This window comes from Pseudomonas sp. GW821-FHT11D10, assembly GCF_058808435.1.
Window position 1 is genome coordinate 661,600 of record NZ_JBXARR010000003.1, and the last position, 57,671, is coordinate 719,270.

A 57,671-nucleotide genomic window follows, 5' to 3' on the forward strand; every position below is an offset into this window, starting at 1 on the left:
GTTGTATCAGTACTTCCCGCCGGCGCCGGACAAGCGCAAATACCCTTGATGCGTTGAGCCGTCAGGCCAACGGGCAGTACAAGTGGATATCGTGGGGTTCCAGATCAAACAGCTCGGGGTCCGGTTGCGTCAGCAACCGGCAACCCTGGCGCTGATAGAACTCCACGGTATTGCGCGACTCGGTCGCCGAGACGTACAACGCCTCAGCGCCGACCTCTCGGCCATGCTCGCAAGCCAGTGCAAACAATCGCCCGCCCAATCCCTGCCCGCGCCAGGCACGGCTGATGTGCAAAAACTTCAATTGCCGCATCTTCAGTCCCTGATTGTGAATAACCCGGTTATCCACAACCACTGCCGCCACCAGTGTTTCGCCATCGAAAAGCCCGTGTAGCCACCCGCCGCTGCGCCAGCACTTTTCCAGTACCCGCGCATTCTCCTCCGCCTCCCCTTCGGGCCAGCCGCGCATGTCGAAACGCGCCGGATACAGAATCAACTCACCGTTTTCCACGCGATAGCATTCCTCGACCAACTCACTTCGGTCGATCTGCGCCAGCAGCAGCAAGTCCGATTCAGTCAGCTCTCGTTCGATCAACATTGCGGTTCATTCCTTTGCAATCCCGGACGGCGGAAAAGAAAAACCCGCCGGTTCAATGGCGGGTTTTATAGGCTTTGCGACCAGTCGGAATCAATCCCGCAGATCAGACTCGTGAATCGGCTGATCCCGATGAGTCGCACGTTGATACTGCGCCGGCCACACTGCTTTGCGCCCGCCCAGATCATCGTCGGCATGCAACGGCCAGTAAGGATCACGCAGCAGTTCACGGGCGAGGAAGATGATGTCGGCCTGACAGGTCCGGAGGATGTGCTCGGCCTGGGCCGGCTCGGTAATCATGCCCACGGTGCCGGTGGCGATGCCTGACTCCTTGCGCACGCGTTCGGCGAAGCGCGTCTGATAACCCGGCCCCACGGGGATTTCAGCGTTGACTGCTGTGCCACCCGATGACACATCGATCAGATCAGCCCCCAAGGCTTTCAGGCGTCGCGCCAGCTCCACGGTTTCATCGGGGTTCCAGCCATCTTCGACCCAATCGGTGGCCGACAGGCGCACAAATACCGGCAGTTCTTCGGGCCAGACGGCGCGCACCGCCTTGGTCACTTGCAGCACCAGACGAATGCGGTTTTCGAATGAACCGCCGTATTGATCGCGGCGCTGATTACTCAGCGGCGACAGAAACTGGTGCAACAGATAACCGTGCGCCGCATGCACCTCGACCACACTGAAACCGGCGGTCAGAGCACGTTTGGCTGCGGCCACGAAGTCCTGGATGACTTGGGCGATCTGCCCCTCATCAAGTTGTTTCGGTTGGGTATGTTGCGGGTCAAAGGCAATCGGCGAAGGCCCGACCGGCGTCCAGCCGCCGTCATCCGGTTTGACGCTGCCATGCTTGCCGATCCACGGCCGATGGGTGCTGGCCTTGCGCCCGGCGTGGGCCAGTTGAATGCCGGCCACTGCGCCCTGCGCATTGATGAAACGGGTGATGCGTTGCAGCGGTGCGATCTGTTCGTCGTTCCACAGGCCCAGGTCTTCGGCGGTGATCCGCCCGTCGGCCGTGATCGCCGTGGCTTCGGTAAATACCAGGCCAGCGCCCCCCACGGCACGGCTGCCGAGGTGCACCAGATGCCAGTCGTTGGCCAGGCCATCGACGCTGGAGTACTGGCACATGGGCGACACGGCGATGCGGTTGGACAGGGTCAGTTGGCGAAGGGTAAAGGGTTCAAGCAGCAGACTCATGGGGCACCTCTCAAATCAGTGGGCAGGCTCCAGGGTTCTGTTTGAAAAGTCGACGAGTGACAGGAAAAAGGTGCAGCACCCGCCCCCGCGGGCAAAAAATTCGACAAGACGTCACAAGGCCAATCAAGCAGTGCTTAGAGCCTAGTCGACATCCGGGGATGAGGGAGGGTTCAGAAATGAAACAGCACAATTGAAGATGCCTGCGCCCCTTCAGCAAGGGGCGCAACGACCTTTAGCGCGGTTCGATGTGGGCGATCATCAGTTGCACGGTTTCATTGCCGCGAAACTCGTTGAGATCGAGTTTGTAGGCCAGTTCGACCCATTTGATCGTCGGATTCGGCCAGATATCACGATCGATGCCGAAGGCGATGCCGTCGAGCTTCACCGAACCACATTCGGTTTTCAGCACCACTTTGAGGTGCCGCTCGCCAACCACTCGCTGCTCGACCAACTGGAATACACCGTGAAACAGCGGCTCCGGAAAATGCTGGCCCCATGGCCCGGCGTGACGCAGGGCGCGGGCCAGTTCCAGATGAAATTCCTCGACTGCCAGCGTGCCGTCCGACAGCAGGCGCCCGGTCAGATCCTCTTCGCGAAGCTGCCTACGCACCTCGGCGTCAAAGGCCTCGGCAAACAACGGAAAATTCTCCTGCGGCAAGGTCAGACCGGCCGCCATCGCGTGGCCGCCGTACTTGCTGATCAGATCCGGATGCTGCGCCGCGACCACGCTCAACGCATCACGGATATGGAAACCCTGTACCGAACGCCCCGAGCCCTTTAGCAAACCGTCGCCAGCATCGGCGAAGGCGATGGTCGGGCGGAAATACCGCTCCTTCATCCGCGACGCCAGAATACCGATGACACCCTGATGCCATTCCGGATCGAACAGGCAAAGACCGAACGGCATCGACTCGACCGGCAAGTCCTTGAGCTGGGCCAGTGCTTCACGCTGCATGCCCTGCTCGATGGATTTGCGATCCTGGTTCATGCCGTCCAGTTGCGCCGCCATTTCCCGGGCCAGCTCTGCATTCTGGGTCAGCAGGCACTCGATCCCGAGGCTCATGTCATCCAGCCGCCCCGCCGCGTTCAGACGCGGGCCGACGATGAAACCGAGGTCGGTAGACGTGATGCGCGAGGCTTCACGCTTGGCCACTTCAAGGATCGCCTTGATCCCCGGCCGCGCACGTCCGGCGCGAATTCGCTCCAGACCCTGGTGCACCAGAATCCGGTTGTTGGCATCCAGCGGCACCACGTCGGCAACGCTGCCCAGCGCCACCAGATCCAGCAGCTCGCCGATGTTCGGTTGTGGTTTGTTCTCGTACCAGCCGAGGCTGCGCAGGCGCGCGCGCAGGGCCATCAACACGTAGAAAATCACCCCGACTCCGGCCAGCGCCTTGCTCGGGAACTCGCAGCCGGGCTGGTTCGGATTGACCAGCGCATCGGCTTGCGGCAGTTCATCGCCGGGCAAGTGGTGGTCGGTGATCAAAACCTTCAGGCCATGACGCTTCGCAGCCGCCACACCTTCAACGCTGGAGATACCGTTGTCGACGGTGATCAACAGTTGCGGCTCGCGGGTCATCGCGACTTCAACGATTTCCGGGGTCAGGCCGTAGCCGTATTCGAAGCGGTTCGGCACCAGATAATCGACGTGCGCCGCGCCCAACAGGCGCAAACCGAGCACGCCGACGGTGCTGGCCGTCGCGCCGTCGGCGTCGAAGTCGCCGACAATGAGGATCCGCTGACGCTGCTCCAGCGCCGTCACCAGCAAGTCCACCGCCGCATCGATCCCTTTGAGCTGCTGGAACGGAATCAGCCGCGCCAGGCTCTTGTCCAGCTCCGCCTCGGACTGCACGCCCCGCGCCGCGTACAGGCGGGTCAGCAGGGGTGGCAGTTCACCGAGAAACGGCAGAGTGGCGGGCAACGGGCGAGGATCGATACGCATGGGGTGACAGAAGCTTCTCTTGAATACGTGGGATTTATCGTGGATAGCGCGGACTTAGCCGCGCTCGCCTTGCAGCCAGCTGAGCTGGACTTCGTGCTGACCACGGTCGTCGGTGACGAAGATCGTGCCTTCGCTGATCATCACGTCCCACTTGATGACGCGGGGCATGTCTTGGGCCAGGGTTTCCAGCACTTCCTGAGGAACAGCGGCAATGTTGACGTTCTTCAGGTTCTTGATCGCCGGGATCACCTTGCCTTCCCAGACGCGCAGGCTGCCGTAGGCAAGCAGGCTGGTGCGCTCGGTGCGACGGGAGCACCAGGTCAGGCGATCCGCGTCTGGCTGGCCGACTTCGATCCAGTGCAGGACGCGATCGTCCAGGCTCTTTTCCCACAGCGCAGGTTCGTCCACGTCCGACAGACCACGACCGAACGACAGTTGCTCGTTGTACCAGAGCGCGTAGGCCAACAGGCGTACGGTCATGCGTTCTTCGGTTTCCGAAGGGTGACGGGCGATGGTCTGCTTCACGTTCTCGTAGACGCTGCGGTCGAGATCGGTGAGGTTCAGTTCGAATTTGTAGGTAGTGGACGGCTGGGCCATGAACGGGCTTCTTGATACGAGGAAAGTCGGCAAGTCTAACCGATGCTGTAGGCAATCCACGAATTGATGGCGATCAACCTTGCGCGACTGACAGCCGGCTATGTTAAAACGCTGTATCTGCTCAGCCTTGTCCTACAGGATCTCGCATGCCGTTCGCCAACAAACCGCTCAGCGGTCTGAAAGTCATTGAATTGGGTACTTTGATTGCCGGGCCGTTTGCTTCGCGCATCTGCGGCGAATTCGGCGCCGAAGTGATCAAGATCGAGTCGCCGGACGGCGGTGATCCGTTGCGCAAATGGCGCAAGTTGTACGAAGGCACATCGCTGTGGTGGTTCGTCCAGGCGCGCAACAAAAAGTCCCTGACGCTGAACCTGAAACACCCCGATGGCCTGGCGATCCTGAAAAAACTGCTGGGTGAAGCCGACATCCTGATCGAGAACTTCCGCCCGGGCGTGCTGGAAAAACTCGGCCTGAGCTGGGAAACCCTGCACGCGTTGAACCCGAAACTGGTGATGGTGCGTTTGTCCGGTTTCGGCCAGACCGGGCCGATGAAGGATCAACCAGGTTTCGGTGCGGTCGGCGAATCCATGGGCGGCCTGCGCTACATCACCGGTTTCGAAGACCGCCCGCCAGTGCGTACCGGGATTTCCATTGGTGATTCGATTGCGGCTTTGTGGGGCGTGATCGGCGCGTTGATGGCTTTGCGTCATCGCGAGGTCAACGGCGGTCTCGGCCAGGTGGTCGATGTGGCGCTGTACGAAGCGATCTTCGCCATGATGGAAAGCATGGTGCCGGAGTTCGATGTGTTCGGCTTCATTCGTGAGCGCACCGGCAACATCATGCCGGGCATCACGCCTTCATCGATCCACACCAGCGCCGACGGCAAACACGTGCAGATCGGCGCCAATGGCGATGCGATCTTCAAGCGTTTCATGCTGATCATCGGCCGTGAAGATCTGGCCAATGACCCGGCGCTGGCCAGCAATGACGGGCGCGACACTCGCCGCGACGAGCTGTACGGCGTGATCGACCGCTGGGTCAATTCGCTGCCGCTGCAAACGGTGCTGGACCTGCTGAATCAGGCCGAAGTGCCCGCCAGCCGGATCTTCAGCGCCGAAGACATGTTCAACGATCCGCAGTACCTGGCCCGGGAAATGTTCCTGCACGCCAAACTGCCGGACGGCAAACCCTTCAAGATGCCGGGCATCGTGCCGAAACTCTCTGAGACACCCGGCACGTCCGAATGGGTCGGACCGCAGCTCGGTGAACACAATGCGCAGGTACTCCACGATCTTGGCTACGACGAGAAGCAGATCGCCCGGCTGCGCGAAGACGGAGCCATCTGAGCTGAAGCGCCTGATGCCCTCGGCCTCGAACCGCGCCCACCATTGGTGGACATGGCGGTTGTTCGGCCTGCTGTTCCTGCTGGTGCTGCCGGCGTGGGCGCAGGCCAAACCGACGTTGATCTGGCTGCTGCGCGACCTGCCGCCGCTGACGATCTTCGAAGGCCCGAAAAAGGGCCAGGGCGTTATCGATCAATTGATGCCGATGCTGATTGCCGGCATGCCGCAATACGAACACACCTTGATGCGGGTCAATCGCGCCCGTGGCATTCAAATGCTCCATGAACATCCCTTCGCCTGCGACCCGTCGCTGATCTGGAACAAGGAACGGGCACAGTGGATCGCGTTCTCCATTCCCGCGTTTCGCGCGGTCAGCAATGGTCTGGTGGTGCGTCAGAGAGACCGCGAAGTGCTGGAGCCGTTTCTGGTCGAGGGTGAAGTCGATCTGTCGGCGTTTCTGGCCAACGGCGAGCGAAAAGTCGGAGTGGTCGCGGAGCGCAGTTATGGCGAGTACATCGATACATTGCTGCATCAGGCACCCAGCGGCGCGCTGACGCCGCACTACGGCAACGATGCGCTCAGCAGCCTGCTGTCGATGCAGCGTCTGGGGCGTTTGCAGGTGGTGCTGGGTTACTGGCCGGAAATCCGTTATCAGGCGCGACAGGCCGAGATCGACGAGGACGAACTGCTGTTCTTCCCGATTCGCGGCACGGGCAAGTACCTGTCGGGCCATGTCGGCTGCACCGACACCACGGCGGGCCGGCAGGCAATCACGGAGATCAATCAGCTGTTGCGCACCCTGCCCCACGAACACCTCAACCAGCTCTATGCCGACTGGCTCGACCCCGAGCGGCGCCAGGATTATCTGGAACAGGCGCGAACTTTCTTCCAGCAACAAGCCGCGCAGTGAAATCCGGACAAAAAGAAACCCCGAGAAGTGGGGAGACGACTCGGGGTTAAACGTGGTCTGTATCAAAGACCCGTAGCAGCAAGCGACAAGCACCGGAGCACAATGCTTGATCCTGCTGTTACGGGGTCTGACTGACCTGGGTGCAGGAAGGTTCCCACAAATGAAAAATCAGTTTCAGAGGGTCGGGTGCGTGTCGAGGGCTGCGTTTCGCAACGCCGCGATCACACAGGGTTCCAGCCGACCTTCGGCAATCAGGATGTCACGGTGCAGGCCGTCGACCACATCCGTCAGCTGGCGCTTGTCGCTCAATTGCGCCTGATTGAATTCGCGCTCCACCACGATCGCGCCGCTGCCGTTCTTCAAGGTCACCAGGCATTCGCCGTGGCGACCGCGAGGGGTCAACGTTACCTGATACGGGCTCAGAGCCTCACCGAGCAATAGACTGATACTTTCCATCTCGATCTCCACTCAATAGTCCGAAAACACAGTGTCTGGGGCGTGTTCACAGTAAATGACCACCGGCCCGAGAGGAAAGTTCTGCCTGCTGCCGGCCTCTCCCGGAGCGTCACCGGCCTATCGAAGCATGCATGGCGAAGATGACAGAAAAATAACCATGAGGTTCAAGCGTCGACGGAATGCCGGGGGATCGTCATGTAGGTGTCCAGCAGCGCCCTCATCAATACCGCCGAGACCGGCGTGTGCAGACGGCCCAGCAAGGTGATCCGGTGCTCGCCCAGCAAGGTTTCCAGTTCTTCCAGCAGGCTCGGTGCCACGGCCCCCAGCAGAATCATCGCCCGCGCGCCCTGCCGGTCTGCCAGATGGCGGATCAGCGCCAACCCGTCACCGCTCTGCAATTGCGGATTGCACAGGGTGATGTCGACGGCTCCACGGCGCTCCAGTGAACGTTTGGCCGAACCCAGCGACGGCGCGGTCAGCACATCGTAGATACCGATGGCGTTGAGCATCTGGTGCAACGCCATCAACTGGAACGGGTTGGGTTCGAGAATCAGGATCTTGAGCGAGCGCATGGGACGACCTCTGGAACGACAATCGCGGATTCACGCCGCAGTGGCTTGTCACTCTAGGGTGTTCGTCCTAAGCCTCCCATCAGAAAAGTAGCCGCGTTTTATAGGACTTTTCCCATCTTTAATGCGGACATTGACACCCGCTCTCCTTCCGCCGCTCAGTGATGTCCGTCCAGCCGCCGAGCAGGCCGCGCAGTTTTCCATCGACACTGTAAAACGGCACCGTCCATTGATAGATCTGACGGGGGCCGCCTTTGAACATCAATTGCCGTTTGCTGAAGCGTGTTTTACGCGTGCCCAGCTGCGCCATGAATTCGTCATGCAGCATCAATGCAGTGGCCTGTGGAAGTGCATCGATTTCGAACAGCATCCGACCCTGTACCTGCCCCAGCCGGACCGACAGCGCATCTTCATAGCTACGGTTGCACATGATCAACCGCCCCTGCAGATCGCGCACGAATACCGGGTCGGGCATCGCATCGATCAGTGCGTGTTGAAAGGCCAGCTGATCACCCAGATCCTTTTCGGCCGCGCGCCGCTGTTTTACTTCGGCCGCCAATCGACGATTCCACAACAAGGGCAACAATCCGAACACGCCAAGCGCGCCCATCGCCCAGCAACCCCACTTGATCAGGAGCGAGCCGAACGAGGGTACTGGCGCGGGAGAAATGCCATTCAGCCATTTCAGGCGCATGGCTCGCAGTTCTGCCGCCGAGAAAGCGCCCAAGGCCTTGTTGAGGATGCTCACAAGCTCGGGCAACCCTTTGCGGACGGCCAGATGATCGGCCTCCCACTTGCCCTCCACGAGACCACCGACCTTGAGCAGGCCGGAGGGAAACAACTGAGCCCCGATCTCGTTTTCGATGGTGGCGTAGGCCTCCCCACTTTCGACCAGCGCCCGAGCTTCGGCATAGGTCTTGACCGAACGGATCTGGATCGACGGGTAGTCACGTCGAATGCTGTCCTCCAGCGCATGCCTGGCCGGCAGGACCAGCACTCGTTTGGCCAACGTAGCGAACGATTGTATCGCCGGTTCGCCCGAGTGGCCGACAAACACCCACCCGGCACCGCCGAACGCGTGACTGAAGTCCAGAAACGCCTTGCGCTCGTCGTTCATCGCCAGAGTTGTGCTGATATCGGCCACACCACTCTGGAGCCGTTCCAGCATGTGGTCGGTGGAAAACGACTCCTGATGGACGAACTGCAATCCGGTCAGGGCGCTGATGTGCTTGAGCACATCGTTGTTCAAGCCGCTCCACTGGCCATGTTCATCCTGAAACAGATACAACGGGTACTGCACCGAAGCAACCGTCACCCGGGGGTTATCCACAATCCACTGACGCTCATGCTCATCCAGCTCGATAGGTTGAACAATCTCCACCGTATCGGAATGCTTCGCCAGATGGGCAGCTTCGGTCCACTGCGCCAACCCGAAGCACACCAATAAAAACCACCAGCACAGGGCTGGTTTCAATCCTGAAAAAAACCGCATTGCCACATCCTTCGTCATCGACTCGCCCGTCCTTGGTGGGCGAAACGCGCGCAGTGTGGCATGCAAAAACAAGAAAGCCCGTCAGGAGACGGGCTTCAAAATGTGACAGCTTTGCGGGCTTAAAGAGGCTTGCCGCGGTTGCCATGCTGGCTGACAAAGGCCTGTACGGCTTTGAGCTCGTTCGCCAGCACAGTGCAGCGCTCTTCTCTCTCAAACAAATCAGAAAGATGTGCAGGTAGTTCGAGAGCTTTTCCTACACCGGCTTTCTCCACCGCGTCCGGGAACTTGACGGGATGCGCCGTGCCCAGAATCACCATCGGGATGTCCAGGCTGCGGCGGCATTCGCGAGCGGCTTTCACGCCGATGGCGGTGTGCGGATCCAGCACTTCACCGGTCTGTTCGTAGACTTCGGCGATGGTTTCGCAGGTTTGCGCATCGTCCACGGCTAGCGAGTCGAACAGTTTGCGTGCCTCGGTCCAGCGTTCCTGTTCGACGCTGAAACCGCCGCCCTGCTTGAACGAATCCATCAGGCCGGCAATCGCCGCGCCATTGCGACCGTGCAGGTCGAACAGCAGGCGTTCGAAGTTCGACGAGACCATGATGTCCATCGACGGCGACAACGTGGCGTGCAGGGTTTCCTTGACGTACTGGTTGCCGCTCATGAAGCGGTGCAGGATGTCGTTGCGGTTGGTGGCGACGATCAACTGGTTGATCGGCAGACCCATGTTGCGCGCCAGGTAACCGGCGAAGATGTCGCCGAAGTTGCCGGTCGGCACCGAGAACGACACCGAGCGCGCCGGGCCGCCCAGTTGCAGGGCTGCGTGGAAGTAGTAAACGATCTGGGCCATGATCCGCGCCCAGTTGATCGAGTTCACTGCCACCAGACGGGTGCCTTTGAGGAAGCTCTGGTCGGCGAAGCTGGCCTTGACCATTTCCTGGCAGTCATCGAAGTTGCCTTCGATGGCGATGTTGTGGATGTTCTCACCGAGGATGGTGGTCATCTGCCGACGCTGCACTTCAGACACGCGGTTGTGCGGGTGCAGGATGAAGATGTCGACGTTTTCGCAGTGCTTGCAGCCCTCGATGGCGGCCGAGCCGGTGTCACCGGAGGTGGCGCCGACGATGACCACGCGCTCACCGCGCTTTTCCAGCACGTAGTCGAGCAAACGACCGAGCAGTTGCAGGGCGAAGTCCTTGAACGCCAGGGTCGGGCCGTGGAACAGCTCCAGCACCCACTCGTTGCCGTTCAGCTGACGCAGCGGCGCAACGGCGTTGTGGGCGAACACACCGTAGGTTTCTTCAAGAATCTTTTTGAAATCGGCATCCGGAATGCTGCCGGTGACGAACGGGCGCATGACGCGGAAGGCCAGCTCGTGGTACGGCAGGCCGGCCCAGGAAGCGATTTCTTCCTGGGTGAAACGTGGCAGGTTTTCCGGGACGTACAGACCGCCGTCGGTGGCGAGACCGGCCAGCAGGACGTCTTCGAAATTCAGGGCCGGTGCCTGGCCGCGGGTACTGATGTAACGCATGACTGACTCCAATGGACAGTGTTCACGACACCGGCCCCGCTGGCGGGACCGGTGAAGGAGATCGGCTTAGTTCAAGTGCTCGACGCGGATCCGCACAACCGGACCGACCACGCCCGCCAGCGCTTCGAGGGCAGCGATCGCATCGTTGATGTGCTGCTCCAGCACGCGGTGGGTCAGCAGGATCATCGGCACCAGGCCGTCGTGTTCCTCGACTTCCTTCTGCATGATCGACTCGATGTTGATGCCGCGCTCCGAGAGGATGCTCGCCACCTGAGCGAGTACGCCCGGATGGTCCTTGGCCTGGATGCGCAGGTAATAGGCGCTTTCGCAGGCTTCGATCGGCAGGATCGGATGGGCCGACAGCGAGTCCGGCTGGAAGGCCAGGTGCGGCACGCGGTTTTCCGGGTCGGAGGTCATGGCGCGAACCACGTCCACCAGATCCGCGATCACCGACGAAGCGGTCGGCTCCATGCCGGCGCCGGCGCCGTAGAACAGGGTCGAACCGGCAGCGTCACCGTTGACCATCACCGCGTTCATCACGCCGTTGACGTTGGCGATCAGACGATCGGCCGGGATCAGCGTCGGGTGTACGCGCAGCTCGATACCGGCGGCGGTGCTGCGTGCAACGCCCAGGTGCTTGATGCGGTAGCCCAGCGCTTCGGCGTAGTTCACGTCGGCGGTGGTCAGCTTGGTGATGCCTTCGGTGTAAGCCTTGTCGAACTGCAGCGGAATACCGAACGCGATCGATGCCAGGATCGTCAGCTTGTGCGCGGCGTCGATGCCTTCGACGTCGAAGGTCGGATCGGCTTCGGCGTAGCCCAGCGCTTGCGCCTCGGCCAGCACGTCTTCGAAGGTGCGACCCTTCTCACGCATTTCGGTGAGGATGAAGTTGCCGGTGCCGTTGATGATCCCGGCGACCCAGTTGATACGGTTGGCGGACAGTCCTTCACGGATCGCCTTGATCACCGGAATGCCGCCGGCGACCGCCGCTTCGAATGCCACGATCACGCCTTTCTCGCGTGCCTTGGCAAAAATTTCATTACCGTGAACGGCAATCAGAGCCTTGTTCGCGGTGACCACATGCTTGCCATTCTCGATGGCCTTGAGTACCAGCTCGCGGGCAACGGTGTAGCCGCCCATCAGCTCTATGACGATGTCGATCTCAGGGTTCGTGGCCACTTCGAAGACATCGTTGGTAATCGCAATACCGGTCGTCTGGAACTGAGGCTTTGGCGTGCGCATGGCAATTTGTGCCACTTCGATTCCACGCCCGGCACGACGAGCAATTTCCTCGGCGTTGCGCTGAAGTACGTTGAAGGTTCCGCCACCGACGGTCCCTAACCCACAGATGCCTACTTTGACCGGTTTCACTGTGAACTCCCCATAAAACGGCCGACACGAGGCCGGCCGTGAAAACAACCGCAGGTTCGCGGCTCTCTGTTGATGGCCCGGCAATCCTGCCGCCGGACCACGCTCGTCAACGCCTGAGCGTGACGATGCGAATTACTTCGCGCCCAGCGCCAGTTTGGCGACTTGTGGCGCAGGCTGGTAGCCCGGAATGACTTGTCCGTCAGCCAAAACGATGGCCGGTGTGCCGTTCACGCCGATCGACTGACCGAGGGCGAACTGCTTGGAAACCGGGTTCTCGCACTTGGCGGCCTTGATTTCCTTGCCATCGACCATTTTGTCCATGGCGGCTTTCTTGTCTTTCGAGCACCACACGGCTTGCAGCTGTTCGTCACCCGGCGAGCCCAGGCCCTGACGCGGGAACGCCACGTAACGCACTTCGATACCGCGCTTGTTCAGCTCGGGCACTTCGGCGTGCAGCTTGTGGCAGTACGGGCAGGTGGTGTCGGTGAAAACGGTGATGTGCGACTTGGTTTCGCCCACGGCCGGGTAAACCACGGTCTCGGCCACCGGGATCGCATTGATCAGTTTGGAAATGCCCAGGCGCTCGGTCTTCTCGGTCAGGTTGACCGGTTTGCCGTCCTTGAGCTGGAACATGTAGCCCTGAACGATGTACTGGCCGTCGGCGCTGGCGTAGAGCACGCGGCTGCCCTTGAGCTTGACTTCATAGAGGCCTGGCAACGGGCTGGCGGTGATGGTGTCCACCGGCACGTCGAGCTGGAGGTTTTCCAGGCTTTGGCGAATCGCTTTGTCGGCCGCGTCATCGGCGACGGCAAAGGTGCTGACCAACGCAATGGCTGCGGCGGCGAAAATCTGGGTCAGACGCATGAGAACTCCTGAAGGCGGACAAATGGAACGATCAGAACGCCCGTGCCGGAACACCGGGTCATAACCGCCCATCGTGCAAACCGGCAAAGCCTACCACATAAGGCTCCCGTGGCCGAATGCGCCTGTCGCAAGACAAATGGCGCTCAGCCGCGCGGGTGATGTTTGGCATGCAGATCCTGCAAACGCGCCCGGGCGACATGAGTGTAGATCTGCGTGGTCGACAGGTCGCTGTGGCCCAACAGCATCTGCACCACCCGCAAGTCGGCGCCATGGTTGAGCAGGTGTGTGGCAAACGCGTGACGCAAGGTGTGCGGCGACAGCGATTTACCAATGCCGGCGACCTTGGCCTGATGCTTGATGCGGTGCCAGAAGGTCTGCCGAGTCATCTGCTCGCCGCGCTGACTGGGGAACAACACATCACTGGGGCGCCCGCCCAGCAACTCGCCGCGACCATCACGCAGGTAGCGCTCGACCCAGACAATCGCTTCCTCGCCCATCGGCACCAGCCGCTCCTTGCTGCCCTTGCCCATGACCCGCAACACGCCCTGACGCAGGTTGACCTGCTCCAGGGTCAGGCTGATCAGCTCGGTCACCCGCAGCCCGCAGGCATAAAGCACTTCGAGCATGGCGCGGTCGCGCTGGCCGATGGCTTCGCTCAGATCCGGCGCCTTCAGCAGCGCTTCAACATCGGCTTCCGACAGGGATTTGGGCAATGGCCGACCGAGTTGCGGCATATCCACGCGCAAGGTCGGATCGACCGTAATCAGTTTTTCCCGCAGCAGGTAGCGATAAAAGCCACGCACGCCCGAGAGAAATCGCGCAGTGGAGCGAGGCTTGTAGTTCTGTTCCAGACGCCAGGCCAGGTGATCGAGGATCAACTCGCGACCGGCATTGATCAGTTCGAGACCTTTCTCCTGCAACCAGCCGTTGAACAGCGCGAGATCGCTGCGGTAGGCGTCGCGAGTGTTGTCGGAGAGACCTTTTTCCAGCCAGAGGGCGTCGAGAAACTGGTCGATCAGTGGGTGGTCGATGGCAGGCATGGGTGCTCAAGACACGCAGGCTTGGCACTGCGCGCAAATAAAGAGTGAACGGTTGAAATGGCCGCTAGTCTTTCATAGCCCGCTATTTCAAGGAACAGGGAGCTTCAATGAACGAGCAGCAAATTCTGTTGGCTTTCGGTGGTATCGGTGCCGCCGCACTGGGCTGCCAATGGCTCGCCTGGCGCCTGAAACTGCCGGCGATTCTGTTTCTGCTGCTGACCGGCATTCTGGCGGGCCCCGTGCTGGGCTGGCTCGACCCGCAGGAAATGTTCGGTCCGCTGCTGATGCCGCTGGTGTCGCTGGCCGTGGCGCTGATTCTGTTTGAAGGCAGCCTGACCCTGCACCTGTCGGAATGGCGCGAGATCGGCAGCGTCGTGCATCGGCTGGTCACAATCGGCGCGCTCTCGACCTGGGTCGTGATTGCGGTCGCGACCCACTGGCTGCTGGGCTTCGACTGGCTGCTCGCCATCCTGTTCGGCAGCCTGACCCTGGTCACCGGGCCGACCGTGATCGTGCCGATGCTACGGGTGGTGCGGCCAAAGGCTTCGATCGCCAACATCCTGCGCTGGGAAGGCATTGTGATCGACCCGATCGGCGCATTGCTCGCGGTGGTGGTCTACAGCTTCATCATCGCTCGGGCCGAAGGCCATGGCCTGGAACAGAGCCTGCTGACGTTTGGCGGGGTGATTGTCTGCGGCAGTGCGTTCGGCGTCGCCGGTGGCTGGCTGCTTGGCACGATCATCCGGCGCCAATGGCTGCCGGAGTATCTGCACAATCTGGCATCGCTCGCCGCGGTGCTGGGGATATTCATCGCCGCCAACCAGGTCATGCACGAATCCGGGCTGCTGGCGGTGACGCTGATGGGCATGTGGCTGGCGAACATGAAAGGCGTGGACGTGCGGCACATCCTGCACTTCAAGGAAAACCTCAGCGTCCTGCTGATTTCCGGGCTGTTCATTCTGCTGGCGGCGCGACTGGATCTGAACGCGCTGATCGGCCTCGGGCCGCTGGTGCTGATTCTGTTGCTGGTAATTCAGTTGATCGCCCGACCGCTGAACGTGGTGCTGAGTACCGCCGGTTCGAGTCTGAGCTGGCGTGAGCGTGCACTGTTGTGCTGGATTGCCCCGCGCGGGATCGTCGCGGCGGCAGTCTCGGCGATCTTTGCGATTCGCCTGGATGAAGCGGGCCATGAAGGCGCGCTATTGCTGGTGCCGCTGACTTTCGCGGTGATCATCGGCACCGTCGTGCTGCAAAGTGCGACTGCCCGGCCACTGGCGCGTTTGTTGAAGGTTGCGGAACCGGCGCCGAGCGGCTTCCTGATCGTCGGGGCGAACGGGCCTGCACGTCTGCTCGGCAAGTCGCTGCAACAGCTGGGCAGCCGGGTACTGCTGACAGATTCAAGTTGGGAAAACATCCGCGCGGCGCGCATGGATGGCTTGCCGACCTACTTCGGCAATCCAGCCTCGCAGCACGCCGATGCGCATCTGGACCTGGTCGGACTGGGACATTTGCTGGCACTGTCACCGTCGGGCGAACTCAATACGCTGGCAGCCATGCGCTTTCGTCATGACTTTGGCCATCAACGCCTGTTCGGCCTCGCCAGTGGTCAGGAAAGCCGTCGCAGCGACAAGCACCGCGCCAGCCTCGAACATCGCGGCAACCAACTGGGGAGCGAGGCGCTGACTTACGCCAGACTCGCCAGCCAATTGGGCCAGGGCGCCGACCTGTACAGCACGACGCTGACGGACGGGTTTGGCTGGGACGATTACCGGGCGCTGCATGGCAACCGCGCGACGCTGCTGTTCATGCGCGATGACAGCGGTTGGGTGCATGTCGTGTCGCCGGAAACCGTCTTGAAGCCGGGGCCGGGGTGGACGTTGCTGGCGCTGATTCAGCCGGAGAATGTCAGCGCCTGACAGATCGAATCGCGGGCAAGCCCGCGAATGCCGCGGCTCGGTGCTGGATCAGGCCGCGAAACCCGGCAGCACGGGCACCGGACGCTTGTCATCATCAATCGCAACAAAGCTGAACTGCCCGTGAATGGCTTTCTCACGTCCGTCACAGCTCATGCTTTCGACGAACACTTCCACCTCGACCTTGAGACTGGTGTTGCCGACCTTGATCACCCGCCCGACCAGCTCGACGATGGAACCTGCCGGGATCGCGTGATTGAAGTCGATGCGATCTGTGGACACGGTCACCAGCGGCAAACGGCAGAAGCGCGTGGCGGTGATGAACGACACTTCGTCCATCCAGGCCAGCGCAGTGCCGCCGAACAGAGTGTTGTGATGATTGGTGGTCGGCGGGAAAACCGCCTTGGTCACGCGGGTCACCGAGAGTTCGGTGCGACGTTCGATTTCTTGCTCGCGAGGGGTCATGGGTCAGGCCTGAAACGGAATGCTGGGGATAAATTGCGGGCAACAAAAAAGCAGCCCGTAGGCTGCTTTTTTCTGCATCGGAAGCTGGACTTAAGCCAGTTTTTCCTTGATGCGAGCTGCTTTACCCGACAGGTCGCGCAGGTAGTACAGCTTGGCTTTACGTACGTCACCGCGACGTTTAACAGCCATGCTGTCGATCTGCGGGGAGTAGGTCTGGAAAGTACGTTCTACGCCAACACCGTTGGAGATTTTACGAACGGTGAACGCACTGTTCACGCCGCGGTTACGCTTGGCGATTACAACGCCTTCGAACGCTTGCAGACGGGAACGATCGCCTTCCTTCACTTTCACCTGAACGACGATGGTGTCGCCCGGGGCAAAGGTAGGGATTTCTTTGGTCATCTGCTCTGCTTCGAGTGCAAGGATGATTTTGTTGGTCATGCTGTGCTCCTAAGGTAAATCGTCTGATCTACCATCGATACGTTGTTAACTATCGTCCCGCTCGCGGATGTATTCCTCGAGCAGCTTCTTCTCTTCTCCAGAAAGCGAGCGGCTTTCCAGAAGATCGGCGCGTCGTTCATAGGTCCTACCAAGGGACTGCTGTAAACGCCAACGCCGGATATGCGCGTGATTGCCACTCAGCAACACGTCGGGAACACGCTGATCCGCATACACCTCAGGTCGGGTGTAGTGCGGGCAATCCAGCAGACCATCCGTAAAGGAATCTTCCTCAGCGGAATCCGCATGCCCTAAAGCTCCGGGCAGCAGTCGTGTAACCGCATCGATCATGACCATGGCCGGCAGCTCGCCGCCAGACAACACATAGTCACCAATCGACCACTCTTCATCGACATGAGCATCAATAAAACGCTCGTCAATGCCTTCATAGCGACCGGCAATCAGGATCAATGCATCCGATTTCGCCAGTTCGCATACCGCCGACTGAGTCAGTTGACGGCCTTGGGGGGACAGGTAAATCACCTTCGCCGCCTCCCCGGCTGCTGCCTTGGCCTGAACCAGAGCATCCTCCAGGGGCTTGATCTTCATCACCATGCCCGGACCACCGCCAAACGGGCGATCGTCCACAGTGTGATGCCGATCCGTCGTGTAATCCCGCGGATTCCAACAGGTCAGCTGCAAGAGCCCCTGTTTGACCGCACGACTGGTGATGCCGTAGTCGCCGATGGCGGAAAACATCTCGGGAAACAAACTGATCACTTCTACGCGCAAGTTAGCCACGCTTAGAAGTCCGCGTCCCAATCCACCTTCATCTCGCCCGCTGCGAGGTCGACGGCCAACACGCATTGCTCCGTATAGGGCAACAGGCGTTCGCGATCATCCAGGCTGCCAGCGCAAGGCTTGACTACCATTACATCATTGGCGCCGGTTTCCAGAAGATGATCGATTTTCCCGAGCAACTGCCCAAGGGTGTCGATGACCTTCAGACCTTCCAGCTGGTACCAGTAGTACTCACCTTCGGTCAATTCAGCGAACAGATTGCGCGGCACGCAGATCTCATAACCGGCCAGAAGACGAGCTTCTTCACGATCATCAAGACCCTTGAGCTTTGCGACCAGGAACTTGTCGCTCCCGCGTCCACTGACCAGCTCGACCTGTTTCACATTACCTTCGCGCTTGAGCGTCCAGGTTTTGTACTGCAACAGGTTTTCAGTCGGATCAGTAAAGGAATAAACCTTCACTTCGCCGCGAACGCCATGAACAGAATAAATTTTGCCAATAACGATCAAATCATCGGCAACAGCAGGCGTCGCGTTCATATTGCTCAGGCCGCAGCCTTTGCAGATTCCTTCAGCAACTGAGCAACACGCTCAGAAGGCTGTGCACCAACGCTCAGCCAGTAGGCAACGCGCTCTTGGTTCACGGACAGACGGATTTCCTGACCACGGGCAACAGGGTTGAAGAAACCAACCTGTTCTTTGTGGGAACCGTCACGCGGGTTGCGGGAGTCGGTTACGGTCAGGTGGTAAAACGGGCGCTTTTTGGAGCCGCCAAGGGCAAGACGGATTGTTAGCATGTGAACATCGTTCCTGTAGTCGGTGCTGCAAATCTAAATGCACAGCGGGCATGGGTGCCCGAAAGGCCGCATATTCTAAGGAATATCCGGACTTTTGCAAATGACTTTTTCCGGCGCCTGTGGCATGCCGTGCAGATTTGCATATGGGGCCGTCGTTCAAAACGGCCGGTCAGCTCCCGCCGAGTGCGGGTTTGCTGTTGATCCTGCGTCCTTGCAGGGTCTGCGCCGGTGCGACGACCGGCGAGAGTCTAGTGTCCCGTCTCATCCATTTCGCTCACTTTTGGCGAGTGGCTGATGCCCTCAAGCAAGGCGCCGCGACGAGTCATAGCCCGCTATGGCGAGGAGCGGCAACGCAGCATGAGGGCATCAGACGCCGCCATAAGTGAGCAGAATGGGTGAGACGGGACACCTTACATCTTTGGCATGCCGCCGCCGGGCAACATACCGCCCATGCCGCGCATCATTTTCGCCATTCCGCCCTTGGCGGAGAATTTCTTCATCATCTTCTGCATCTGCTTGTGCTGCTTGATCAAGCGACCGATGTCCTGCACCTGGGTGCCGGAACCCATGGCGATCCGGCGCTTGCGCGAACCGCTGATCAGCTCAGGGTCGCGGCGCTCGGCCGGGGTCATGGAGTTGATGATGGCTTCCATCTGCTTGAACTGCTTCTCTGCAGCGTTCTGGGCATTGCCCATTTGCGAGAGATTGACGCCGCCGATGTTCGGCAGTTTGTCCATGAGCCCGCCGAGGCCGCCCATGCTCTTCATCTGTTGCAGCTGATCGCGGAAGTCTTCGAGATCGAAGCCCTTGCCCTTCTTCAGTTTTTTGGCCAGCTTGTCGGCCTTGTCCTTGTCGAGGGTCGCTTCAGCCTGTTCGATCAGGCTGAGCACGTCGCCCATGCCGAGGATCCGCGAAGCGATACGCTCAGGGTGGAACGGATCGAGCGCTTCGCTCTTCTCGCCCATACCGATGAACTTGATCGGCTTGCCGGTGATTGCGCGAACGGACAGTGCGGCACCGCCACGGGCATCACCGTCGACCTTGGTCAGGATCACACCGGTCAGCGGCAGCGCATCACCGAAGGCCTTGGCCGTGTTGGCCGCGTCCTGACCGGTCATGGCATCGACCACGAACAGGGTTTCAACCGGATTGATCGCGGCGTGCAGCGCCTTGATCTCGCCCATCATCTCTTCGTCGATGTGCAGACGACCGGCGGTGTCGACGATGACCACGTCGATGAATTTCAGTTTCGCTTCTTTAATAGCCGCGTTGGCGATGTCGACCGGTTTCTGGCTCAGGTCGGACGGAAAGAACGTCACGCCGATGTCGTTGGCCAGGGTTTCCAGCTGTTTAATAGCAGCAGGACGGTAGATGTCCGCCGACACGACCATGACCGACTTCTTCTTGCGCTCTTTAAGGAAGCGCGCCAGTTTGCCGGCGGTGGTGGTTTTACCCGCACCCTGCAGACCGGCCATCAGAATGACGGCAGGTGGCACGGCGCTCAGGTTCAAGTCTTCGTTGGCCGCGCCCATCAGGCTTTCGAGTTCGGCCTGGACGATCTTCACGAACGCCTGGCCCGGCGTCAGGCTGCGCGACACCTCAGTGCCGACAGCGCGTTCCTTGACCGAATTGACGAAGTCCTTGACCACCGGCAGGGCGACGTCGGCTTCGAGCAACGCCATGCGCACTTCGCGCAGGGTGTCTTTGATATTGTCTTCGGTCAGCTTCGCCTTGCCGGTGACATGGCGCAGCGTCTGCGAGAGACGGTCGGTTAAGTTTTCAAACATTGCGCGATCCTTTCAGGCCCTGTGTAGACCGGGATAATGGCGGCCCAGACCGGAATCAACATGTGCTCGGCGAGCCTGCGGCGTGGGCAGGTCGCGGATTATAGCGAAGACTGCGTCTGGCGGACACCTCGCTGTCAGCTTGCCGGTCTTTCGTGCAATGGCGGTTCTATGCCAAACTCAGCCCCTTTCGGGCTTGCCTAACAGGATTTATGCTCCCCTTGTCACCGAGTTTGCTGACCACCCTCGCCGCCGCCCTTCTCTATGCCGCTGCGACCCTCTATCAGGGCACCCGCCTGGCCACTGGCGCCAAGGCCAACAAGCGCCTGCTGGTCTCGCTCGGCGTCCTCGCCGTGCTGGCTCACAGCGCCAGCCTGCTCACCCATTTATTGACGCCGATCGGTCTGGGCCTGGACTTCTTCAGCGCCTCGAGCCTGATTGCGGCGGCCGTCATCGCCCTGACCCTGCTGGCCTGTTCGCGGATCCCGGTGGAAAACCTGCTGGTGCTGCTGTTCCCGCTGGGTGCGATCACCGTGCTGCTGGCGCAATTCGCGCCGACCGGCACGGTGCAGGTCATCGATGAAGAACCGGGCATCCTCGCGCACATCCTGTTGTCGATCCTCGCCTACGGCATGTTCACCATCGCAGTGTTCCAGGCCTTGTTGTTGCTGGTGCAGGATCACCAGCTCAAGCACAAACACCCGTCAGGGCTGATCAAGAACTTCCCGCCGCTGCAAACCATGGAAAGCCTGCTGTTCGGCTTCCTCTGGGCCGGCTGGACGCTGCTGTCGCTGTCGCTGATCTCCGGCTGGCTGTTCGTCGAGAACCTGTTTGCCCAGCACCTGGTGCACAAAACCCTGCTGGCCTGCCTGGCCTGGATCGTGTTCAGCGTCCTGCTCTGGGGCCGTAACCGCCTCGGCTGGCGCGGGCACAAGGCAATCCGCTGGACCCTCGCCGGTTTCTGCCTGCTGATGCTCGCGTATTTCGGCAGCAAACTGGTTCGTGAATACATCCTGCACATCTGACGGGCGGCATAAATGGACGGTTTGCCCATAGGGCCGATGCTCGCGGTATTTGTCCTGCTGATTCTCTGGTCGGGGCTGTTTACCGCCGTCGAAGCGGCGCAACAGCACCTGCTCGCGCAACGCACCGCGTCCCGCGCCAGCGACAAGCCGCTGGCGAAGCTCAGCTTCCCGCTCGACAGCCTGATCCTCTGCAATACCCTGTGCCGCGCCCTCGCCGTCATTCTGGCCACGCTACTGGCAATCTTTCTCTGTGAAGAAAACGGCCCTTGGGCGGCTTGCCTCGGCGCCGGCGCCCTGCTGCTGGTCTTTGCCGACTATTTTCCCCGCGCGCTCGCCCAACGTTATCCGGATGCGGTGCTGTCATTCGGCAATACGCTGCTGGCAGTCCCGCTGAAGGTCGTTTACCCGCTTGCCTGGCTGCTCAGCCGCATCAGTGGTTTGCTGATGCGCCCGTTCATCCGCAAGACCCAGGTGGTGCAACAGAGCGAAGACGATGTGCCGGCGGAGCGTCATGACGATCCGGATCATCCGGTGCGGCCACACCCGGTTTCAGGCATCCATGCGCTGGACAACATCACGGTCAACGACATTCTGGTGCCGCGCAGCGATGTCGACGGCATCAATCTCGACGATCCGATCGAAGAAATCACCGAACAATTGCGCAAGAACCGGCGCACTCGCCTGCCGGTCTTCCACAGCGATATCAATCAGGTCGAAGCGGTGCTTAACACCCGCCAGATCCGGCACCTGCTGGACAATGGCAGCCTGACCCGCGAAGCGTTGCTGGCGGCCAGTTACGAGCCGTATTTCGTGCCTGAAAGCACCCCGCTGCAACTGCAACTGCTGAACTTCCACAAGCAGCAGCGGCGTTTGGGCATGGTGGTGGACGAGTACGGCGAAGTGCTGGGGATTGTCACCCTGGAAGACATTCTCGAAGAAATCGTCGGCGAATTCGAAAGCGAGCACAGCCTCGACAATCCGCACATCCACCCACAGGCCGATGGCCGTATGGTGATCGATGGCGCGGCCTCGATCCGCGAGCTGAACAAATGCCTGGGCTGGCACCTGCCCAGCGACGGCCCCCGGACCCTCAATGGCCTGGTGACCGAGGCGCTGGAAACCATCCCGGAAAGCGCGGTCTGCCTGAAGATCGGCCGCTATCGCCTGGAGATTCTCGAAACCGAGGAGAACCGGGTGAGCAAGGTCCTGATCTGGCACACCACTTCGGCCCCGGCGCTGGCCACGGCGCGCTAGACAGCCCCTTGTTCAATCGTTAGCCACCTTCCTATAATCGCGGAGCTTACCCAAGCCCCGCCGAACCGTGTGCTTACCCCGCACCCGACAAGTTCCGGCCGGTTCATCGGCAGTATCCGCATCACACCGACGACTGTTCCTACCTGAAGCAGCGATCGCGCCTCATCCCACATCCCTGGGTGTTCGACCATAATAATTCGCTCCAACGGAGCTCATGACTGTCAGGGATCACCGCATGACGACCAGTACCGCTTACAGCGACACCACGCCTGCCCAACCGACCAACTCCGCCACCCGCGTGGCCACGGCGAGTTTCATCGGCACGGCCATCGAGTTCTACGATTTCTACGTCTACGCCACCGCCGCTGCGCTGGTGATCGGGCCGGTGTTCTTCCCGCAGACTTCCGGCACGGCGCAGATGCTCTCGGCATTCCTGACCTTCGGCATCGCCTTCCTCGCCCGACCTTTGGGTTCGGCGCTGTTCGGCCACTTCGGTGACCGGATCGGGCGCAAATCGACTTTGGTCGCTTCGCTGCTGCTGATGGGTGTCTGCACCACGCTGATCGGCGTGCTGCCGGGTTACGACAGCATCGGGGCCTGGGCGCCGATCCTGCTGTGCGTGCTGCGCTTCGGCCAGGGCCTGGGATTGGGTGGCGAATGGGGCGGCGCAGCGCTGCTGGCCACCGAAAACGCCCCGAAAGGCAAACGAGCGTGGTTCGGCATGTTCCCGCAGCTAGGCCCTTCGATTGGCTTTCTGGCCGCCAATGGTCTGTTCCTGACGCTGGCCATGAGCCTGAGTGACGATCAGTTCCGCAGCTGGGGCTGGCGGATTCCGTTCCTGCTCAGCGCCGTGCTGGTGATGGTCGGCTTGTACGTGCGCCTCAAGCTCCACGAAACCCCGGTGTTCGCCAATGCCATCGCCCGTCAGGAGCGAGTGAAAGTGCCGCTGGTCGAGCTGTTCAGCCAATACTGGGCACCGACGCTGCTGGGCGCCGCCGCCATGGTGGTGTGCTATGCGCTGTTCTACATCTCGACCGTGTTTTCCCTGAGTTACGGCGTATCCACATTGGGTTACAGCCGAGAGACCTTCCTCGGGCTGCTGTGCTTCGCAGTACTGTTCATGGCGGCCGCGACGCCGCTGTCAGCCTGGGCCAGTGACCGTTACGGGCGCAAGCCGGTGCTGATCGTCGGCGGTGTGCTGGCGATTCTTTCCGGGTTTCTGATGGAGCCGCTGCTGACTCAGGGATCGACCTGGGGCGTGGCGCTGTTCCTGTGCATCGAGCTGTTTCTGATGGGCGTAACGTTCGCCCCGATGGGCGCATTGCTGCCGGAGCTGTTTCCGACGCATGTACGGTATACCGGCGCATCGGCGGCCTACAACCTCGGCGGCATTGTCGGAGCCTCGGCGGCGCCGTTCTTTGCGCAGAAACTGGTGGCGATGGGTGGTTTGAGTTACGTCGGCGGGTATGTGTCGGCGGCCGCGGTGCTCAGCTTGATCGCTGTGCTGTGCCTGAAGGAAACGCGCAATAACGACCTGAATCAGGTGTCGTAAATGCCCTGATCGCTCCCGCCCGATGCGGGAGCGATCAGGTTGCGAGATTACAGCTCTACAACGACAGCCTGGGAAGCACGGGTCGCCTTGGCGCGAGCGGCTTCAATCGATTCGTCACGGGCCAGTGCAACACCCATGCGGCGCTGACCGTTGACTTCAGGCTTGCCGAACAGACGCAGCGCGGTATCCGGTTCGCTCAGCGCAGCGCCGAGATTGGCGAATGCGGTCTGGGTCGACTGGCCTTCCACCAGAATCACCGCCGAAGCCGATGGGCCGAACTGACGGATCAGTGGCACCGGCAGGCCGAGGATCGCCCGGGCGTGCAGGGCGAACTGCGACAGGTCCTGGGAAATCAGGGTCACCAGACCGGTGTCGTGCGGGCGCGGCGACACTTCGCTGAACCACACCTGATCGCCTTTGATAAACAGCTCGACGCCGAACAGACCACGGCCGCCCAACGCTTCGGTCACGGCTTTGGCAACACGCTCGGATTCAGCCAGCGCCACCGGGCTCATGGCCTGTGGCTGCCAGGATTCCTGATAGTCGCCCTTCTCCTGACGGTGGCCGACCGGCGCACAGAAAGTCGTGCCGCCGACATGACGCACGGTCAGCAGAGTGATTTCGTAGTCGAAATCGATGAAGCCTTCGATGATCACCCGGCCTTTGCCGGCGCGACCGCCCTCTTGCGCGTAATCCCAGGCTTTCTGCACGTCATCGGCGCTGCGCAGCAGGCTCTGGCCCTTGCCCGACGAACTCATCACCGGTTTGACGACGCACGGGAAACCCAGGTCCTGAACAGCCTTGCTGTAGTCCTCGAAGGTGTCGGCGAAGTGGTAAGGCGAAGTCGGCAGGTCCAGCTCTTCGGCGGCCAGACGACGGATGCCTTCGCGGTTCATGGTCAGTTGCGCAGCGCGGGCGGTCGGGATCACGGTGAAGCCTTCGGCTTCCAGTTCAACCAGAGTGGCGGTGGCGATGGCTTCGATTTCCGGCACGATGAAGTGCGGCTTCTCGGCTTCGATCACTGCACGCAGGGCGGCGCCGTCGAGCATGTTGATCACGTGGCTGCGATGGGCAACCTGCATGGCCGGCGCATTGGCATAGCGGTCGACGGCAATCACTTCAACGCCCAGGCGTTGCAGCTCGATCACCACTTCCTTGCCCAACTCACCACAGCCACACAGCAATACGCGGGTCGCGGTCGGCGACAATGGAGTTCCGATACGGGTCATCTCAGGTCCTCAAAGAAGCGGATCATCGAGGAAAGCAACGCCAGACGCGCTTTCCATGGGGAGAAAGCGCGGCATTTTACATGAACCTGAGGGTTTGGCTTCAGCCGGCGACAGCCTGTTTGCGTTCACGCCAGGCCATGATCAGCCAGACCGCAGTCACACCGGCGAACTTCGAGGCCAGGGCAGTGATGAGCACCGGCGGTGTCAGCAGGTCGATCATGCCGAAGAAGATGAAGGTATCGAGGGGAATGCTCAGCGCCGAGCTGATCCACAAGCGGTCGCGCAACGGGCGCTTGGTGATGGTGAACACCAGCCAGTCGATGCACTCGGAGACCGCGAATGCCGTGGCGCTGGCCAGCGCAATCGACGGATCGGACGTGACATAGGACAGCACCAGCGCCGCCAGCATCGCCACAATCGCGCCGTGGCCGAAACGGATCTGCACCATGTCGCGCAGCACGAACACCAGCCCGCCCCAGGCCGACCAGATGATGTCCAGGTGCGGCGCGGTGGAGAAGGCGAAGTTGATCAGCACAACACTGCTGATGTAAGCGATGAGGAAAATCATGGGCGTGACCTGTCAATTTGGCGCACAGGTTACTTCAGCCCTTCGATGGCGCCAATCAAATCGGTTATTGCCCCGGCGTTTTGCCGATCATCCAGACCAACCCACTCGCCTTCGCCCGCTCATGACACAACCCCAGCACCACCCGCCGCTCGTCGTTGGTCATCCGGCTCCAGCGAGTAATTTCCTCGACCGTGCGCTGGCAACCGGTACAAATATCATCCTCATCCAGCGCGCAAATGCTCACGCATGGCGAGGCGACGGGTCTTTCCGGGGTTGTCATTCTTCCTGCTCGAACAGATCGCGCGCATAGCGCTGGGAGTTATGCACATAGTGCGCGGCACTGGCTTCGAGCATCTTCTTCTGCGGCTCGGTCAGTTCGCGCACCACCTTGCCCGGCGAGCCCATCACCAGCGAGCCGTCAGGAATTTCCTTGCCTTCGCCGATCAGCGAATTGGCGCCGATGATGCAGTTCTTGCCGATTTTCGCGCCGTTAAGAATCACGGCGTTGATGCCGATCAGGCTGTAGTCGCCGACCGTGCAGCCGTGAAGCATGGCGTTATGGCCGATGGTCACGCCAGTGCCGATAGTCAGCGGATAGCCCATGTCGGTGTGCATCACGGTGCCGTCCTGCACGTTGCTGTTCTTGCCGATCAGGATCAGTTCGTTGTCGCCGCGCAACACGGCGTTGAACCAGACGTTGGCGCCCTCTTCCAGTTTGACCTTGCCCACGAGCACGGCGTTGGGGGCGACCCAGCTCTGTGGATGGGTTTCGACACGGGCGTCGCCCAGGCGGTATTTCATCTTGTTTTCCTCAGGGCTCACGATGGCTGGCCATTCGAGCGATGGCTTCAGGTATTGATGAAGCTTTTAGGCGGCTGATGCAGGCTGATTTTGGCGTCATAGAGCAGGTTGATCAACTCGACGATCATGATCGCCGTCAGTCCCCAGATCTTGTATTCGCCGTAACGATAGCTCGGCACGTACCAACTGCGACCCTGATAGTCGATGCGATGGGTGTGTTCGCGCGGATCCTTGCGGAAGAACTCCAGCGGCACACTGAACACCGCAGCGATCTCGGCATCATTGGCCTGGTATTCGACAAAATCGGGAATCACCCCGACATACGGCGTGACCTTGATGCCATGCAGGGAGATCAGCGGACTGAGCGGACCGATCACTTCGACCAGTCCTGGCGGCAGGCCGATTTCCTCTTCGGCTTCACGCAGCGCGGTGAAGATCAGGTCCGGGTCTTCCGGATCGCGTCGTCCACCGGGGAAGGCGACTTCGCCGCCGTGGGTCGAGAGCCCACTGGCGCGCAGGGTGAGGACAAGTTCGGGTTCGTCACTGCGAGTAATCGGCACCAGGACAGCGGCCTCGGGGAAACGCGTGTCGGTCTCCAGCGTGCGCGGCGTGTGATTGCTTACCCGGTGCAGTAGCTCGTCCAGCATAAGTGTTCTCGATCGGTGCCTTACCCTGCATCATGCACCAATCATTGCGACCGCCCAAGCCCCGAACGGGCGTCATGTCGCGAAACGACAACTTGCCGACTGACACCGCTGCACGCCAAGATAGGCGCAGCATTCAGGAACCCCAGCATGAAATTTTGCAGCCAGTGCGGCAACCCGGTGACTCAGCGCATTCCCGAAGGCGACTCGCGGCTGCGATTCGTCTGCGACAGCTGTCAGACGATTCACTACCAGAACCCCAATATCGTGGCCGGCTGCGTGCCGACCTGGGGCCGCAAAGTCCTGCTGTGTCGCCGCGCCATCGAGCCACGCCTCGGTTACTGGACGCTGCCCGCCGGGTTCATGGAGAACGGCGAGACCATCGAACAGGCCGCCATCCGCGAAACCGCCGAGGAAGCCTGCGCCCGGGTGCGCAACCTGAGCATCTACACCCTGATCGATGTGCCGCACATCAGTCAGGTGCATGTGTTTTTCCGCGCCGAGCTGGCGGATCTGGACTTCGCCGCCGGCCCCGAAAGCCTGGAAGTGCAACTGTTCGACGAGGAAGACATTCCCTGGGACGAGCTGGCTTTCCGCACGGTGGGCCGTACTCTGGAATGCTTCTTCGCTGACCGGCGCGTCGAGGTCTATCCGGTTCGCTCCGAATCGATCCCGCCGCTCGCTCAACCGGCCATCACTTGATTTCGACGGCGGCCGGCCGATAACCGGCTAACGCAGCCCGCGACAGCGCCTGCACACTATCTATAAATAAAGTATCTGCTTCATTTCTGGGGAATCGTTTCAATGCGCTGGTTGCTTGCCCTGTTCTGCCTGTCGTTCGTCACCGTCTCCCAAGCGTCATTCGTGACCACCGTGACGCCTTCGAACACCCCGCTCATCGAAAAAGTACTGGTGCTCAAATCGGCCCATCAACTGCAGTTGATCGCTGACGGCAAGCCGCTCAAAAGCTATCGCATCTCCTTGGGCAAGGGCGCGAAAAAAGGCCCGAAGCTGATTGAAGGCGACAAACGCACACCGGAAGGTTTCTATTGGATCGACTGGCGCAAGACCAGCGACAAATTCAACCTGTCGATGCACATCTCCTACCCGAACATCAGCGACTCCGCCCGCGCCCGCCGTGAAGGCGTCGAGCCTGGCGGGATGATCATGATCCACGGCACGCCGGACTCCGAAGACAACCCGGAACAACTGTTCCACACCCTGGACTGGACCGACGGCTGCATCGCCATGCGCAACGTCGACATGCGCGAAGTCTGGAACCTCGTGCCGGACGGCACGATGATCGAAATCCGCCCCTGATTCCGTCATCCAGGGATCACGCTCCCGAGGGGCCGAAATGCGGCCCTTTCCCCCGACCATTGGTCGCTCGCAAAAAATAAATCAAAAAGATCGCAGCCTGCGGCAACGTCTGAACGGTGATACCACTTTCACCCGCCAGAACTGCCGCAGACTGCGATCTTTTGCTTTCCAGAGCCCACCGCTAATACCACTTGAAACCACCCGCACTGAAACACCCGACTCCAAAGGACTACAGGCCTTTCCGCTGCGTTGACATGGTATGCAAGTGGTATTAGTTTTCGCCGAAATAGCGAGCGACAACAAACCAATATCAGCTCCGGAAGTGCCTTGCATGAACGACCTCCACGCCCTGCGCCCTGACGACTCCCAGCCGACGCCGCTGTACCTGCAACTGGCGCGCAACCTGGAAGCGGCGATCCATGCCGGCCAGTGGAAAGCCGAACAGGCGATGCCGTCGGAGCGCAATCTCAGCGAAATGCTGGGGATCTCCCGGGTCACTGCCCGCAAGGCGCTGGAAGTCCTGCTCGATCAAGGTTTGATCCGCCGCCTGCAAGGCTCCGGCACTTTCATCACCCCACGCCTTGAACAACCGCTGTCGCGCCTGTCGGGGTTCAGCGAGATGCTGCGCCTCAAGGGCTTCGTGCCCAGTTCGCAATGGCTCGAGCGGGAAATCACCCTGCCGACCCACGAAGAACTGATCCGCCTCGGCCTGTCGCCGAACGACAAGGTCGCGCGCATGAAACGCCTGCGCAAAGCCGACGACACCGTGATGGCCATCGAGATGAGCACCCTGCCCGCCTCGATCATGCCCAAGCCGCAGGTGGTGGGCGATTCCCTCTACGAACACCTCGACAGCATCGGCAAACCGATCGTGCGCGCCTTGCAGCACATCCAGGCGATCAACGCCTCGGACGAGTTCGCCGCGCTGGTCGGCATCGCCCCCGGCACCGCGATGTTGCTGATGACCCGGGTCGGCTACCTGGAAGACAACACGCCGATCGAAGTCACCGACACCTATTGCCGCAACGACTACTACGACTTTGTTGCAGAGCTTCGCCGCTGATCAGCAGCCAGGCCAAACGAGAGAAGCGAAATGTCTGAAGACAACATCCTCACCGCTGACGGCTGGATTCGCGGTCGGCTGATCCACGAACACGGCAGAGTCGTGTCGATCGAAGGCGTGCCCTGCGATCCGGCGACCAATGACTTGCCGTATCTGCTGCCGGGTTTCATCGACCTGCACGTCCACGGCGGTGGCGGCAAGGACATCATGGAAGGCGCCAGCGCTTTCGAGACCATCACCCGAACCCACGTGCGTTTTGGCACCACCTCGCTGCTCGCTACCACCATGACCGCGCCGAGTGCCGAGATTGCGAGCGTGCTCAAGGAGGTCGGCGAGTTCTGCGAACAGCGTCCGAAAGGCGCCGCCCGAGTGCTCGGCGTTCACCTCGAAGGCCCGTACATCAATCCCGGCAAACTGGGCGCCCAGCCGAACTTCGCCCACACCGCGTTGATGGCCGAAGTCGAAGACTATCTGGCACTCGCGCCGATCCGGGTAATCACCATCGCCCCGGAAATCGCCGGCCATGACGGTTTGATTCGTGAACTCAGCAGCCGTGGCATCCGCATGCAGATCGGCCACACCCTCGGCAGTTACGAGGAAGGCGTCGCCGCCCTTGAGGCCGGCGCCACCAGTTTCACCCACTTGTACAACGCCATGAGCCCGCTGCATCACCGCGAGCCGGGCATCGTCGGCGCGGCGCTGGCCCACGCCAAATTCGCCGAGCTGATTCCGGACTTGCTGCACGTGCACCCCGGCGCGATCCGCGTGGCCCTGCGCTCTATTCCGTGCCTGTACTGCGTCACCGACTCGACCGCCGCCGCCGGCATGCCCGACGGCGAATACAAGCTCGGCAGCCACACCGTCACCAAATGCCTGGGCGGTGTGCGCCTGCCCGACGGCACCCTGGCCGGCAGCACCCTGACCATGGATCAGGCCCTGCGCAATCTGGTGAAGATCGGTTTGCCGATCGCCGAGGCCTCGCAACGTCTTTCGCAATTCCCCGCCGACTACCTCGGCATCACCGAACGCGGGCGCCTGCAACCCGGCGCCTGGGCCGACTGCGTGCGGCTGGATCGCTCACTCACACTGACCGCCGTCATGGTCGAAGGAGAAGACATTGACTTCAAAAATGCTTGAGGAGGCGCTGTCCTCGTTCGAGGCCGTGCAAGCCCAACTGCAACAGCTCGACCCGCAAATGATCGAGATCGCCGGGCGCCTGCGCCGTCAGCCGCCGCAAGTGGCGATGACCGTTGCCCGTGGCAGCTCCGACCATGCGGCGAGCTACTTCGCTTACCTGACCATGCAGCAACTTGGCGTACCGGTAGCGTCGTTGCCGATGTCGGTGGTGACCATGCAGCAGGCGCCGTTGAAGGTCAGCGGTCAGGTCGCGTTCGCGTTTTCCCAGTCGGGCCAGAGCCCGGATCTGGTCAACAGCCTGCGTCTGCTGCGCAAGCGCGGTGCGTTGAGCGTGTCGATGGTCAACGCCGCCGATTCGCCGCTGGAAGCTGCCTGTGAATTCAGCCTGCCGTTGCTGGCCGGCACCGAAAGCAGCGTCGCCGCGACCAAGAGTTTCATCGCCACCCTCAGCGCCAGCGCCCGTCTGATCGCGCACTGGAAAGAAGACAGCGAATTGCTGGAAGCGCACAACGCCCTGCCCGAAGGCCTGCGCGAAGCCGCGCAACAGGACTGGAGCCTGGCCATCGACGCCCTGCGCGATTGCGAACGGCTGATGGTGATCGGCCGTGGCGCCGGTTTTGCCATCGCCCAGGAAGCCGCGCTGAAATTCAAGGAAACCTCGGCGATCCAGGCCGAAGCCTTCAGCAGCGCCGAAGTCCGCCACGGCCCGATGGCCCTGATCGACGAACACTACCCGCTGCTGGTGTTCGCCCCGCGCGGTGCCGAACAGGCCGGCCTGCTGAGCCTGGCAGCCGAGATGCGCCAACGCGGCGCCCGGGTGCTGCTGGCGGCTCCGGATGATGTGAGCGAACGCGACCTGACTTTGAGCCGTGCCGAGCATCCGGCCCTCGATCCGATCCTGGCGATCCAGAGTTTCTACGTGATGGCGGCCGGTCTGGCCGTGGCCCGTGGCATGGACCCGGATCAGCCGCGACACCTGAGCAAAGTCACTCGTACGCACTGAGTCCGAACCGAACGTTTTCCTGATGAGACCGAGCCATGCACAACAACAATAAAGAGCTGACTTTAAGCGCCCCGCTCAGCGGCCCGGTGCTCACGCTCGCCAAAGTCCCGGACGCGGTGTTCGCCAGCGGCGCGATGGGCGACGGCATTGCCATCGATCCGCTGAACGACACCCTGTACTCACCCTGCGCCGGCGTGGTGATCCACGTCGCCCGCACCGGCCATGCACTGACCGTGCGCGCCGACAACGGCGCCGAGCTGTTGCTGCACCTTGGTCTGGACACGGTAGAGTTGCAGGGCGAAGGGTTCTCGATGCTGGTCAAGGAAGGCGCGCGGGTCAGCAATGGCCAGCCGCTGCTGCGCTATGACCTGGACAAGGTCGGCCGCCAGTGCAAAAGCCTGGTCAGCCTGCTGATCCTGACCAACAGCCAGGATTTCCAGGCGCGCCCCATCACCCTGAAAACGGTGAAGGTGGGCGAGCCGCTGCTGCACATCGTCGCTCGTCACAGCGCAACGGCGAACACAGAAGAACTCGGCGGCCCGGAAGTTCACGGTCACGTGCAGGTCGCCCATCGCGGCGGACTGCATGCGCGCCCGGCGGCGTTGATCCGCCAGACGGCACAAGGTTTCAAGAGCCAGTCGCAGCTGCATTTCGCCGGCAAATCGGCGCCGTGCAACAGCCTCATCGGCTTGATGGGCCTGGCGATTGGCGAGCAGGACGAAGTGCAGGTCAGTTGCCAGGGCCCGGACGCACAGGCGGCGTTGCAAGCCTTGCTCACCGCACTGGCCACCGCCCTGCCCGAGGATCATCACGCCGCCGCACCGGTTGCCGCCACCCCACGTAATCGCCCCGCCGAGGCTGGCGTGTTACACGGAGTTTGCGCCGCACCGGGTCTGGTCGGCGGGCCGCTGTTTCGCTTGAACGCGATCAGCCTGCCGGCGGACGCTGGCAATCATCAGCCCGAGCAACAATTGCAGATCCTCGACACCGCGCTGAATCAGGTCCGCAGCGAAATCGACGGCACCCTCGCCCAGGCGAAAAAACACCGCAATGCCGACGAAGAAGCGATCTTCGCCGCGCACCTGGCCTTGCTGGAAGATCCGGCTCTGCTCGACGCCGCCCAGCAATCGATTGAAACCGGTACGGCGGCAACTCACGCCTGGAGCCAGTCCATCGACGCGCAATGCGAGGTGCTGCAAAACACCGGCAGCGCGCTGCTGGCCGAGCGTGCCAACGATCTGCGCGACCTCAAGCAACGGGTGCTGCGCGCCCTGCTCGGCGAAGCCTGGCACTACGAAGTGCCGGCCGGCGCCATCGTCGCCGCCCACGAACTGACGCCGTCGGACCTGCTGCAACTGAGCGCGCAAGGCGTCGCGGGTTTGTGCATGGCCGAAGGTGGTGCGACTTCCCACGTGGCGATTCTGGCCCGGGGCAAAGGGCTGCCGTGCATGGTCGCACTGGGCTCGGCGCTGCTCGATCAAACGCAAGGCCAATCGGTGGTCCTCGACGCCGACGGAGGGCGCCTCGAACTGACGCCGAATGCCGAGCGTCTGGCCGAAGTCCAACAAGCGCAAATCGACCGCCAACAACGGCGCGATGCCCAGCAAGCCCAGGCCCATCTGCCGGCGGAAACCCGCAACGGTGTGGCCATCGAAGTGGTCGCCAACGTCGCTTCAAGCCACGAAGCGGCGGATGCATTTGCCAACGGCGCCGACGGCGTCGGCCTGTTGCGCACCGAGTTCCTGTTCGTCGATCGCCACACTGTGCCGGACGTCGAAGAGCAACGCGCTGCCTATCAAGCCGTGATCGATGCCATGGGCGACAAATCGGTAATCATCCGCACCATCGACGTCGGCGGCGACAAACAACTCGACTACCTGCCGCTGCCGGTGGAGGCCAACCCGGTGCTCGGCCTGCGCGGCATTCGCCTGGCCCAGGCCCGCCCGGAAATCCTCGATCAGCAACTGCGCGCCCTGCTGCAAGTCAGCCCATTGCAGCGCTGCCGGATCCTGCTGCCAATGGTCACCGAGGTCGACGAACTGCTGCACATCCGCCAACGGGTCGATGCGCTGTGCCTGGAACTGGGCATCAACCAACGTCCGGAAATCGGCGTGATGATCGAAGTCCCAGCCGCCGCCTTGCAGGCCGAGCAACTGGCCGAACACGCCGACTTCCTGTCCATCGGCACCAACGACCTGTCGCAATACACCCTGGCCATGGACCGCGACCACGCCGGCCTCGCCGCGCGGGTCGATGCCTTGCACCCGGCGCTGCTGCGCCTGATCGCCATGACCTGCGAAGGCGCGGCGGTGCATAAACGCTGGGTCGGCGTGTGCGGCGCCCTCGCCTCGGATCCGCTGGCGACGCCAGTGTTGATCGGCCTGGGCGTGACCGAACTGTCGGTGAGCCCGGTACAGATCGGCGAAATCAAGGACCGCGTGCGCCAGCTGCACGAAGCCGAATGCCAACGCCTCGCCCGGGACTTGCTCAAGCTGAGCAGCGCCGCTGCGGTGCGTCATGCCTGTCATCAACATTGGCCTCTGCGCTAACAAAAACAACAAGGACAAACGCCATGTACCAACTCTTCATCGAAGGCCTGCAACGCCTCGGCCGGGCGCTGATGCTGCCGATCGCGATCCTGCCGATCGCCGGCCTGCTGCTGCGCCTGGGCGACACTGACCTGCTGAACATCGCGATCATCCACGACGCCGGCCAGGTGATCTTCGCCAACCTGGCGATGATCTTCGCCATCGGTATCGCGGTCGGCTTCGCCCGTGACAACAACGGCACCGCCGGCCTCGCCGGGGTGATCGGTTACCTGGTGATGATCTCCACCCTCAAGGTGCTCGACGCCAGCATCAACATGGGCATGCTCGCCGGGATCGTCAGCGGCCTGATGGCCGGCGCGCTGTACAACCGCTTCAAGGACATCAAACTGCCGGAGTACCTGGCATTCTTCGGCGGCCGGCGTTTCGTCCCCATCGTCACCGGGTTCAGCGCGGTCGGCCTGGGCGTGCTGTTCGGCTACATCTGGCCGCCGATCCAGCACGGCATCAACAGCTTCGGCACCCTGCTGATGGAAAGCGGCAGCTTCGGCGCCTTCGTCTTCGGCGTGTTCAACCGCCTGCTGATCGTCACCGGCCTGCACCACATCCTCAACAACATGGCGTGGTTCGTGTTCGGCAACTTCACCGACCCGACCACCGGCGCGCTGGTCACCGGCGACCTGTCCCGCTACTTCGCCGGCGACCCGAAAGGCGGCCAGTTCATGACCGGCATGTTCCCGGTCATGATCTTCGGCCTCCCCGCCGCCTGCCTGGCGATGTACCGCAACGCCCTGCCGGAGCGACGCAAAGTCATGGGCGGGATCTTCCTGTCGATGGCCCTGACCGCCTTCCTCACCGGCGTCACCGAACCGATCGAATTCGCCTTCATGTTCCTCGCACCGCTGCTGTTCCTGCTGCATGCGCTGCTGACCGGATTGTCGATGGCAATCACCAACGCACTGAACATCCACCTGGGCTTCACCTTCTCAGGCGGCTTCATCGACATGGTGCTGGGTTGGGGACGCTCGACCAACGGCTGGCTGGTGGTGCCGGTGGGCCTCGCGTATGCGGTCATCTACTACTCGGTGTTCGATTTCTGCATCCGCCGCTTCAACCTGAAAACCCCGGGGCGCGAAGACGTCGCCACCGCCGACAAAGCGGTCCTGACCGAAAACGAACGCGCCAGCGCTTACATCAAGGCACTCGGCGGTGCGGAGAATCTGGTTACGGTTGGCGCGTGCACCACGCGACTGCGACTGGAAATGGTCGATCGCAACAAAGCCTCCGATGCGGACTTGAAAGCACTGGGCGCAATGGCCGTGGTACGCCCGGGCAAGGGCGGCAGTTTGCAGGTGGTCGTCGGGCCGATGGCCGACAGCATTGCCGACGAAATCCGCCTGGCGATGCCCGCATTGGGCCGTGCCGTAGAGGCTGTTCCTCTCGCCGTCATCGAAACCAGCGAGCCTGTCGCAGTCTCCACACCCCAGGCCCAACAATGGCTGACAGCCCTGGGCGGCAGCGACAACGTGCTGCAACTCGACTGCATCGCGATGAGCCGGATCCGCCTGCAACTGGCCGATGGCAAAGCGCTGTCGGAAAGCCGGCTGAAAGAGCTTGGATGTCTGGGCGTGAGCGCGCTGGAAGATGGCGTGTGGCATCTGTTGGTGGGTGAGCGAGCGCAGAGTTTGAGTGTGGCGCTGGAGGGGTTGGTCAATCGGAGTGAGGTGAGTGCAAAAGTCTGATGGTTGCCATCAAGTATTGACTTGTAGCGATTACAAACAGGAAACCCGGTCTAGGCCGGGTTTCTTGTTCCATTTGAAGCAACCACCGCAGGACCGGAGCTTCCGAGGGGCAAGCTGAAACCAAATGGGAAGATTCGGTAAATCCCACACATTTTTAAACATTCGAAAATGGAACGCGGAGCGTCCCGGGCTGCATTCCCACGCGGAGCGTGGGAACGATCAAGCAGTACGCAGTTTCCTTCTGCTTTCTGCTTCCCGCCTCTCGCTTCCCACCACTCAACACGATGAGCGTTAGCTCGAGTAAAGCTTTTGACGTGCCGGCCCCATCGGCAGGCTGAGTGGAGGGATTTATCCGGGGGTGGGAGCGCAGCGACCGTGCGGCGCAGCCGCATGCATCGAGAGGAGGTGCAGCGAAGCAAACCGTAGGCGATGCCCCCGGATGAATCCCGGAACGAAGGAACACCGAGCCACAGCGAGGTGCCGAACGCCGGGGCCCAGCGTTTTTGGTTACTTTTTTGGCGTTTGAAAAAAGTGACTCGCCGTAAGGGCGAAACCATAAGAAGCCGTTACCGCAGCAACGGATATTCACTCAATCCCAACCCCAAAAAACCAAACCCCAAAAACCAAAAAACCAAAAAACCCGCTGAAATCACTCTCAGCGGGTTTCCCGTTTCAGCAGCCAAGGAAGATCAAAAATCCTCCAACCGCCAAACCTCATAAGCCGGCGTCTCGTAGGGATGGCTCAACTTAAGAGCCGCCACTACCGAGCGAATCAACTCATCGCCAACAACAAGCTCAACCTTCCACTCCTCGACCCGCTCAACCCGCCCCGCCTCACCAATGAACGGCTGACTCCCGTCCAAAGGCCGAAACTGACCCGTACCAAGCACCTGCCAAGCACAGTGGTCATAGTCACCAATCCGCCCACCACCAGCAGCGAACACAGCATCCTTGACCACCTCGACATGACTGTCGGGAACAAAAAACGCGAGCTTGTACACAGCGCTTAGTTCACCCACACACGAGCATTACGGAACATACGCATCCAAGGTGCGTCTTCGTTCCAGTCTTCCGAACGCCACGAGTTCTGCACGGCACGGAACACACGCTCCGGGTGCGGCATCATGATCGTCACGCGACCGTCGCGGCTGGTGAGACCGGTGATCCCGCGCGGCGAACCGTTCGGGTTGGCCGGATAGGCTTCGGTGACCTTGCCGTGGTTGTCGACGAAACGCATCGCCACGCAACCGGACAGATCGGCTTCCAGCAGTGCTTCTTCGCTGGAGAACTCGGCGTGACCTTCACCGTGAGCAATGGCGATCGGCATACGCGAACCAGCCATGCCCTGCAGGAAGATCGAGTTCGATTCCTGAACCTGAACCATCGCCACGCGCGCTTCGAACTGCTCGGAGCGGTTGCGCACGAAGTGCGGCCAGAACTCACTGCCCGGGATCAGCTCGTGCAGGTTGGACATCATCTGGCAACCGTTGCACACGCCGAGGGTGAAGCTGTCGTTACGCTCGAAGAAGCCCTGGAACGCGTCGCGGGCACGGCTGTTGAACAGTGCGGACTTGGCCCAGCCTTCACCGGCGCCGAGTACGTCGCCGTAGGAGAAACCACCGCAGGCCACCAGACCTTTGAACTCGTTCAGGTCGACACGGCCGGCCAGAATGTCGCTCATGTGCACGTCGATCGCGTTGAAGCCGGCGCGGTCGAACGCAGCCGCCATTTCCACCTGACCGTTGACGCCCTGCTCACGCAGTACGGCAACCTGTGGGCGAATGCCTTTCTTGATGTAAGGCGCGGCGATGTCCTGGTTGACGTCGTAGCTCAGCTTGACGCTCAGGCCCGGGTTGTCCTCTTCCAGCAGCGCATCGAACTCTTGCTCGGCGCAGTCGGCGTTGTCGCGCAGACGCTGGATCTGGTAGCTGGTCTCGGCCCACTGACGTTGCAGCAGACGACGCTGGCCTTCGAACACGGTGTCACCGTTGAAGGTGATGTTGATCTGGCCGTTGTTGATCGGCTGACCGATCACCGAAACGCAGTCGCCCAGACCGGCAGCGCTGAATTGGGCGAGGATGTCCGGGGTGGCGTCCTGGCGAACCTGGATCACGGCACCCAGTTCTTCGTTGAACAGGATGGCGGCGATTTCAGCGGAGCTTTCGGCAACGCTGTCCAGGTTCAGGCTCAGACCGCAGTGACCGGCGAAGGCCATTTCCACCACGGAGGTCAGCAGACCACCGTCGGAACGGTCGTGGTACGCCAGCAGGTGACCGTCGGCGTTGAGGCCCTGGATCACTGCGAAGAAGGCTTTCAGGTCTTCGGCGTCGTCGACGTCCGGAGCCTGCTTGCCGAGCTTGCCGTGAACCTGCGCCAGGATCGAGGCGCCCATGCGGTTCTGACCGCGACCGAGGTCGATCAGGATCAGGTCGGTGGTGCCCTTGTCCATGCGCAGTTCCGGGGTCAGGGTCTGACGGATGTCAGCCACTGGCGCGAAACCGGTCACGATCAGGGACATCGGCGAGGTGACAGTCTTGTCTTCGCCGTTGTCGTTCCAACGGGTGGCCATGGACATCGAGTCCTTGCCGACCGGGATGGTGATGCCCAGCTCAGGGCACAGTTCCATGCCGACCGCTTTCACGGTGTCGTACAGACGCGCGTCTTCGCCCGGGTGGCCGGCAGCGGACATCCAGTTCGCCGACAGTTTGATGTCGGAGAGTTTGTTGATGCGCGAGGCGGCAATGTTGGTCAGGGTTTCGCCGATGGCCATGCGGCCCGACGCCGGAGCATCCAGCAGAGCCAGCGGAGTACGCTCGCCCATCGCCATCGCTTCACCGGTGTAGACGTCGAAGCTGGTGGCGGTGACGGCGACGTCGGCCACCGGAACCTGCCATGGGCCGACCATCTGGTCACGAGCCACGAGGCCGGTGATGGTGCGGTCGCCGATGGTGATCAGGAAGCTTTTGCTCGCCACGGCCGGGTGGTGCAGAACGCGCTCGATGCTTTCGCCGATGTCGAGGTTCGACGGATCGAAGTCATCGCCCAGCTCGGCTTCGCGAACCACCGAACGGTGCATGCGCGGCGCCTTGCCCAGCAACACTTCCAGTGGCATGTCCACCGGGTTGTTGCCGAAGTGGCTGTCGGTCACGGTCAGTTGCGGCTCGGCGGTGGCTTCACCGACAACGGCGAACGGGCAACGCTCACGTTCGCAGATCGCCTTGAAGCGCTCGAAGTCGGCCGGGCCGACCGCCAGAACGTAACGTTCCTGGGATTCGTTGGACCAGATTTCGTGCGGGGCCATGCCCGGCTCGTCGTTTGGAATGTTGCGCAGTTCGAAACGGCCACCGCGGTCGCCGTCGTTGACCAGTTCCGGGAAGGCGTTGGACAGACCGCCCGCACCCACGTCGTGAATGAAGCTGATCGGGTTTTTGTCGCCCAGCTGCCAGCAACGGTCGATGACTTCCTGGCAGCGACGCTCCATTTCAGGGTTTTCACGCTGAACGGAAGCGAAGTCCAGATCCGCCGAGCTGGTGCCGGTCGCCATGGAGGAAGCAGCGCCGCCGCCCAGACCGATCAGCATCGCCGGGCCGCCGAGGACGATCAGCTTGGAGCCGACCAGAATCTCGCCTTTCTTGACGTGCTCTTCACGGATGTTGCCCATGCCGCCAGCCAGCATGATCGGCTTGTGGTAACCGCGAACTTCGTCACCGTGCGGGGTGGTGATCGACTGTTCGAAGGTACGGAAGTAACCGGTCAGGGCCGGACGACCGAATTCGTTGTTGAAGGCAGCGCCGCCCAGCGGGCCTTCGATCATGATGTCCAGCGCGTTGACGATGCGCTCAGGCTTGCCGTACGGCACTTCCCACGGCTGTTCGAAGCCCGGGATCTGCAGGTTCGATACGGTGAACCCGGTCAGGCCGGCCTTCGGCTTGGCGCCACGACCGGTTGCACCTTCGTCACGGATCTCGCCACCGGAACCGGTGGACGCGCCCGGGAACGGAGCGATCGCGGTCGGGTGGTTATGGGTTTCAACCTTCATCAGGATGTGCACCGGCTCCTGCACCGCGCCGTACTGGCGGGTTTCCGGATCCGGGAAGAAGCGGCCGGCGACGTTGCCGACGATCACCGAAGCGTTGTCCTTGTAAGCGGACAGCACGCCTTCGCTGTGCATCTGATAGGTGTTCTTGATCATGCCGAACAGGCTTTTTTCCTGGCTCTCGCCGTCAATATCCCAACTGGCGTTGAAGATCTTGTGGCGACAGTGCTCGGAGTTGGCCTGGGCGAACATCATCAGTTCGATGTCGTGCGGGTTGCGCTTGAGGCCGTTGAAGGCGTTGACCAGGTAATCGATCTCGTCTTCAGCCAGGGCCAGGCCCAGTTCGACGTTGGCCTTCTCCAGCGCGGCGCGACCACCGCCGAGGATGTCGATGGCGGTCAGCGGCTTCGGTTCGGCGTGGCTGAACAGACCGGCGGCCTGCTCGAGGTTGGCCAGAACGATCTGAGTCATGCGGTCATGCAGTACGTCTGCAATCTGCTGCGCTTCGGTTTCACTGAACTGGCCGGCCACGTAGAACGCGATGCCGCGCTCCAGGCGCTGGATCTTGCTCAGGCCGCAGTTGCGGGCGATGTCGCTGGCCTTGCTCGACCATGGCGAGATGGTGCCGAAACGTGGCAACACCAGGAACAGACGACCGGTCGGCTCTTGAACCGGAACGCTTGGACCGTACTTCAGAAGGCGCGCAAGCACCTGCTGTTCGTCGCCGGTCAGGACGCCGGTGACTTCGGCGAAGTGAGCGAATTCAGCATACAAGCCACTGACAGCCGGAACCTTCTGGCTCAGTTGCTCAAGGAGTTTGCTGTGGCGAAAGGCAGAAAGGGCAGGAGCGCCGCGCAGGATCAACATCTTCGGGACAGCCTCGGGAAGGGGTGTGCTTTGAGGCCGTGCATTCTAGCCTAAACCGCCCTCAACATCACCCGAAACGCTACGCACGGTTGCACCCGGATGTCGAGTGGTGTTCCTGCCTTGAGGGTCAAATTTATGGGGTGTCGGAACGCGGGTTATTTTTTCTGTCACAAAATGCCTTTCGGGCCCATTCCTGCGGGGTTTCGAGCGGTTTTGTGATCCCTAGCAGACAACCCTGCAACTGTCGAGATATGGCGCCCGTTGTCCTTTGCGTATACTGCGCACATGTTTTCCCCAACGGCTTTGCGTCCGCGGTACGCCAAATGGCTGATCGCTACCGGACTCTTCCTGATGCTCAGTGGCTGTGTTGATAAACCCAACACACTCGAGCGCGTAAAGGAGGATGGCGTGCTGCGGGTGGTCACCCGAAACAGCCCCGCCACCTACTTTCAGGATCGCAGCGGTGAAACCGGCTTCGAATACGAGCTGGTGAAGCGTTTCGCCGACGATTTGGGGGTCGAGCTCAAGATCGAGACCGCCGACAACCTCGACGACCTGTTCAACCAGGTCGGCAAGCCGAACGGCCCGGTACTGGCAGCCGCCGGCCTGGTCAGCAGCGAACAGCGCAAGAAACAGGTGCGCTTCTCCCGCTCCTACCTCGAAGTCACCCCGCAGATCATCTACCGCAACGGTCAGTCACGTCCTACCGACGCCGGCGATCTGGTGGGCAAGAAGATCATGGTGCTCAAGGGCAGCACCCACGCCGAACAACTGGCGGAGCTGAAACAGAAATATCCTGGCATCCAGTACGAAGAATCCGACGCCGTTGAAGTGGTCGACCTGCTGCGCATGGTCGATGAAGGTCAGATCGACCTGACTCTGGTCGACTCCAACGAAGTGGCGATGAACCAGGTGTACTTCACCAACATCCGCGTGGCCTTCGACCTCGGTGACGCACGTAGCCAGAGCTGGGCCGTGGCGGCCGGCGAAGACAACAGCCTGCTCAACGAGATCAACAGTTATCTGGACAAGGTGCAGAAGAACGGCACCCTGCAACGTCTGAAAGACCGTTATTACGGCCACGTCGACGTCCTCGGCTACATGGGCGCCACCACCTTCGCCCAGCATTTGCAGCAGCGGCTGCCCAAATACGAACAGCACTTCAAGGCCTACGCCAAGAAAGAGAAAGTCGACTGGCGCCTGCTGGCGGCGATCGGTTATCAGGAATCGCTGTGGCAACCGGCGGTCACGTCGAAGACCGGCGTGCGCGGGCTGATGATGCTGACCCAGAACACCGCCCAGGCCATGGGCGTGTCCAACCGCCTCGATCCGAAGCAGAGCATCATGGGCGGCGCCAAGTACCTGGCCTACATGAAGGATCAGCTCGACGAGTCGATCCAGGAACCGGATCGCACATGGTTTGCTCTTGCGGCCTACAACGTCGGCAGCGGTCATCTGGATGACGCGCGCAAACTGGCGGCCAAGGAAGGGTTGAACCCGGACAAGTGGCTGGATGTGAAAAAGATCCTGCCGCGCCTGTCGCAGAAGCAGTGGTACAGCAAGACCCGCTACGGCTACGCCCGGGGCGGCGAACCGGTGCATTTCGTGGCGAACATCCGTCGCTACTACGACATCCTCACCTGGGTGACCCAGCCGCAGCTTGAGGGCGATCAGGTGGCCGAGGGCAACCTGCATGTGCCGGGGATCGACAAGTCGAAACCCGCTCAAGAGCCCGCCCCGCTTTAACCCATCCCCAAAACGAATGTGGGAGCAAACTCGCTCCCACATGATGTTGCGACTTAGTGTTTGGCGGCCGCCAGAATCAACGCCTTCATCTCCGACACCGCCGACTTGAAGCCTACGAACAATGCGTGCGCCACCAGCGCATGGCCGATGTTCAGCTCGTTGATGCCCTTGATCGCGGCAACCGCCTCGACGTTGTGATAGTGCAGGCCATGGCCGGCATTGACGATCAGGCCCTGGGCCAGACCGAAGGCCACGCCATCCGCTACACGCTTGAGCTCTTCCGCCACTTCGGTCGGTGTTTCGGCATCGGCGTAACGCCCGGTGTGCAGTTCGATGGCCGGTGCGCCGACGCGTTTCGACGCAGCGATCTGCCGCTCGTCGGCGTCGATGAACAGCGATACCTCGCTGCCGATCTTCGACAGACGTTCGACCGCCGCTCTGATCCGCTCTTCCTGCCCCGCCACATCCAGACCGCCTTCGGTGGTCAGCTCCTGACGGGTTTCCGGCACCAGGCAGATGTGCGCCGGACGGATGTGTTCGGCGAACGCCATCATTTCTTCGGTGACGCCCATCTCGAAGTTCATGCGGGTTTGCAGTACATCCTTGAGCAGCAGCACGTCGCGTTCCTGAATGTGCCGACGGTCTTCGCGCAGATGCACGGTGATGCCATCGGCGCCCGCCTCTTCCGCATCCAGCGCTGCCTTGACCGGATCCGGATAGCGCGTGCCACGGGCCTGACGCAGAGTGGCGACGTGGTCGATGTTCACGCCAAGAAGAATGCGATTGCTGGTGGTCACGGATGCGCTCCTGAATGGAAAGATTCGGCGCACAGCATATCAGGGCTTGCGAAATAGCTCGCGACTGACGAGGGGACGACCGCCCAAATGCACGGCCAAGGCTTGGCGCATCAGACGTTTGGCGGCAGACAGTGCGCCCGGTGCCGACCAGTCGGCTTCGGCCATGGCGAGCAGTTCGGTGCCGTTGAACAGACCGGGTTGCAGCAGGTAGACCCGCTCGAGTCCGGCATCCACCTGCAAGCGGTAGAGACCATCCGCAGCAATGGGTTCGTCATTGATGTCGGTGCTCAGGGAAAAACCGTAACCAAGATCATCCAGCAGCCGCCACTCGAAGGAACGCAGCAGCGGCTCCAGTGGCCGGCCTTCGGCCAATGCCAGCAAGGTCGCGGCGTAATGATCGAACACCGCCGGGTGCGGGTCTTCGGCAGGCAACAGGCGGATCAACAGTTCATTGAGATACAGGCCGCTGAACAGCGCCTCGCCGACCATCCAGGTCGCGTTGCCGACGCTTTCCATGCGCCCGACGTTCTTCAACTCACCCTTGCCGCGAAACTCCACTTCCAGCGGCACGAACGGCCGTGCCAGCGTCCCGGCCTTGCCCCGCGCACTGCGCAACACCGCCCGCAGCCGACCTTGCGGCGTGAGGAAATCCACCAATGCGCTGGTTTCGCGGTAGGCGCGGGAATGCAGGACGTAGGCGGGCTGGGCGGGTGGCGCTTGAGACATGGATTTCTCGTTGAGGGAAACGCGGTTTACTCATCACCCAAAACCAATGTGGGAGCGAGCTGGCTCGCGAAAGCGGTGCAACAGTCAACATCAATGCCGAATGTTACATCGTCTTCGCGAGCAAGCTCGCTCCCACAATGGATCGATGTATTGCTTTACAGGTCGCCGTAACCCAGCGAACGCAGCGCACGCTCGTCGTCGGACCAGCCGCCCTTCACCTTGACCCACAGGTTGAGCATGATCTTGGAGTCGAACAGCAGCTCCATGTCCTTGCGCGCTTCGGTACCAATGCGCTTGATGCGCTCGCCCTTGTCGCCAATGATGATTTTCTTCTGGCCGTCACGCTCGACGAGGATCAGCGCATGGATGTGCAGCGTCGCACCCTGCTGCTTGAACTCTTCGATTTCGACGGTGATCTGGTACGGCAGCTCGGCACCGAGCTGGCGCATGATCTTCTCGCGCACCAGTTCGGCGGCAAGGAAACGGCTGCTGCGGTCGGTGATCTGGTCTTCCGGGAAGAAGTGATCGTTCTCCGGCAGATGATCGGCGATCACTTTTTCCAGCGCGTCGAGGTTGTGCCCCTGCTGCGCCGAAATCGGAATGATCTGCGCGTTCGGCAGCTGTTCCTGCAACCATGACAGGTGCGGCATCAGCTCGGCCTTGTCTTCGATGCGATCGGTCTTGTTCAGGGCGACGATCAGTGGGCCGGTCACGTACTGCACGCGCTCCAGAACCATCTGGTCTTCATCGGTCCACTTGGTGCGGTCGACCACGAAGATCACCACGTCGACGTCTTTCAACGCCGCCGAAGCGGTCTTGTTCATGTAGCGGTTCAGGGCTTTTTCGCCACCCTTGTGCATGCCGGGGGTGTCGACGTAGATCGCCTGCACGTCGCCCTCGGTCTTGATCCCGAGCATGTTGTGGCGAGTGGTCTGCGGCTTGCGCGAGGTGATCGCCAGCTTCTGGCCGAGGATGTGGTTCAGCAGCGTGGACTTGCCCACGTTGGGACGGCCGACGATGGCAACATAGCCACAGCGCGTTGCGTTTGTATCAGTCATTGCCATTCTCCACACCCAGGGCAATCAGTGCTGCGGCGGCCGCTACCTGTTCGGCAATACGACGGCTCACACCCTGACCCCGGCTTTTTTCATTCAATAGGACAACTTCGCACTCGACGAAGAAGGTACGGCAGTGCGGCTCGCCCTGGATATCCACCACTTCGTAGCGCGGCAGTTCGCAGCCGCGCGATTGCAGGAATTCCTGCAGGCGGGTCTTCGGATCCTTGTTGGTGTCGACCAGCGTCAGGCCTTCGAACTCGCCGGCCAGCCAGGCCAGTACGCGCTCGCGGGCGACTTCCATGCCGGCGTCGAGGTAGATCGCACCGATCAGTGCTTCAAGGGCGTCGGCCAGAATCGATTCGCGACGGAAACCGCCGCTCTTCAACTCGCCGGAACCCAGACGCAGGTAATCGCCCAGATCGAAACCGCGAGCCAGCACTGCCAGCGTCTCACCTTTTACCAGTCGTGCACGCAAACGCGACAACTGGCCTTCGCGAGCCAGCGGGAAGCGGTCGAACAGGGCTTCGCCGGCAACAAAGTTGAGGATCGCATCGCCGAGGAATTCCAGACGCTCGTTGTTGCGTCCGGCAAAGCTGCGGTGCGTAAGGGCCAGGACCATCAGTTCCTGGTCCTTGAAGGTGTAACCGAGCTGACGCTCGAGACGGCTTAGAGAAACGCTCACGGTTTACCCACGCTGAGTTCGTGGCTGGATTCCACTGCCATCGCCGGGATACGGCGCAGGCCTGGGACAATTAACGCTGTGTTCAAAAATGACGTCCTGAATATCGTGGCTTCATGCCCCGGAGCCGGTTGTGCCGACGCCAGAAATGCATTCGGCGCTGTGGTCAACAGCGCCGTGTTTGTTTACTTGATCAGGCCGACCCGCGAGAAGTTCGGCAGGTGGCTGAGTTTCGGTTCCGGCCAGCTCATCCAGACCGCGAAGGCCTTGCCGACGATGTTCTGGTCGGGAACCATGCCCAGCAGATCCTTGGGAATGTTCGGATCATCCCAGTAGCGACTGTCGTTCGAGTTGTCGCGGTTGTCGCCCATCATGAAGTAGTGCCCGGCCGGCACGGTCCAGGTATGGTCCGGCGTGGCGCGGTAGCGGCTCATTTCCTTGCGGATCAGGTGCTCGGCGACGCCGAGTTTTTCCTTGTAGAGTTCCGCGCTGCCCAGCGTGCCCGGCTCGGAGCCGACCAGTTGCTCGGCAATCGACTCGCCATTGACGAACAGGCGCTTGTCGGCGGTGTACCGCACGGTGTCGCCCGGCAGGCCGACCACACGCTTGATGTAGTTGACGTTCGGGTCGCTCGGGTAGCGGAACACCATCACATCGCCGCGCTGCGGGTCACCGACCTCGATGATCTTCTTGTCGATCACCGGCAAACGGATCCCGTAGGAAAACTTGTTCACCAGAATGAAGTCGCCGACGTCCAGGGTCGGCTTCATCGAGCCGGACGGAATCTGGAACGGTTCCACCAGGAACGAACGCAGCACCAGCACGATGAACAGCACCGGGAAGAACGACTTGCCGTACTCGACCAGCAGCGGTTCCTTGTTCAGCTTCTCGACCACCACCCCATCAGGCTGGCTGACGCTGCCCTGATAGGAGGCGATGGCGGCACGCCGACGCGGTGCCAGGATCAACAGATCGAGCAACGCCAACAGACCGCAGACGAACACGGCAATGACCAGCAACAGCGGGAAATTTAGTGACATAGGACCTGACTATTCCAACCTGAGCACGGCGAGGAAGGCTTCTTGTGGAATTTCCACGTTGCCGACCTGTTTCATGCGTTTCTTACCGGCCTTCTGCTTCTCAAGCAGTTTTTTCTTACGGCTGACGTCGCCGCCGTAGCACTTGGCCAATACGTTCTTTCTGAGTGCCTTGACGGTTGTCCGGGCGACGATCTGACCGCCAATGGCAGCCTGGATGGCCACGTCGAACATCTGACGAGGAATCAGTTCTTTCATCTTCTCGGTCAACTGGCGACCTTTGAAGTGCGAATTGTCACGGTGCACGATCAGCGCCAGAGCGTCGACCTTGTCGCCGTTGATCAGCACGTCCAGTTTCACCAGATTAGCCGATTGGTAACGATCGAAATGGTAGTCCAGCGAAGCATAGCCGCGGCTGGTGGATTTCAGACGATCGAAGAAGTCCAGGACCACTTCGTTCATCGGCAGGTCGTAGGTCACTTGCACCTGATTGCCGAGGAACAGCATGTCGACCTGCACACCGCGTTTCTCGATGCACAGGGTGATGACGTTGCCCAGGTGTTCCTGCGGTACCAGGATGTTGGCGCGCACGATCGGCTCGCGCATGTCTTCGATTGCAGACACGTCCGGCAGCTTCGACGGGTTGTCGACGTAAATCGTTTCACCGGTTTTCAGCACCAGCTCGAAGATTACCGTCGGCGCCGTGGTGATCAGGTCCAGGTCGTATTCGCGCTCCAGGCGCTCCTGGATGATCTCCATGTGCAGCATGCCGAGGAAGCCGCAACGGAAGCCGAAGCCCAGTGCGTCGGAGCTTTCCGGGGTGTACTGCAGCGACGAGTCGTTCAGGGTCAGTTTCTGCAGCGCTTCGCGGAAATCCTCGAAGTCGTCGGAACTGACCGGGAACAGACCGGCGTAAACCTGTGGCTGGATGCGTTTGAAACCTGGCAGCACCGGAACGTCCGGGGTGGAGCTCAGGGTCAGGGTGTCACCGACCGGCGCACCGTGAATGTCCTTGATGCTGGCGATGATGAAGCCCACTTCGCCGGCCTTCAGGTCAGCGGTGGCGGTGTGTTTCGGGTTGAACACACCGACGCTGTCGACCAGATGCACCTTGCCGGTGGACTTGACGAGGATCTTGTCGCCCTTCTTCACGCGGCCATGACGCACGCGCACCAGGGAGACAACGCCCAGGTAATTGTCGAACCAGGAGTCGATGATCAACGCTTGCAGCGGATCTTCGATGTTGCCGGTCGGCGCAGGAATGGTCGCGACCAGACGCTCGAGCACTTCGTCGACACCCAGGCCGGTCTTGGCGCTGCAGGTGACGGCGTCGGTGGCGTCGATGCCGATGATCTTCTCGATCTCGTCCTTGACGCGATCAGGCTCGGCCTGAGGCAGGTCGATCTTGTTCAGGACCGGCATGACCTCGAGGCCCTGCTCGATGGCGGTGTAGCAGTTGGCCACGGACTGGGCTTCAACGCCCTGACCCGCATCGACCACCAGCAACGCACCTTCACAGGCCGCCAGGGAACGGCTGACTTCGTAGGTGAAGTCGACGTGGCCCGGGGTGTCAATGAAGTTCAGCTGGTAGGTGACGCCGTCTTTGGCCTTGTAATAGAGGGTAACGCTGTGGGCCTTGATGGTGATCCCGCGTTCGCGCTCCAGATCCATGGAATCCAGTACCTGGGCTTCCATTTCACGCTCGGCCAGGCCACCGCACATCTGGATGAAACGGTCAGCCAGCGTCGACTTGCCATGGTCAATGTGGGCGATGATGGAGAAATTGCGGATATGACTCAAATCACTCACGGATCAACACTCAAAAAGGCTGCAGGCTTGGCCCGCCGAAAAATAGCCGGGAATTGTACCTGATACACGGCGCAAGCGTCACGTTCGCCTGTCACCCGGATTGCATGCAAAAACGCCCCGGTCTGGCGACCGAGGCGTTTTCAAGGCTAAAGCGTGGGTGAAACCTTGTTCATCAACCGGCTCGACGCAACAGCCAGACACCCGCCAGCGCACACACGCCAGCCGGCACCAGCACCGCGAACAGCGGCGAGAAACCGAACACCAGACTGGATGGACCCAGCAGATCCTGAACGATGCGGAAGGTGAAACCCACCAGCACACCGGTGAACACCCGCTGACCGAGGGTCACCGAACGCAGCGGACCGAAGATGAAGGAGATCGCCATCAGCACCAGCGCGGCGGTCACCAACGGCTGCAACACCTTGACCCAAAATGCCAGCCAGTAACGGCCGTTGCTCAAACCCTGATCGGCCAGATAGTGGATGTAACCCCACAGACCGGTGATCGACAGCGATTCCGGCGCCATCACCACGGTGCTCAGCAATTGCGGGCTCAGGGAGACATCCCAGCGCTCGACCGGCGTATTGACCACTTCAGTGCTGCGTTCGTGGAATTTGGTGGTGGTCACGTCGGTGAGCTGCCAGTGATCGGTGTCGAACTCGGCGCGCTTGGCGAAGCTCGAGCTCAGCAGATGACGCTCTTTGTCGAAGTGATAGCGGGTCACGCCATACAGGCGACCGTTGGGTTGCACGGAGTTGATGTGAATGAACTCCTCGCCCTGACGATGCCACATGCCGTGCTTGGCGCTCTGCGCGTCGCCGCTGCCTTGCGCCAGCGAACGATTGGCCTGGGCCATGCTTTCAGTGGCCGGTGCCACGTACTCGCCGATCAGCACGCCGGCCAGCATCAGCACCAGCATCGGCTTCATCACCGCCCAGACGATGCGCCCGATGGACACACCGGCAGCGCGCATTACGGTCAGCTCGCTGCTGCTCGCCAGACTGCCGAGGCCGATCAGGCAGCCGATCAGCGCCGCCATCGGCAGCATGTCGTACATGCGGCGTGGCGCGGTCAGGAGCACGAAACTCAGGACATCGACCAAGGTGTAGGTTTCGCTGACGTCGCCCATCTCGTCGATGAATGCGAACAAGGTAGCCAGGCCGAGAATGATCGCCAGCACTGCGATGATCGCCATGAACACGCTGCTGCCGATGTAGCGGTCGAGTTTAACCACGGGCCACCTCCAGCGCTGCGCTGCGACGGCTGGCCAGTTTCAGGCGCAGAGGTTCCCAGTACAGCAGGCCGAGACCGATGACCAGGAAGATCGCGTGCACCCACCACAAACCGAGCGACGGCGGAATCTTGCCTTTCTCGAGGGCGCCGCGGGCGGCAATCAGGATGGTCAGGTAAGCCATATAAAGAAGAATCGCCGGCAGCAGCTTGAGGAAACGCCCCTGACGCGGATTGACCCGCGACAGCGGCACCGCCATCAGGGTCACGATGAATACCAGCAACGGCAGCGACAGGCGCCATTGCAGTTCGGTTTTCGAGCGGATGTCGTCACTGCCCAGCAACGACGAGGTCGGCATGGCGTCACGGTCGGTGACTTCCTCGCTGACATCCGGCTTGGGCAGCAGCACGCCGTAGGTTTCGTAGTGGATGGCGCGGTAGTTGGCCTGACCCGGACTGCCGTCGTAGCGGTAGCCGTTGTCGAGGATCAGGTAGCGGTTGCCGTCGGGACGCACTTCCTGACGGCCCTTTTCCGCCACCAGCACGGAAATCCCGCGATCTTTCTGGTTGGCGCCGAGATTCTTCTGCGAGATGAACACGCTGCCGAGATTGACCCGATCGTCGCTCAGGGTTTCGGTGTAGGTCACCCGCGTACCGTCGCGCAGGGCCTGGAAGCGGCCGGGCTCGAGGGTGTCGAATTCGGTCAGGGCGTCCTGCTTGTTCAGCAGCAGCTGGAACTGGTTGGCGCCTTGCGGGGCCAGGCTCAGGCTCAGCCACGCCACCACCAGTGCCACCAGGGTGGCCGGAAACAGGGTCATGCGAAACAGACGCTGCTGGCTCATGCCGGTGGCCGAGAGCACGGTCATCTCGCTTTCCAGGTACAACCGGCCGTACGCCAGCAGGATCCCGAGAAACAGGCCCAGCGGCAGGATCAGTTGCAGGAAACCCGGCAGACGGAAGCCCATGATCAGGAACAGTGATCCAGGATCGAGCTGGCCCGCGGCGGCCTGGGCAAGGTATTTGATGAAGCGACCGCTCATGATGATGACCAGCAGCACGGCGCTTACCGCACTGAGGGTCAACAGGACTTCGCGGGACAGATAACGGAAGACGATCAAACCAGACACTCCAGGGTTGTCAGGCTAAGGCGGCCAAACAAGCAAACGTATCGACGGGCCCGCAAGGCAGAGCCGTCGAAAAAAGATGCGGCATTATCCTGTGATTGAGGGCGCCTGTCACTGCGCACACTCACGCAAGCATGCAATCCGTTGAAGATCGTACAACCGAGGGTTGTCAGGCGCGGTGAGCGAGGTTCAAACTGCCGCCTCTGTCGCAGGCACTGGCCTGCGCCTCTTCTCTCTATAAGCAGGCGACGGCGGACACCGTCGAACGCCTGCGTGTTGACCATTCATTCAGGGATCCGGACATGGAACTGGTTGTAAAAAGCGTTAGCCCAGAAACGTTGAAAACCGCCACCCTGGTGGTTGCCGTCGGCGAAGGCCGCAAACTCGGCGTCGCCGCCAAACAGGTCGACGAACTGAGCGGTGGCGCCATCAGCGCCGTGCTCAAGCGTGGCGATCTGGCCGGCAAGGTCGGCCAGAGCCTGTTGCTGCACAGCCTGCCGAACCTGAAAGCCGAACGCGTGCTGCTGGTCGGCGTGGGCAAGGATGAAGAACTGGGCGACCGTCCGTTCCGCAAGATCGTCGCCGGCATACTCAACACGCTTAAAGGCCTGGGCGGCAGCGACGCCGTACTGGCACTCGATGAAATCATCGTCAAGAACCGCGACAGCTACGGCAAGACCCGTCTGCTGGCCGAAACCCTGGTCGACGGCGAATACACCTTCGACCAGTTCAAGAGCCAGAAAGCCGAACCGCGCGCCCTGAAGAAAATCACCCTGCTGACCATCAAGGCCGCTCAGGCCGAAGTGCAACGCGCCGTGAACCACGCTACCGCGATCGCCAACGGCATGGCGTTCACCCGCAACCTGGGCAACCTGCCGCCGAACATCTGCCATCCGACCTTCCTTGGCGAGCAAGCCAAGAACCTCGGCAAAGAGTTCAAGGATCTGAAAGTCGAAGTCCTCGACGAGAAGAAGATCAAATCCCTGGGCATGGGTTCGTTCTACGCCGTCGGCCAGGGCAGCGCCCAGCCGCCGCGCCTGATCGTCATGCAATACAACGGTGGCAAGAAATCCGAGAAACCGTATGCACTGGTCGGTAAAGGCATCACTTTCGACACCGGTGGCATCAGCCTGAAACCGGGCGCCGGCATGGACGAGATGAAGTACGACATGGGTGGCGCCGCCAGCGTGTTCGGTACCCTGCGCGCCGTGCTGGAACTGAAACTGCCGATCAACCTGGTGTGCATCCTGGCCTGCGCCGAGAACATGCCAAGCGGCACCGCTTCGCGTCCGGGCGACATCGTCACCACCATGAGCGGCCAGACCGTGGAAATCCTCAACACCGACGCTGAAGGCCGTCTGGTGCTGTGCGACGCCCTGACCTACTCCGAGCGCTTCAAGCCGCAAGCGGTAATCGACATCGCCACCCTGACCGGTGCCTGCGTCGTTGCTCTGGGCGCCCACACTTCGGGCCTGCTGGGCAACAACGACGAACTGATCGAGCAACTGCTGAGCGCCGGCAAGGCTGCCGACGACCGCGCCTGGCAACTGCCGCTGTTCGATGAGTACCAGGAGCAACTGGACAGCCCGTTCGCCGACATCGCCAACATCGGCGGTCCGAAGGCCGGCACCATCACCGCTGCCTGCTTCCTGTCGCGTTTCACCAAGAACCTGAACTGGGCGCACCTGGACATCGCGGGCACCGCCTGGACCAGCGGCGGCAAGGACAAGGGCGCCACTGGCCGTCCGGTTCCGCTGCTGACCCAATACCTGCTGGACCGCGCCAAAGCCTGAAACCGATGACTGCGAGCGGCGCCTCTCTTGAGGGGCGCTGCTTGCAGCTCAGGAACCGCAATGACCAAAGTCGACTTTTATATCCTGCCCAGCGCCGATCCTTCGGCTCGCCTGGACTTTGCCTGCAAGCTCACCGAAAAAGCCTGGCGCATGGGCCACCGCATCTACCTGCATTGCAGCGATGCCGCCCAGCGTGATGATCTCGATGCGCGACTGTGGGCGTTCAAGGGCGAAACCTTCGTGCCTCACGGCCCGGCTGAAAGCGAACCGGAAGGACTGATCGTGTTGGGATTGGGCGAGGACTGTGGCCAACACGCGGATCTGCTGGTCAACCTCGACCTGAAAGTCCCGGCTTTCGCCAACAAATTCGCCCGGGTGGCGGAGGTCGTGGTGGAAGATCCGGCGATCCGCACTGCGGCGCGGGAGAGTTTCCGTTTCTACCGCGAACAGGGCTATCCTCTGCAAGACCACCGTTTACAGCGACTCTGAGTACGCCGATGGACACTCCAAAACCGCTGCAAAAACCGGCGCACCTGCTGGATGACCTCGAGTCTATCCGCCAGCTGCTCGGCGATGACAACCTGCAACCGCCACTGCTGACCGACACGGTCGATGATGGCGAACAGGAACAGATTCCGATGTTGTTCGATTCGGTCGACAACACACCGCAAGCTGTCGAGACTGCACCCGCGCCGACGCCTGCTCCGCAGCCTGCCGCTGCACCTGTGGATAAAGGCCCCGACGCCCTTCTGCACCTGGACAGCGAACTGCGCGCCGCCGCACAACTGATCATGCAGGACGTGATCGACGATTTCGCCCCGCACATCGAAACCGAAATCAAACGCCGACTCGAGGCGCGGATGGAACGGCTTCTCGGCCAGTACGAATAATCCCCCGTGGGAGCCGCCGCTCGGTCGCTCCCACTTTTAGATCTCCACCCGGCCCGCCCCGCTCGCCCTGCGCCCCATGCCCCGCTATACTTCCCGGCTTTTCCTGAATAAATGCCAATAGGGTCCCGCCGCGCATGGATAAGACCTACCAGCCGCACGCCATTGAAACTTCCTGGTACAACACCTGGGAGTCCGAGAACTACTTCGCCCCGCAAGGCGCGGGCGACTCCTACACCATCATGATCCCGCCGCCGAACGTCACCGGCAGCCTGCACATGGGTCACGGTTTCAACAACGCGATCATGGATGCCCTGATCCGTTTCCGCCGCATGCAGGGTCGCAACACCCTGTGGCAGCCGGGTACCGACCACGCCGGTATCGCCACGCAGATGCTGGTGGAGCGTCAACTCGAAGCCCAGGGCCAGAATCGCCACGATCTGGGCCGGGAAAAATTCCTCGAGAAAGTCTGGGAGTGGAAGGATCAGTCCGGCGGCAACATCAGCCGTCAGATCCGCCGCCTCGGCTCGTCCGTGGACTGGAGCCGCGAGCGCTTCACCATGGACGACGGCCTCTCGGAAGCCGTTAAAGAAGCCTTCGTGCGCCTGCACGAAGACGGCCTGATCTATCGCGGCAAGCGTCTGGTCAACTGGGACACCAAGCTGCACACGGCGATTTCCGACCTCGAAGTGGAAAACCACGACGAGAAAGGTTTCCTGTGGAACCTGAAGTACCCGCTGGCCGACGGCGCGAAAACCGCTGAAGGCAACGATTTCCTGATCGTCGCGACCACCCGTCCGGAAACCATGCTCGGCGACTCCGCCGTCGCGGTGAACCCGAACGACGAGCGCTACAAAGCCCTGATCGGCAAGTTTGTCGAGCTGCCGCTGGTCGGCCGCCGCATCCCGATCATCGCCGACGATTACTGCGATCCTGAATTCGGCACCGGTTGCGTGAAAATCACCCCGGCCCACGATTTCAACGACTACGAAGTCGGCAAGCGCCACAACCTGCCGCTGCTGAACATCTTCGACAAGAACGCCAACGTGCTGCCGGCAGCGCAGGTGTTCAATCTCGACGGCACGCTGAACGACAGCATCGACGGCAAGATTCCGGCCGAGTACGCCGGGCTCGAGCGTTTCGAAGCGCGCAAGCAGATCGTTGCCGCGTTCGACGCCGCCGGCCTGCTGGTCAGTGTCGACGACCACAACCTGAAAGTGCCGAAAGGCGACCGCTCCGGCACCGTCATCGAGCCGTGGCTGACCGACCAGTGGTACGTGTCCACCAAGCCGCTGGCCGAGCCTGCGATTGCTGCCGTCGAAGACGGCCGTATCCAGTTTGTGCCGAAGCAGTACGAAAACATGTACTTCTCGTGGATGCGCGACATCCAGGACTGGTGCATCAGCCGTCAGCTGTGGTGGGGCCACCGGATTCCGGCCTGGTACGACGAGTCGGGCAAGGTCTACGTCGGTCGCGACGAAGCCGAAGTGCGCGCCAAGCACAACCTCGGCCCGGACGTTGCGCTGCAACAGGACAACGACGTTCTCGACACCTGGTTCAGTTCGGGCCTGTGGACCTTCTCCACCCTGGGCTGGCCGGAAAAGACCGAGTTCCTGAAGAAATTCCACTCCACCGACGTGCTGGTCACCGGTTTCGACATCATTTTCTTCTGGGTTGCCCGGATGATCATGCTGACGATGCACCTGATCAAGAACGAGGACGGTACGCCGCAGGTTCCGTTCAAGACCGTTTATGTGCACGGTCTGGTGCGTGATGGCCAGGGCCAGAAGATGTCCAAGTCCAAGGGCAACGTCCTGGACCCGCTGGACATCATCGACGGTATCGAGCTCGAAACCCTGGTGCAGAAACGCACTTCCGGTCTGATGCAGCCGAAACTGGCGAAGAAGATCGAGAAGCAGACCCGCGACGAATTCGCCGACGGCATCGCCAGCTACGGCACCGACGCCCTGCGCTTCACCTTCTGCTCGCTGGCGTCCACCGGTCGCGACATCAAGTTCGACATGGGCCGCGTTGAGGGCTATCGCAACTTCTGCAACAAGATCTGGAACGCCGCGCGTTATGTTCTGGACAAGGGCGAAGACTGCGGCCAGAACGGCGAAGCCTACGAGCTGTCGCTGGCGGATCGCTGGATCATCTCGCAGCTGCAACGCACCGAAGCGGAAGTGACCCGCCAACTGGATCAGTTCCGTTTCGACCTGGCGGCGCAAGCGCTGTACGAGTTCATCTGGAACCAGTACTGCGACTGGTACCTGGAACTGTCCAAGCCAGTACTGTGGGACGAAAACGCGCCGGTCGAGCGCCAGCGCGGCACTCGCCGCACACTGGTACGCGTACTGGAAGTTGCACTGCGCCTGGCGCATCCGTTCATGCCGTTCATCACTGAAGAAATCTGGCAGCGCATCGCGCCGCTGGCCGGCATTCAGGGCAAAACGATCATGCTGCAAGCGTGGCCGGTGGCCAACGAAGAGCGCATCGATCCGGCGGCCGAAGACGACATCGAATGGCTCAAGGGCCTGATGCTCGGCACGCGTAACATCCGTGGCGAAATGAACATCGGCCCGGGCAAACCGCTGCCGATCTACCTGAAAAACGTCACCGCTGAAGACCAGCGCCGCCTGACCGAGAACGAAGCGCTGCTGAAGAAGCTGGCGCGTCTGGAATCGATCACCGTGCTGGCGGCCGGCGAAGAAGCGCCGCTGTCCGCCACCGCGCTGGTTGGCGAGATGGAAGTGCTGGTGCCGATGGCCGGTCTGATCGACAAGAACGCCGAGCTGGCGCGTCTGGACAAGGAAATCCTGCGTCTGCAGGGCGAAGTCCAGCGGGTTGGCGGCAAGCTGTCCAATGCCGGTTTCGTTGACAAGGCCCCGGCCGAAGTCATCGAGAAGGAACGCGCCAGACTGGCCGAAGCCGAACAGGCTCTGGCCAAGCTGGCCGAGCAGCACGCGCGGATTGCCAGCCTGTAACGGCAAATCGCACTGAAAAAGGGAGGCCCGCAACGGCCTCCCTTTTTTGTGCCCGGCACTTTTCCGGCCAACAACACGGCTCCCTGTGGGACAATGGCCGCCACTTTCAGCCCTACCCGAATCGACCACGCCCATGAACGCCCCACGTACACCGAAACCTGCGCGCAAGAAGCCTGACTCCGCTACCCCGGCCAAGCCCGTGGAACCGCGTAAAGAAGCCAGCCTGCACCCGCGCAATCGCCATCAGGGTCGTTACGACTTCCCGGCGCTGATCAAGACCACGCCGGAACTGGCGAAGTTCGTGATCACCAACCCGTACGGCAAGGAAAGCATCGACTTCGCCAGTCCCGATGCGGTGCGTGTGTTCAACCGGGCGTTACTCAAATCGTTCTACGGCATCCAGCATTGGGACATTCCGGCCGATTATCTGTGCCCGCCGGTGCCGGGCCGTGCCGACTACATCCACTTTCTGGCTGATCTCTTGGCCAGCAACAACGACGGCGTGGTTCCGCGCGGTGCCATCGTCAATGTGCTGGATATCGGCATGGGCGCCAACTGCGTGTACCCGCTGATCGGCAACAGCGAATATCGCTGGCACTTCCTCGGCTCGGAGATCGATCCGACCGCCGTGGCCGCCGCCAAAGCCATCGTCCAGTCCAACGACTTGAACAAGGTCATCCAGCTGCGCCAGCAGGAGAACCGCAAGCACATCCTGATTGGCTTGCTGGAGCCTGGCGAGCGCTTTGACCTGACCATGTGCAACCCGCCGTTCCACGCGTCGATGGAAGAAGCCACCAAGGGCAGCGAGCGTAAATGGCGCGCCCTCGGCAAGGCCGACCCGAAACGCAAATTGCCGGTGCTGAACTTCGGCGGGCAGTCGGCCGAGCTGTGGTGTGAGGGCGGCGAAGCGCG

The 57,671-nt window shown here is 61.4% G+C and carries 52 protein-coding genes (2 of these 52 only partly in view); 20 read left to right on the top strand and 32 right to left on the bottom strand.

The genetic code is table 11. From position 1 onward, the window contains the following. Positions 1-49, top strand: partial view of a glucan biosynthesis protein D gene (locus tag AC1RT4_RS13330; protein ID WP_007954654.1) — the end only. It extends 1,580 nt beyond the left edge of the window; the window shows 49 of its 1,629 coding nt (coding positions 1,581-1,629); its start codon lies beyond the left edge, outside the window; it ends in the stop codon at positions 47-49. Between the two features lie 12 nt (positions 50-61). Here the strand turns inward: AC1RT4_RS13330 and AC1RT4_RS13335 are convergent, their stop codons facing one another. From AC1RT4_RS13335 to AC1RT4_RS13350, 4 genes are all read right to left on the bottom strand, one after another. Continuing rightward, complete coding sequence (locus AC1RT4_RS13335) at positions 62-595, bottom strand: GNAT family N-acetyltransferase (protein ID WP_493085614.1); 534 nt, start codon at positions 593-595, stop codon at positions 62-64. A gap of 90 nt (positions 596-685) precedes the next feature. Next, positions 686-1,792, bottom strand: a complete 1,107-nt coding sequence (locus tag AC1RT4_RS13340; RefSeq protein WP_493085616.1) for an NADH:flavin oxidoreductase/NADH oxidase — start codon at positions 1,790-1,792, stop codon at positions 686-688. A 232-nt stretch (positions 1,793-2,024) separates the two neighbouring features. Beyond that, positions 2,025-3,734: a single-stranded-DNA-specific exonuclease RecJ gene (gene recJ, locus AC1RT4_RS13345; RefSeq protein ID WP_493085618.1), complete on the bottom strand. Its 1,710-nt coding sequence runs from the start codon at positions 3,732-3,734 to the stop codon at positions 2,025-2,027. Between the two features lie 54 nt (positions 3,735-3,788). Continuing rightward, positions 3,789-4,331, bottom strand: coding sequence for a YaeQ family protein (locus AC1RT4_RS13350; RefSeq protein ID WP_493085620.1), 543 nt, complete (start codon positions 4,329-4,331; stop codon positions 3,789-3,791). Between the two features lie 146 nt (positions 4,332-4,477). Here AC1RT4_RS13350 and AC1RT4_RS13355 point away from each other — a divergent pair, with 146 nt between their 5' ends. Next, positions 4,478-5,677: a CaiB/BaiF CoA transferase family protein gene (locus AC1RT4_RS13355; RefSeq protein WP_085688875.1), complete on the top strand. Its 1,200-nt coding sequence runs from the start codon at positions 4,478-4,480 to the stop codon at positions 5,675-5,677. Positions 5,678-5,690: 13 nt separating this feature from the next. After that, positions 5,691-6,584: a TIGR02285 family protein gene (locus AC1RT4_RS13360; protein ID WP_493085622.1), complete on the top strand. Its 894-nt coding sequence runs from the start codon at positions 5,691-5,693 to the stop codon at positions 6,582-6,584. A gap of 174 nt (positions 6,585-6,758) precedes the next feature. Here the strand turns inward: AC1RT4_RS13360 and AC1RT4_RS13365 are convergent, their stop codons facing one another. From AC1RT4_RS13365 to xerD, 7 genes are all read right to left on the bottom strand, one after another. Further along, positions 6,759-7,040, bottom strand: coding sequence for a DUF3509 domain-containing protein (locus AC1RT4_RS13365; RefSeq protein ID WP_493085624.1), 282 nt, complete (start codon positions 7,038-7,040; stop codon positions 6,759-6,761). A 164-nt stretch (positions 7,041-7,204) separates the two neighbouring features. Continuing rightward, the gene (locus AC1RT4_RS13370) at positions 7,205-7,612 is read right to left on the bottom strand and encodes a response regulator (RefSeq protein ID WP_493085626.1); all 408 of its coding nucleotides are present in this window, start codon (positions 7,610-7,612) and stop codon (positions 7,205-7,207) included. A gap of 118 nt (positions 7,613-7,730) precedes the next feature. Beyond that, complete coding sequence (locus tag AC1RT4_RS13375; RefSeq protein WP_493085698.1) at positions 7,731-9,101, bottom strand: transporter substrate-binding domain-containing protein; 1,371 nt, start codon at positions 9,099-9,101, stop codon at positions 7,731-7,733. 119 nt (positions 9,102-9,220) lie between these two features. After that, the gene (gene thrC / locus AC1RT4_RS13380; RefSeq protein WP_007954636.1) at positions 9,221-10,630 is read right to left on the bottom strand and encodes a threonine synthase; all 1,410 of its coding nucleotides are present in this window, start codon (positions 10,628-10,630) and stop codon (positions 9,221-9,223) included. Between the two features lie 66 nt (positions 10,631-10,696). Further along, positions 10,697-12,001, bottom strand: coding sequence for a homoserine dehydrogenase (locus AC1RT4_RS13385; protein ID WP_018926703.1), 1,305 nt, complete (start codon positions 11,999-12,001; stop codon positions 10,697-10,699). 132 nt (positions 12,002-12,133) lie between these two features. Further along, positions 12,134-12,865, bottom strand: coding sequence for a bifunctional protein-disulfide isomerase/oxidoreductase DsbC (gene dsbC / locus AC1RT4_RS13390; protein WP_007954633.1), 732 nt, complete (start codon positions 12,863-12,865; stop codon positions 12,134-12,136). Between the two features lie 143 nt (positions 12,866-13,008). Continuing rightward, positions 13,009-13,905: a site-specific tyrosine recombinase XerD gene (xerD, locus tag AC1RT4_RS13395; RefSeq protein ID WP_493085629.1), complete on the bottom strand. Its 897-nt coding sequence runs from the start codon at positions 13,903-13,905 to the stop codon at positions 13,009-13,011. A gap of 107 nt (positions 13,906-14,012) precedes the next feature. Here xerD and AC1RT4_RS13400 point away from each other — a divergent pair, with 107 nt between their 5' ends. Next, a complete protein-coding gene (locus AC1RT4_RS13400) occupies positions 14,013-15,821 on the top strand; it encodes a cation:proton antiporter (protein WP_493085631.1) in 1,809 nt (602 codons plus the stop codon). Between the two features lie 48 nt (positions 15,822-15,869). On the opposite strand, the gene AC1RT4_RS13405 is transcribed toward AC1RT4_RS13400, so the two are convergent. The 6 genes from AC1RT4_RS13405 to ffh all read right to left on the bottom strand — a co-directional run bounded on the left by AC1RT4_RS13405 (position 15,870) and on the right by ffh (position 20,105). Beyond that, a complete protein-coding gene (locus AC1RT4_RS13405) occupies positions 15,870-16,283 on the bottom strand; it encodes an acyl-CoA thioesterase (protein WP_011332614.1) in 414 nt (137 codons plus the stop codon). Between the two features lie 90 nt (positions 16,284-16,373). Further along, on the bottom strand, positions 16,374-16,724 hold the full coding sequence (gene rplS, locus AC1RT4_RS13410; protein ID WP_003175895.1) for a 50S ribosomal protein L19: 351 nt from the start codon (positions 16,722-16,724) through the stop codon (positions 16,374-16,376). A gap of 45 nt (positions 16,725-16,769) precedes the next feature. Then, a complete protein-coding gene (gene trmD / locus AC1RT4_RS13415; RefSeq protein ID WP_493085633.1) occupies positions 16,770-17,522 on the bottom strand; it encodes a tRNA (guanosine(37)-N1)-methyltransferase TrmD in 753 nt (250 codons plus the stop codon). A gap of 2 nt (positions 17,523-17,524) precedes the next feature. Continuing rightward, positions 17,525-18,061 carry a ribosome maturation factor RimM gene (gene rimM, locus AC1RT4_RS13420; protein WP_085688896.1) on the bottom strand — a complete coding sequence of 179 codons (537 nt, stop codon included), beginning with the start codon at positions 18,059-18,061 and terminating at the stop codon, positions 17,525-17,527. Between the two features lie 5 nt (positions 18,062-18,066). Then, positions 18,067-18,318, bottom strand: coding sequence for a 30S ribosomal protein S16 (gene rpsP / locus AC1RT4_RS13425; protein ID WP_003185073.1), 252 nt, complete (start codon positions 18,316-18,318; stop codon positions 18,067-18,069). A gap of 410 nt (positions 18,319-18,728) precedes the next feature. Continuing rightward, on the bottom strand, positions 18,729-20,105 hold the full coding sequence (gene ffh / locus AC1RT4_RS13430) for a signal recognition particle protein (protein WP_493085635.1): 1,377 nt from the start codon (positions 20,103-20,105) through the stop codon (positions 18,729-18,731). 209 nt (positions 20,106-20,314) lie between these two features. On the opposite strand from ffh, the gene AC1RT4_RS13435 reads away from it, so the two are divergent. The 3 genes from AC1RT4_RS13435 to AC1RT4_RS13445 all read left to right on the top strand — a co-directional run bounded on the left by AC1RT4_RS13435 (position 20,315) and on the right by AC1RT4_RS13445 (position 23,933). After that, the gene (locus AC1RT4_RS13435; RefSeq protein ID WP_007954625.1) at positions 20,315-21,127 is read left to right on the top strand and encodes a cytochrome C assembly family protein; all 813 of its coding nucleotides are present in this window, start codon (positions 20,315-20,317) and stop codon (positions 21,125-21,127) included. 12 nt (positions 21,128-21,139) lie between these two features. Then, positions 21,140-22,381: a transporter associated domain-containing protein gene (locus AC1RT4_RS13440; protein ID WP_493085637.1), complete on the top strand. Its 1,242-nt coding sequence runs from the start codon at positions 21,140-21,142 to the stop codon at positions 22,379-22,381. Between the two features lie 235 nt (positions 22,382-22,616). Beyond that, positions 22,617-23,933, top strand: coding sequence for an MFS transporter (locus AC1RT4_RS13445; protein ID WP_064382417.1), 1,317 nt, complete (start codon positions 22,617-22,619; stop codon positions 23,931-23,933). 47 nt (positions 23,934-23,980) lie between these two features. Here AC1RT4_RS13445 and purT read toward each other — a convergent pair whose 3' ends face one another. The 5 genes from purT to AC1RT4_RS13470 form a co-directional block, all read right to left on the bottom strand. Further along, a complete protein-coding gene (gene purT, locus AC1RT4_RS13450; RefSeq protein ID WP_039769540.1) occupies positions 23,981-25,162 on the bottom strand; it encodes a formate-dependent phosphoribosylglycinamide formyltransferase in 1,182 nt (393 codons plus the stop codon). Positions 25,163-25,262: 100 nt separating this feature from the next. After that, a complete protein-coding gene (locus tag AC1RT4_RS13455; RefSeq protein WP_007954619.1) occupies positions 25,263-25,730 on the bottom strand; it encodes a preQ0 transporter in 468 nt (155 codons plus the stop codon). 64 nt (positions 25,731-25,794) lie between these two features. Further along, positions 25,795-26,010: a DUF1289 domain-containing protein gene (locus AC1RT4_RS13460; RefSeq protein ID WP_007954618.1), complete on the bottom strand. Its 216-nt coding sequence runs from the start codon at positions 26,008-26,010 to the stop codon at positions 25,795-25,797. After that, positions 26,007-26,531: a gamma carbonic anhydrase family protein gene (locus tag AC1RT4_RS13465; RefSeq protein WP_493085641.1), complete on the bottom strand. Its 525-nt coding sequence runs from the start codon at positions 26,529-26,531 to the stop codon at positions 26,007-26,009. The genes AC1RT4_RS13460 and AC1RT4_RS13465 overlap by 4 nt, the downstream gene beginning before the upstream one ends. Positions 26,532-26,578: 47 nt before the next feature. Continuing rightward, on the bottom strand, positions 26,579-27,178 hold the full coding sequence (locus tag AC1RT4_RS13470) for a CoA pyrophosphatase (protein ID WP_085608172.1): 600 nt from the start codon (positions 27,176-27,178) through the stop codon (positions 26,579-26,581). A gap of 147 nt (positions 27,179-27,325) precedes the next feature. On the opposite strand from AC1RT4_RS13470, the gene AC1RT4_RS13475 reads away from it, so the two are divergent. The 7 genes from AC1RT4_RS13475 to nagE all read left to right on the top strand — a co-directional run bounded on the left by AC1RT4_RS13475 (position 27,326) and on the right by nagE (position 35,986). After that, positions 27,326-27,877, top strand: a complete 552-nt coding sequence (locus tag AC1RT4_RS13475) for an NUDIX hydrolase (protein WP_493085643.1) — start codon at positions 27,326-27,328, stop codon at positions 27,875-27,877. 102 nt (positions 27,878-27,979) lie between these two features. Further along, positions 27,980-28,495, top strand: a complete 516-nt coding sequence (locus AC1RT4_RS13480) for a L,D-transpeptidase family protein (protein WP_007954614.1) — start codon at positions 27,980-27,982, stop codon at positions 28,493-28,495. Between the two features lie 331 nt (positions 28,496-28,826). Then, the gene (locus AC1RT4_RS13485) at positions 28,827-29,558 is read left to right on the top strand and encodes a GntR family transcriptional regulator (RefSeq protein WP_007954613.1); all 732 of its coding nucleotides are present in this window, start codon (positions 28,827-28,829) and stop codon (positions 29,556-29,558) included. 30 nt (positions 29,559-29,588) lie between these two features. Next, a complete protein-coding gene (nagA, locus tag AC1RT4_RS13490; RefSeq protein WP_493085645.1) occupies positions 29,589-30,695 on the top strand; it encodes an N-acetylglucosamine-6-phosphate deacetylase in 1,107 nt (368 codons plus the stop codon). Then, complete coding sequence (locus AC1RT4_RS13495; protein WP_139834502.1) at positions 30,676-31,698, top strand: SIS domain-containing protein; 1,023 nt, start codon at positions 30,676-30,678, stop codon at positions 31,696-31,698. Before nagA ends, AC1RT4_RS13495 begins: the two co-directional genes overlap by 20 nt. 35 nt (positions 31,699-31,733) lie before the next feature. After that, entirely contained in the window at positions 31,734-34,247 is a 2,514-nt protein-coding gene (ptsP, locus tag AC1RT4_RS13500; protein ID WP_493085648.1) for a phosphoenolpyruvate--protein phosphotransferase, read from the top strand. Between the two features lie 23 nt (positions 34,248-34,270). Next, complete coding sequence (gene nagE, locus AC1RT4_RS13505; RefSeq protein ID WP_493085650.1) at positions 34,271-35,986, top strand: N-acetylglucosamine-specific PTS transporter subunit IIBC; 1,716 nt, start codon at positions 34,271-34,273, stop codon at positions 35,984-35,986. Between the two features lie 689 nt (positions 35,987-36,675). On the opposite strand, the gene AC1RT4_RS13510 is transcribed toward nagE, so the two are convergent. Next, positions 36,676-36,987: an NGG1p interacting factor NIF3 gene (locus AC1RT4_RS13510; RefSeq protein WP_493085652.1), complete on the bottom strand. Its 312-nt coding sequence runs from the start codon at positions 36,985-36,987 to the stop codon at positions 36,676-36,678. Positions 36,988-36,992: 5 nt separating this feature from the next. Next, the gene (purL, locus tag AC1RT4_RS13515; RefSeq protein ID WP_007957375.1) at positions 36,993-40,889 is read right to left on the bottom strand and encodes a phosphoribosylformylglycinamidine synthase; all 3,897 of its coding nucleotides are present in this window, start codon (positions 40,887-40,889) and stop codon (positions 36,993-36,995) included. Positions 40,890-41,174: 285 nt separating this feature from the next. On the opposite strand from purL, the gene mltF reads away from it, so the two are divergent. Beyond that, entirely contained in the window at positions 41,175-42,635 is a 1,461-nt protein-coding gene (mltF, locus tag AC1RT4_RS13520) for a membrane-bound lytic murein transglycosylase MltF (RefSeq protein ID WP_011332593.1), read from the top strand. Between the two features lie 53 nt (positions 42,636-42,688). Here mltF and pdxJ read toward each other — a convergent pair whose 3' ends face one another. The 8 genes from pdxJ to lptF all read right to left on the bottom strand — a co-directional run bounded on the left by pdxJ (position 42,689) and on the right by lptF (position 51,089). Continuing rightward, entirely contained in the window at positions 42,689-43,432 is a 744-nt protein-coding gene (pdxJ, locus tag AC1RT4_RS13525) for a pyridoxine 5'-phosphate synthase (RefSeq protein ID WP_493085655.1), read from the bottom strand. Positions 43,433-43,471: 39 nt separating this feature from the next. Beyond that, complete coding sequence (recO, locus tag AC1RT4_RS13530; RefSeq protein WP_493085657.1) at positions 43,472-44,158, bottom strand: DNA repair protein RecO; 687 nt, start codon at positions 44,156-44,158, stop codon at positions 43,472-43,474. Between the two features lie 155 nt (positions 44,159-44,313). Then, on the bottom strand, positions 44,314-45,216 hold the full coding sequence (gene era, locus AC1RT4_RS13535; protein WP_493085659.1) for a GTPase Era: 903 nt from the start codon (positions 45,214-45,216) through the stop codon (positions 44,314-44,316). After that, entirely contained in the window at positions 45,209-45,898 is a 690-nt protein-coding gene (gene rnc, locus AC1RT4_RS13540) for a ribonuclease III (protein WP_011332589.1), read from the bottom strand. The genes era and rnc overlap by 8 nt, the downstream gene beginning before the upstream one ends. Positions 45,899-46,080: 182 nt before the next feature. Further along, positions 46,081-46,935 carry a signal peptidase I gene (gene lepB / locus AC1RT4_RS13545; protein ID WP_007957367.1) on the bottom strand — a complete coding sequence of 285 codons (855 nt, stop codon included), beginning with the start codon at positions 46,933-46,935 and terminating at the stop codon, positions 46,081-46,083. A gap of 9 nt (positions 46,936-46,944) precedes the next feature. Further along, positions 46,945-48,741 carry a translation elongation factor 4 gene (lepA, locus tag AC1RT4_RS13550; protein ID WP_085608162.1) on the bottom strand — a complete coding sequence of 599 codons (1,797 nt, stop codon included), beginning with the start codon at positions 48,739-48,741 and terminating at the stop codon, positions 46,945-46,947. A 172-nt stretch (positions 48,742-48,913) separates the two neighbouring features. Beyond that, the gene (gene lptG, locus AC1RT4_RS13555) at positions 48,914-49,975 is read right to left on the bottom strand and encodes an LPS export ABC transporter permease LptG (RefSeq protein WP_493085662.1); all 1,062 of its coding nucleotides are present in this window, start codon (positions 49,973-49,975) and stop codon (positions 48,914-48,916) included. Further along, positions 49,968-51,089 carry an LPS export ABC transporter permease LptF gene (gene lptF, locus AC1RT4_RS13560; RefSeq protein WP_493085664.1) on the bottom strand — a complete coding sequence of 374 codons (1,122 nt, stop codon included), beginning with the start codon at positions 51,087-51,089 and terminating at the stop codon, positions 49,968-49,970. The genes lptG and lptF overlap by 8 nt, the downstream gene beginning before the upstream one ends. Positions 51,090-51,397: 308 nt before the next feature. Here lptF and AC1RT4_RS13565 point away from each other — a divergent pair, with 308 nt between their 5' ends. The 5 genes from AC1RT4_RS13565 to rlmF form a co-directional block, all read left to right on the top strand. Further along, on the top strand, positions 51,398-52,888 hold the full coding sequence (locus AC1RT4_RS13565) for a leucyl aminopeptidase (RefSeq protein WP_007957362.1): 1,491 nt from the start codon (positions 51,398-51,400) through the stop codon (positions 52,886-52,888). A 60-nt stretch (positions 52,889-52,948) separates the two neighbouring features. After that, positions 52,949-53,377 carry a DNA polymerase III subunit chi gene (locus AC1RT4_RS13570; RefSeq protein ID WP_493085666.1) on the top strand — a complete coding sequence of 143 codons (429 nt, stop codon included), beginning with the start codon at positions 52,949-52,951 and terminating at the stop codon, positions 53,375-53,377. Positions 53,378-53,385: 8 nt separating this feature from the next. After that, complete coding sequence (locus AC1RT4_RS13575; RefSeq protein WP_493085668.1) at positions 53,386-53,778, top strand: DNA polymerase III subunit chi; 393 nt, start codon at positions 53,386-53,388, stop codon at positions 53,776-53,778. A gap of 134 nt (positions 53,779-53,912) precedes the next feature. Continuing rightward, positions 53,913-56,759: a valine--tRNA ligase gene (locus tag AC1RT4_RS13580; RefSeq protein WP_493085670.1), complete on the top strand. Its 2,847-nt coding sequence runs from the start codon at positions 53,913-53,915 to the stop codon at positions 56,757-56,759. Between the two features lie 133 nt (positions 56,760-56,892). Beyond that, positions 56,893-57,671, top strand: partial view of a 23S rRNA (adenine(1618)-N(6))-methyltransferase RlmF gene (gene rlmF, locus AC1RT4_RS13585; RefSeq protein ID WP_007957358.1) — the 5' portion only. It continues 244 nt past the right edge of the window; only the first 779 of its 1,023 coding nucleotides appear in the window; the start codon lies at positions 56,893-56,895; its stop codon lies off the right edge, out of view.

Excerpts from the sequence above, each read along its gene's own strand:
- AC1RT4_RS13455 (WP_007954619.1), bottom strand. The coding sequence starts at position 25,730 with ATGATTTTCCTCATCGCTTACATCAGCAGTGTTGTGCTGATCAACTTC.
- rplS (WP_003175895.1), bottom strand. The coding sequence starts at position 16,724 with ATGACCAACAAAATCATCCTTGCACTCGAAGCAGAGCAGATGACCAAA.
- rpsP (WP_003185073.1), bottom strand. The coding sequence starts at position 18,318 with ATGCTAACAATCCGTCTTGCCCTTGGCGGCTCCAAAAAGCGCCCGTTT.
- AC1RT4_RS13350 (WP_493085620.1), bottom strand. The coding sequence starts at position 4,331 with ATGGCCCAGCCGTCCACTACCTACAAATTCGAACTGAACCTCACCGAT.
- AC1RT4_RS13440 (WP_493085637.1), top strand. The coding sequence starts at position 21,140 with ATGGACGGTTTGCCCATAGGGCCGATGCTCGCGGTATTTGTCCTGCTG.
- xerD (WP_493085629.1), bottom strand. The coding sequence starts at position 13,905 with ATGCCTGCCATCGACCACCCACTGATCGACCAGTTTCTCGACGCCCTC.
- AC1RT4_RS13435 (WP_007954625.1), top strand. The coding sequence starts at position 20,315 with ATGCTCCCCTTGTCACCGAGTTTGCTGACCACCCTCGCCGCCGCCCTT.
- AC1RT4_RS13355 (WP_085688875.1), top strand. The coding sequence starts at position 4,478 with ATGCCGTTCGCCAACAAACCGCTCAGCGGTCTGAAAGTCATTGAATTG.
- purT (WP_039769540.1), bottom strand. The coding sequence starts at position 25,162 with ATGACCCGTATCGGAACTCCATTGTCGCCGACCGCGACCCGCGTATTG.
- AC1RT4_RS13445 (WP_064382417.1), top strand. The coding sequence starts at position 22,617 with ATGACGACCAGTACCGCTTACAGCGACACCACGCCTGCCCAACCGACC.
- AC1RT4_RS13575 (WP_493085668.1), top strand. The coding sequence starts at position 53,386 with ATGGACACTCCAAAACCGCTGCAAAAACCGGCGCACCTGCTGGATGAC.
- AC1RT4_RS13465 (WP_493085641.1), bottom strand. The coding sequence starts at position 26,531 with ATGAAATACCGCCTGGGCGACGCCCGTGTCGAAACCCATCCACAGAGC.
- AC1RT4_RS13580 (WP_493085670.1), top strand. The coding sequence starts at position 53,913 with ATGGATAAGACCTACCAGCCGCACGCCATTGAAACTTCCTGGTACAAC.
- AC1RT4_RS13460 (WP_007954618.1), bottom strand. The coding sequence starts at position 26,010 with ATGACAACCCCGGAAAGACCCGTCGCCTCGCCATGCGTGAGCATTTGC.
- AC1RT4_RS13470 (WP_085608172.1), bottom strand. The coding sequence starts at position 27,178 with ATGCTGGACGAGCTACTGCACCGGGTAAGCAATCACACGCCGCGCACG.
- AC1RT4_RS13340 (WP_493085616.1), bottom strand. The coding sequence starts at position 1,792 with ATGAGTCTGCTGCTTGAACCCTTTACCCTTCGCCAACTGACCCTGTCC.
- lepB (WP_007957367.1), bottom strand. The coding sequence starts at position 46,935 with ATGTCACTAAATTTCCCGCTGTTGCTGGTCATTGCCGTGTTCGTCTGC.
- era (WP_493085659.1), bottom strand. The coding sequence starts at position 45,216 with ATGACTGATACAAACGCAACGCGCTGTGGCTATGTTGCCATCGTCGGC.
- AC1RT4_RS13570 (WP_493085666.1), top strand. The coding sequence starts at position 52,949 with ATGACCAAAGTCGACTTTTATATCCTGCCCAGCGCCGATCCTTCGGCT.
- AC1RT4_RS13400 (WP_493085631.1), top strand. The coding sequence starts at position 14,013 with ATGAACGAGCAGCAAATTCTGTTGGCTTTCGGTGGTATCGGTGCCGCC.
- thrC (WP_007954636.1), bottom strand. The coding sequence starts at position 10,630 with ATGCGTTACATCAGTACCCGCGGCCAGGCACCGGCCCTGAATTTCGAA.
- recJ (WP_493085618.1), bottom strand. The coding sequence starts at position 3,734 with ATGCGTATCGATCCTCGCCCGTTGCCCGCCACTCTGCCGTTTCTCGGT.
- AC1RT4_RS13405 (WP_011332614.1), bottom strand. The coding sequence starts at position 16,283 with ATGACCCCTCGCGAGCAAGAAATCGAACGTCGCACCGAACTCTCGGTG.
- AC1RT4_RS13375 (WP_493085698.1), bottom strand. The coding sequence starts at position 9,101 with ATGCGGTTTTTTTCAGGATTGAAACCAGCCCTGTGCTGGTGGTTTTTA.
- dsbC (WP_007954633.1), bottom strand. The coding sequence starts at position 12,865 with ATGCGTCTGACCCAGATTTTCGCCGCCGCAGCCATTGCGTTGGTCAGC.
- AC1RT4_RS13485 (WP_007954613.1), top strand. The coding sequence starts at position 28,827 with ATGAACGACCTCCACGCCCTGCGCCCTGACGACTCCCAGCCGACGCCG.
- recO (WP_493085657.1), bottom strand. The coding sequence starts at position 44,158 with ATGTCTCAAGCGCCACCCGCCCAGCCCGCCTACGTCCTGCATTCCCGC.
- AC1RT4_RS13335 (WP_493085614.1), bottom strand. The coding sequence starts at position 595 with ATGTTGATCGAACGAGAGCTGACTGAATCGGACTTGCTGCTGCTGGCG.
- AC1RT4_RS13360 (WP_493085622.1), top strand. The coding sequence starts at position 5,691 with ATGCCCTCGGCCTCGAACCGCGCCCACCATTGGTGGACATGGCGGTTG.
- ptsP (WP_493085648.1), top strand. The coding sequence starts at position 31,734 with ATGCACAACAACAATAAAGAGCTGACTTTAAGCGCCCCGCTCAGCGGC.
- AC1RT4_RS13475 (WP_493085643.1), top strand. The coding sequence starts at position 27,326 with ATGAAATTTTGCAGCCAGTGCGGCAACCCGGTGACTCAGCGCATTCCC.
- AC1RT4_RS13480 (WP_007954614.1), top strand. The coding sequence starts at position 27,980 with ATGCGCTGGTTGCTTGCCCTGTTCTGCCTGTCGTTCGTCACCGTCTCC.
- mltF (WP_011332593.1), top strand. The coding sequence starts at position 41,175 with ATGTTTTCCCCAACGGCTTTGCGTCCGCGGTACGCCAAATGGCTGATC.
- nagE (WP_493085650.1), top strand. The coding sequence starts at position 34,271 with ATGTACCAACTCTTCATCGAAGGCCTGCAACGCCTCGGCCGGGCGCTG.
- AC1RT4_RS13365 (WP_493085624.1), bottom strand. The coding sequence starts at position 7,040 with ATGGAAAGTATCAGTCTATTGCTCGGTGAGGCTCTGAGCCCGTATCAG.
- AC1RT4_RS13370 (WP_493085626.1), bottom strand. The coding sequence starts at position 7,612 with ATGCGCTCGCTCAAGATCCTGATTCTCGAACCCAACCCGTTCCAGTTG.
- ffh (WP_493085635.1), bottom strand. The coding sequence starts at position 20,105 with ATGTTTGAAAACTTAACCGACCGTCTCTCGCAGACGCTGCGCCATGTC.
- purL (WP_007957375.1), bottom strand. The coding sequence starts at position 40,889 with ATGTTGATCCTGCGCGGCGCTCCTGCCCTTTCTGCCTTTCGCCACAGC.
- rimM (WP_085688896.1), bottom strand. The coding sequence starts at position 18,061 with ATGAACGCGACGCCTGCTGTTGCCGATGATTTGATCGTTATTGGCAAA.
- AC1RT4_RS13565 (WP_007957362.1), top strand. The coding sequence starts at position 51,398 with ATGGAACTGGTTGTAAAAAGCGTTAGCCCAGAAACGTTGAAAACCGCC.
- nagA (WP_493085645.1), top strand. The coding sequence starts at position 29,589 with ATGTCTGAAGACAACATCCTCACCGCTGACGGCTGGATTCGCGGTCGG.